Genomic DNA, 57,671 nt, shown 5'->3' with positions numbered 1-57,671 from the left:
AAACAATATAGTGACGAGGAAACCGTACATGCAACAAAAGCAAAAAATATGCTTTTATCAAATGGCATAAGACCAATAACACCAGCACTACAAAAACCAAAACAAGATTTTATAAGCCTTCCTGATGTCATAATTTCAGCTTTGGAGCACGAAAAAGAAATCACAAGACAATGTTACGACCTTACTAAAATGGCTCATGTAGAAGAAAACTATATGGTGGTAGAACTTGGTTTATGGTATTGCAAAGAACAAGCCGAAGAACTCAACAAAGTACAATACCTAATGGATAGATTAGAGGCTTTTGGAGAAGAGTTAGTTATGCTAAGAGAATTAGATGAAGAAATGGGATCATTAGCGGATTAAGAAATACGTTTTAATAATATTAATATGAACTAAATCTAGAATAAAGTTCTAGGTAAAAACACAAATAAAATGGCAAATATCATAGTTATTCCTTTTAAGGAAGAGGCAAAAGCAATAGATGCTTTACACAAAATTAAAGAACTAGATGTTTATGGAGATATTACACTTTATGAACATATGATGATTCGTAAAACAGATAACAATCAATACGAAGTACTAAATAATAAAACGGATGGATCAGGATGGAGAACACTTTCCGGAATGGCCATTGGCGGATTAGCTGGCGCATTAGCAGGTCCAATAGGATTTGCAATTGGTCTTTATACAGGGACTGTTGCAGGCGCTATTTGGGATGTTAATCACTTTGATTTCGAAAATGATTTTATTAAAAAAGTGAATAATAAAATGACTGTTGACACCATTGCTATTATAGCAGAAGTCGCAGAAGATAGTCCTGTGTTTATTGATGAAGCGCTTAAATCCACAAGTTCAGAAATTATACGAAGTCAGGCAGAATTAGAATACGACGATTATATAGATGAACAAATCGAAGAATTAGAAGAAGAAATTGAAGATGAACGTCAACATCTTAAAAAAGCAACTGCAGACGAAAAAACTAAGATTAAAAATAAAATTACCAGTTTAAAAGCGAAACGCAAAGCTAAAATCGCTGAGTTGGAAGAAAAAAGAAAATCCACATTAAAAGAGATTAAGGATAAGACCAATTCTCGAATCAAAAAAATGGAATCTCAACTAGAAGGCTTTGAGCACACTGTAGCTAATTCTTTTACAAAAGCAAGAAAAAATAGGTTAAAAAAGAGAATAAAAAGACAAGAAGAAAAATTATATCAATTGCATAATGCATTAGGAGAAGATATTGTGGATTAAAAAATCAAGATTAATAACCTCTCATAAATAAAGTAATCATGGGAAAATTAATGTTAGTAAGACACGGAAAAAGCGTCTGGAATATCGAAAACATATTTACTGGATGGACAGATATAGAACTTGCAAGACAAGGTATAGAAGAAGCTAAAGTAGCAGGAAACCTGATTAGAGATGAACATATAAATATTGATATTTGTTTTTCATCATATTTAAAAAGAGCGATAAAAACAGCCTCAATTATACTGGAAACAGCAGATATAACACATGTAGATTTTATTAAAAGTTGGAAGCTAAATGAACGACATTATGGGGCTTGGCAAGGACGAAATAAAGATGAGGTAAGAGCAGAAGTTGGAGAGGATCTTTTTTGGAATGTAAGACGAGGCTTTAGTTTTGCTGCTCCTGCGTTAGCCATTGATGATAGGAGATGTCCAAGATTTGATTCAAAATATAAGCTCTTAAATAGCTCAGATTTGCCACAAACAGAATCTTTAGAAGACACTAAACAAAGAGCAGTTCAGTATTATTTTGAAGCTATTGTACCAGAGTTGGTAAAAGGTAAAACCGTATTGGTTTCTGCCCACGGAAATTCCATTAGAGCCTTAATGACACAGATTTTAAATATTCCAGCTACTGAAATTTCAAAAGTAGAAGTGCAAACAGGAGTTTTAAATATTTATGATTTTGATCGTACTATGACTTTAATAGATAATTATAAATTAGAACAAAAACGAGAATTAGTAATGTAAACTAATGCTAAAAAAGTCAAACATATTATTCTTAGTTACACTAATGATTCTTATGTCTATTAGTTGTGGTTCCGTGGTAAAAAAAGATAAGAGTTCATCAATAGATTCTCAAAAAGAAATTAAAGCGACTGAAAAAGTAGATTGGAAAGAGTTTTATAATAATGCTCAGGTTGCCATAAAAGAAAGAGAATATAAAATTGAAGAATTACGAAAAGAAATTTCAATAAACAGAAAAAAGGAACAACACAAACTTAATACTTCGCTAGATTCATTAGAACATAAAAAGGACAGTTTAAAAGCGCGTTTAGCAAATTTTAATACAAAGATAAAAGCAACCTTAGAAAGCATTAATGAATCAGATAAAGTCTTAAAAACAGCTTTTGAAAATGCATTTGTAAAAGATATGAATGAACTCTTAACTGGACTTAGAGATTTTTGGAAAATAAAAAAATAAAACAAATTTTAAAACAATTAATTATGAAAACAAATATTTTATCCTTTATCATAATAGTATTTATGACAGGAACAGTATTAACAAGCTGCGGAGAAACATCTAAACAAGATGCAAAAGCTGTTAAACAAGATGCAAAAGAACTTAGTAAAGATTTAAAACAAGGAGCAGAAGATAGTAGTAAGGAGATTAAAAATGCAGTAGAGCTAGATTGGAAAAAATTTAAAGCCACATCCGAAACTGCCATTGAAAATACTGAGAACGAAATAAAAAACCTCAGAGATAAGATAGCGGAAGCAAGTAATGCTGAAAAAGAAAAATTGAACGAAGAACTCGATAAGCTTGAACAAAAAAATAATGAGCTAAAAGAAAAAGTAGCTCAAAGAGCTAAAGCGTTTAATGAAGATATGATTGATTTTAATGATACAGCAAAAGCGAATGAGAAAAAATTTGAGCGCGAATTTAATCATGATATGCAAGAGCTTGGTAACGCCCTAAAAGACCTTTTTAAAAATAACGTAAATTAAAAATGTCATGGCGAATACAGTATTCAGTTCTGCACAATCTACAGTGAGAAATTGGTGGATATCACTCGTAATTGGAGTTTTATATATTATTGCAGGAGTTTGGGTGTTTCAAACGCCATTAACAAGTTATGTATCACTAAGTATTGTCTTTAGTGTATTCATATTCGTTTCAGGTATATCTCAAATTTTATTTTCTATTACTAATAAAAAGGATATAGATAATTGGGGTTGGTATCTCGCAAGTGGTATTCTAGATCTTATTGTAGGCTTATTATTAATATCACATCCATTAATGACTATGGCCATTCTACCTTATTATGTTGGTTTTTGGTTATTATTTCAAGCTTTTATGGCCATTGGATTATCGTTTCAGTTTAAAGCCATAGAGGTTCCAAATTGGGGATGGTTATTATGTTTAGGGTTTCTCACTTTAGTGTTTGCATTTCTACTATTAGCAAATCCTGTTTTTGCCGGTTTAAGCATTGTATATATGACAGCTATGGCATTTGTAAGTGCAGGTATATTTAGAATATTTCTAGCATTTGGCTTAAGGAAAATTAAGAACGACTTCAGTTAACAACATTATAAAGCAAGGTTAAAATCGTGAAGGGACATAAGCTTTTTTGGGTTGGTATGATGTTTATTACCATTTGGACAAATTCTTTAATTGGCACCACAGATATAAAGAATTGGCTTATAGAAAATACTTTGACCATTTTAGCTTTGCTTTTTTTAATTATTAATTACAAGAAACACAGATTCAGCAATTCTAGCTATTTTTTAATCTGTGTTTTTTTATGTCTGCATGTTTATGGATCTAAATATACCTATGCTGATAATACTTTTGGCTATTGGCTTCAAGATGTTTTTGATACGTCAAGAAATCAATATGATAGATTAGTACATTTTAGTTTCGGATTTCTGTTATATTATCCTTTAAGGGAATTTTATTTAAACTGGTTAAAATTCCCAAATCGTATCGCCACAATTATACCTATTAGCACCATATTTTCTTTAAGTGCGTTTTACGAAATTCTAGAATGGCTTGTTGCCGATGTCTTTTTTGTAGAAGAAGGTGTTTCATATTTAGGCACGCAAGGCGATGTTTGGGATGCACAAAAAGATATGGCTATGGCATTTTTGGGTGTGGTAATTGCTTATGGAATTTATTATCGTTGTGTACTATCAAAACAACCAAAGTCTAACATTTAAATATATGCTGTCATTAAAAAAAGCAGTGGTTTTGTTAAAATTTTCAAAAAAAAAGCGATGCTGATGTAGGTCAGTGTCAATAGGTTAACACCGCAATACCTTTGAAGTATAAATTAATGTTTAATTAAAATCATAACGAGATGAGAACAGATTTAAGTATTAAGGAAGATGTTTTGGATGAACTACAGTGGCAGCCAAACATAGATGAGACCCAAATTGGGGTTATTGTAAAAAATGGTGTTGTAACACTATCAGGAACCGTAGATAGTTACGTAAAAAAACGCGAAGCAGAAAATGCTGCTAAAAGTGTATTTGGAGTTAAAGCCGTCGCAGAAGATATTGAAGTACAATATGGTGAAAGTTTCAAAAAATCAGATACAGAAATAGCGTTAGCAGCTGTTAATGCTTTAAAGTGGAATATTTCAGTGCCATCTAATAAAATTGAAGTCAAAGTCGAAAATGGTTGGATTTATCTTACAGGTGAAGTGATGTGGGCTTTTGAACAAAACGCTGCAAAAAAAGCAGTAGAAAACCTATCTGGTGTAAAATATGTGGTTAATAATATTACACTTAAAAATAGCGTAGATGCTAGTAATATCGAAGCAAAAATAAAAAAAGCATTTGAGCGTTCTGCAGATATTGATTCCAAAGGAATTACTGTAAAAACAGAAGGACATACGGTAACATTATCTGGTAGAGTACATTCATTAAAAGAAAAAGATGATGCTAGGAGAACAGCTTATTATTCACCAGGTGTTTGGGCTGTAGATAACGAATTAGAAGTTGTTTACTAGTTTTTCTTAATACCTATATAAGAAATTGATATTTCTTATAGAAAACTGCCCTAAATCAATTAATTGGATTAGGGCAATTTTTTTACACTGACCTAGGTCAGTATTTAACATAATCAACTAGACTAATTTTGTATAGATCAATTTAGAAGGCTTTAAAATTCAGAAATAATGAGAACAGATATAGAAATAAAACAGGACGTATTAGATGAATTTGCTTGGCAACCAATTGTTAATGAAACACATTTTAATATAGAAGTTAAATACGGAATTGTTAGGCTTTCTGGTATCGTCAGCAACTTGGCAGAAAAATTAGTCGCTGTAAATGCGGCAAAAAAAATAATAGGGGTTAAAGCTGTTGTGGATGATATCGAAGTTAAAATCAAAGCTAACGTTAGTGATACTGATCTTGCTAAAAAAATCAGTTTTGATTTAGAGTGGAATACTTCCGTACCTCAAGAAAATATTAATGTAAAAGTTGAAGATGGTCATGTTTTCTTAACGGGTAAAGTAAAGTGGGCCTATCAAAAAAGTGAAGCAGAAAAAAGTTTAGAATATATTGAAGGTATAAAAAGCATAATTAATACTATTAGTATAATCGAAGAAGTGACACCAATTGATATAGAGAAAAACATCAATAAAGCTTTTGAGCGTTCAGCAAGCATAGATGCCAATAATATTACTGTTACTATTCAAGGGAATACAGCAATACTTCAAGGTAAAGTAAATTCAATTAAAGAAAAAGACGATGCACTCATAGCGGCATATTTAGCGGAAGGTATCACTAATGTAAAAAATGAATTAAAGGTAGAATACGATGCTGTTTATATGTAAACACAAGAAATATAGAGTTTTAGAATAAAATAATTAAGAGCATAAAAACGATTAAAATGAACTACAAAAATATAACCATAGCAGGAAGCGGAGTTTTGGGCTACCAAATTGCATTTCAAAGCGCATTTCACGGATTTAATGTTACCGTTTTCGATATTAATGATGATGTTTTAGAGAAAGCAAAAGCTAAATTCAAAACGCTGAGCGAAGCCTATAAAAAAGATTTAAATGCTACACAGCAACAAATAGATAAAACGCATTTAAACTTAAATTATACATCAGATCTAGCAGAAGCTGTAAAAGATGCTGATTTACTTATTGAAGCCGTTCCAGAAAACCCAGCAATTAAAATTGATTTCTATAAAAAGCTAGCAAAAGTTGCTCCAGAAAAAACAATTTTTGCTACCAATTCTTCAACCATGTTGCCTAGTCAATTTGCAGAATCGACAGGAAGATCTTCTAAATTTTTAGCATTGCATTTTGCCAATACCATATGGATTCATAATACAGCAGAAATTATGGGACATGCAACTACTGACAAAAAAGTATTTGAAGATGTTGTTGCCTTTGCCAAAGCCATTGGTATGTTGGCACTACCTTTACATAAAGAGCAACCAGGCTATATTTTAAATTCACTATTAGTGCCTTTATTAAGCGCAGCTACGAGTTTATTAGTAAATGAGGTTGCAGATGTGCAAACCATAGATAAAACATGGATGAAAGCAACTGGCGCACCATTAGGTCCTTTTGCTATATTAGATGTTGTTGGTATAACAACCGCTTATAATATAGATAAAATAGCTGCGGATAAGACAAAAGACCCATTAAAAATTAAAACGGTAGCTTACTTAAAAGAGCACTTTATAGATAAAAATAAATTGGGCATTTCTACAGGCGAAGGGTTTTATAAATATCCAAATCCAGCATTTCGAGATTCAGATTTTTTAAAGTAAAATGTAATTCATTTTAAGTTCTACTTAAAATAATGGATAGTAGATCCATGTAAAAGTACTTATATAAAAAGCATAATAAATTATGCAATCAGGCATCGAATACTATATGTAGAAATGATATTAGTTGAGTTTTCTTAGAAATTATGTTTCTCATAAAATTGAAGAATTACGTGTGCGATTAATTATTTGAGGTCAGGCATAGTGTGAAAATTTCAAAATATTGAAAATGAAAGTTTTACATTTATAAAAACTACTTTCTCAAAACTTTTTATGCAAACCAAAAACTTTAATATAAAAGGTTTAACCAATGAAGAAGTGCTGCAAGCGCGATCTAAATATGGGTATAACAAACTAGAAGCTAAAAAAGAGTATTATTTTTTTGAGGCTATTAGAAGTTTGGTAAAAGAGCCCATGGTTATTTTATTATTGGTCGCGTCTGCTATTTACTTTATTAGTGGAAATATTGGAGATGGTATTTTTCTTTCTTCTGCAACAGTCCTCGTCGCTGCTATTTCTTTATACCAAGACTCTAGAAGTCGTAATGCTTTAGAAAAATTAAAAACTTTTTCAGAACCCAAATGTAAAGTCATTCGCAATGGTAAAACTGAAGACATAAAAAGTGAAAATTTAGTTGTTGGAGATAGTCTAATCGTAGAAGAAGGTGGCACTGTTGCAGGAGATGGTATTATTGTTCATTCCAATGATTTCTCTGTAAACGAATCTATTCTAACTGGAGAATCGTTATCTGTTTATAAAGACAAAACAAAAGCAGATCATAAAGTGTATCAAGGAACCTTAGTTTCAGGAGGATTGGCTATTGTTACGGTTACTGCTATTGGTAATGAAACGCAATTAGGTAAAATAGGTAAAAGTATAGAAGAAATACAAAAAGAAAAAACACCATTAGAATTACAGATTAACAATTTTGTAAAAAAAATGGCCATTGTTGGAGCTATTATTTTTATAATTGTTTGGGCCATTAACTATTATCATTCTCACAATATTTTAGACAGTTTACTCAAAGCCTTAACATTAGCTATGAGTATTTTACCAGAAGAAATCCCTGTGGCTTTTACCACATTTATGGCTTTAGGAGCTTGGCGACTGATGAAATTAGGAGTTATTGTTAAGCAAATAAAAACCGTGGAAACTTTAGGTAGTGCGACCATTATTTGTACAGATAAAACAGGTACTATTACCGAAAACAGAATGAGTCTCGCAAGGCTTTTTACGCTGTCTTCTAACAAAATATTCAACATAAATGACACTTTAAGTACTGCTGAAAAAGAATTGATAAAAATTGCGATGTGGGCGAGTGAACCTATTCCTTTTGACCCTATGGAAATAGCGTTACACAATGCTTATAAAAATAGTGTTCAAAGAGATGAACGTTCACAATATGCTATGGTGCATGAATATCCACTAGGAGGAAAACCGCCTATGATGACGCATATATTTAAAAACATTGAAGGCAAAAGAATAATAGCAGCAAAAGGAGCACCAGAAGCTTTAATGGCAATTTCAAATCTCTCAACCATTGAAAAGGAACATATAAATAAAGCGATAGAAACAATAACAGCAGAAGGATATCGTGTATTGGGTGTGGCTGACACCAATTTTGAAGGTGATAATTATCCAAAAACACAGCAAGATTTTCAATTCAATTTTAAAGGAATTGTTGCTTTTTACGATCCACCAAAGAAAAATATAGCATCCGTATTAGAAGATTTTCGTTTAGCAGGAATAAAAGTAAAAATCATCACTGGTGATAATGCATTAACAACTAGAGCTATTGCCAAAGAAATAGGGTTTAAAGGTTTTGAGAAAAGCATGTCTGGGGACGAATTAATGCAACTTAATGACACGGAATTGCGACAAAAAGTAGAAGACACCTCCATATTTACAAGAATGTTTCCGCAGGCTAAACTGAAAATTATTAATGCCTTAAAAGCCAATAAAGAAATTGTAGCCATGACAGGTGATGGTGTTAATGATGGTCCAGCTCTAAAAGCAGCACATATTGGAATTGCGATGGGTAAAAAAGGAACTGAAATTGCTAAGCAAGCAGCAACTTTAATTTTATTGGAAGATGATCTATCAAAAATGGTAGATGCTATTGCTATGGGAAGACGCATTTACGCTAACTTAAAAAAAGCAATTCAGTATATTATATCCATCCACATACCAATTATTTTAACCGTTTTTATTCCTTTAGCCTTGGGTTGGGAATTTCCAAATATATTTTATCCTGTACATATTATTTTCTTAGAATTAATAATGGGTCCAACATGTTCTATTATTTATGAAAATGAACCGATAGAAAAAAACAGTATGCTTCAAAAACCACGTCCGTTTACAGTTACTTTTTTTAACGGAAAAGAATTAACTACTAGTATCGTACAAGGTCTTATTATTACTTTGGGAGTGCTGATGGTATATCAATATGGCATACAACACGATTATAGTGAATCACTTACGCGAAGTATGGTTTTTACGACATTAATTGCTGCTAATATATTTCTAACCTTGGTAAATCGGTCTTTTTATTATTCGGTTCTAACGACCTTAAAATATAAAAATAAGTTAGTGCCATTGATTATTGGTATCACGATTACTATAACTGCATCCCTGCTTTTTATACCGCCATTCACAAAATTCTTCAAGTTTGAAACCTTAAGCTTTTCGCAATTATTTATTAGCATACTAACAGGTTTTATAGCTGTAATTTGGTATGAAATAGTAAAATGGAATAAGCGCAAAAAAAACAGAAACTAAGTTGTCTTAAATCTAGAAATACGAAGCAAAAAGGGCTGATACAAGTCATTTCAATTAAAACCTTCCTAAAGTAACTTTGTAGTAAACATATATCCAATAATTTAAATATAATTATTATGAGAACAGATTTAGATATTAAAAAAGATGTATTGGAGGAACTCGAATGGCAACCCAATGTAGACGAAACTCAAATTGGAGTCGTCGTAGAGAATGGAACTGTTATGCTTACAGGTGTCCTAGATGATTACCATAAAAAAGTGGCTGCAGAAGAAGCTGTAAAACGAGTGAAAGGGGTAAAGGCATTAGCAGGAGATATTGAAGTTAAGTACGGAACAAACTACCAAAAAACGGACTTAGAGATTAGTAAAGCCATTGTAAGAGCTTTTGAATGGAACACAGCAGTGCCTGAAGATAAAATTTCGATTGAAGTACGAGATGGTTGGATTAATTTATCAGGAGAAGTGGAATCCTTCTACCAAAAGGATGCCGCGAAACGTGTTGCAGAAAACATAATTGGAGTAAAGTGGATAAACAATACCATCACTATAAAACAAAGCCTACAACCATTAGATGTTAAGGAAAAAATAACTAAAGCCTTTAAACGCTCTGCAGCTATAGAAGCCAATGCAATCTCAGTTGATGCCACAGATGGTTTAGTGAAACTTAATGGCACAGTTCATTCAATAGCAGAAAAGAAAGCGGCTGAAAACGCGGCATATTTAGCACCAGGTGTTCATATTGTAATCAATGAGATCGAAGTAATTGACTAGTTGCATAAAGTGATAAAATTTAGAGAATTTTATTTTTTATTAAATAGCATTACTCCATTAGTATTACATTTAGATAAAACTTATGACTATACACAGAAAAAGAAATAAAAGTCTCGGTCTTCCAGAACTCATTGCTATAGCCTTGGGAGGAATGGTAGGTGGTGGCATCTTTACCATTTTAGGCATAGCGGTTTCCATTATTGGGAATTTGGCACCTGTTGCCATTATTATTGGGGGTTGTATAGCAACTTTAGCTGCTTATTCTTATGTTAAACTAGGACTTTATTATAAAGATGAAGGCGCAACATATTCCTTTTTTAAACGAACGTATCCTAATTCGCCTTTTTCGGCTTCAGTTGTGGGTTGGTTTGTTATTTTTGGTTACATAAGTACCTTAGCACTGTATGCCTATACATTTTCATCTTACGCTATTAGTAGTACTGATTTTGCCAATACTATTTGGATTAGAAAAGCCATTGCCATTGGTGTAATTGCTCTTTTTACAGGTATTAATGTGTGGAGCGTTAATGGTATGGGAAAAATAGAAGATGTTATGGTATATACCAAATTGGTTTTGCTCACTATTATTTCTATTGTACTCATTCAACATGGCACTACTGATTTTAGCACGTTTATTGATAATATGGTCTTGGATGCTGAAAAATCTAACCTGTTTTCCATTCTTATTGTGGCTTCGTTAACGTTTGTAGCTTTTGAAGGTTTTCAATTGGTTATTAATGCGGTTAATGAAATGACAAATCCTGAAAAAAATATTCCTAGAGCGATCTATTCAGCCATAGCCTTGGCGATACTTATCTATGTTGTGATTTCCATTGGGGCATTGTTCGCCATACCTACAGAAGAAATTATAAAGAATAAAGAATTTGCCTTAGCAGCAGGCGCGGGAACTGTATTGGGAAGTTTAGGTACCAACATTGTTATTTTGGGTGCTATACTCGCCACCAGTAGTGCCATAAGCGGAACCGTATTTGGTTCATCACGTCAAATGGCAGTTATTGCTAAAGATGGATTTTTTCCACATTGGTTGTGTGTTCGAAAAAATAATAGTCCACAAAATGCCATTATTACAATGGCTATTTTGGCAAGTATTTTAATTCTGTTAGGTGGCCTAGAATTAATTCTAGAATTTGGAAGTATTACTTTTTTATTAGTGTCTTTACTGATGGCAATTGCTAACTATAAAATAAGAACAGAAACAAATTCTTCAAAATTTATTACAATGCTTTCTATTTTAGGACTTGGAATGGGTGGACTATTGATTTTATATTATGAATTTACAAACGAATGGCAACAGATGATTGCCATTATTATTTTGTATGTTATTTTGGCTGTTTTTGCTTGGATATATTCAAAAAAGGAAGCGCAGCGCAAACTGAAATAATAAAATAGTATCTAACATTTAAAGCTACATTTTTTCGAATCTTCCCGTTTTTTCTGTCAGTTTAATTCTGTACACAACTCCTTGCAAAGCTTCAATGGATTCTTGTCCTGAGTCAGTCATTGAGTGACTCATAGTTGTCTCTCCAGTCATTAAAGGCATAACTTTATCTGTTATTATTTTCATGCCTTCTATTCGTTCCTCAGGTGTTTTTAATTCTTCAAATTTTCCCCAAGCAATGACACTTCTCCAATTACTCATATTATCTACAACATCGGCTTCAAAACAAACCATTGGATTCTTTCGCATCATGTCAATCTTCATACCTTCGTTAGTATGTCCGTAGATATATTTACCATCATAGGCATAAGTTATAGGAACGATATAGGTTTTATTATCTGTATGGCAGCCAATTCTACCAATAATTAAACTGTGTAATACATGCTCAATCTGTCTATTGTTTAAGTTGCCTAACATAATGATGATTTTTATTATCAATGATTTAAAGCATAAATTTAGTCCAATAAAACGGTTTCTGAAATGACCGAAATCAGTCTAAATACTTATTACACTTAAAACAGAATTTTAGAAAGCATGATTCTTTGAAGATGAAAGGAGACCGTGCAAAGAATTTATAGGTGTAGATTTTTTATCCTTTAACTAAGAGATTAATTTAATCATTCTCTTAAAACATGCTTCTATTACTAATGATTTTATAAAAATAATGATAACTGCCCTTTTCAATTTGAAATTAAAATTTTAAAAGGCCCATTAACACGTCAACTTGAAACGCGCTAACAGCAGGCAAACTTATGTCTGCATTCATCAATACCAGTCCATATCCCAAGTCCGAGAGTTTACAGTCTTGAATAATGCCTTCATTTAACCCACTAAAAATAGGTAAGAAGTGTTTGTGAGTTTTAATACCTGAAGCATTTGCGACTTTAATGGCAGCAGAAACAGCATCGGAAATTTGAGTAGGAGATAAGCCTTTATCTAAAAGATCGCTTGCCAAATATTTCATGTGTGTAGCATAATAGATATTCATAAAATTTTGAACAGTATCTGCTATATCATAGGTGGCTGTGTATATTGCTAATTCCATATTTAATTTTTTTTTAATTCATATTTAACTCAAAACGGAAGTGTGTTGTTTTATAACACCTATAAGTTGCTCCTTACTCTGTACACCAGATTGTCGCCAAACAATCTGTCCCTCTTTAAACAAAACCAATGTTGGAACACCTCTAACATTGTAGCGCTGTGCTACTGCTTGGTTTTTATCAATATCTATTTTTATAACGCGTACTTTGCCATTAACCTCTTGCGCTAACGCTTTTATAATTGGTGATTGCGCTTTACAAGGTCCACACCATTCGGCGAAGAAATCTACTAGAACAGGTACTTCTTCATTTACTATTTTATTGAAATCCCCTTTCATAATTTTTATAAATTTTAATTCGAATTAATAAAAGTTAGATAATTTACTAATTAAGACTTTTTGCATAATCAAATACAATTCTTTTAAAGGTTTTAAAATTTTTACTAAAAGTGTTTATTCTTAATCGAATTTGTTGATGTTTTTCTCTATAATCATTATCCGATAATCCTTTTTCAGCCAATTCTATTTTAGATAAAAGCTGTTCGTGTTCAATGATGCTTTGCTCTAAATCGTTGAACAAATCAGTGTGAATCATATTTAAATTATCCAGCATCTTTTCATAGTCTGACTTGTTGTATTTTGCCCCATCTTTTTCTTTTAATAAATTTTCAAAAAATCGAACTTCATCTTTATACAAGTCAATAGTATCTAGCCATTCTCTGCTTTCAAAATGTAAAACATCGAGTCCTGCACCTAATAAATATTGTGCTTTTGGGTTTGAAATTAATGTGTCCATAATTATCTATTTTTTTTTTAGTTTGTGTCTACGGTTTGAGGTGTTCTTAAACCTTGTAATTTTTTAAATAATTCTTCTTCTTCCTTTGTAAGCGCTTTAGGTAAATTCACGGTTAATTTCACTAACAAATCACCATGTGTTGTTGGTTTATTATATTTAGGCATGCCTTTGCCTTTTAATCTGAGTATTTTTCCTGTTTCACTACCTTTTGGAACGGTAACCTTTACAGTTCCTGTAAGCGTTGGTACTTCTATTTTACCACCTAAAATGGCGGTATATAAATCTACTGAGGCACTGTAGAGTAGGTTATCTCCATTTCTTTGAAATCGAGGATCTTGTTGTACTTTTAAAATAATATACAAATCACCTCTGTTGCCGGCTTGAACACCTTTCTGGCCTTTGCCTTTTATTTTTAATTGCTGACCGTCATATGCTCCTTTTTTAATCGATATGCGTAACGTTTCATTGTGGATTTCAAAGGTACGTTTGCTTCCTTCGTAGGCTTCCAAAAGTGTAATTGGCATTTCGGCTTGCGTGTCGCCTCCAGAATGTGCTGATCGTTGGCCTCTTGTATTTCGTCCGCCTGCTCCAAAAAAGGTTTCAAAGAAACTAGAGAAATCTTCGCCACTTTGTGCACCTTGGCCATAAAAACTAGAAGGATCTCCTTGATAAGAATAACCATTTGCTCTGCTTTGTCTTTGGTTGGCTTGATTGGCGTAATCTCGCCAGTCATCTCCTGTATTTTGGTAAGCTTCCCAGTTAGAGCCTAGTGTGTCATATTTTTCACGCTTTTCTTTATCGCTTAAAACTTCGTTAGCCTCGTTTATTTCTTTAAATTTTTCTTCAGACGCTTTATCATCAGGATTTTTATCTGGATGATGTTTCGCTGCTAATTTCCGATAGGCTTTCTTAATTTCTTTTTCGGAAGCATCTTTGCTAACTCCTAATATTTTATAATAATCCTTGTAGTTCATTTTACAAAATGATTTATTATTTCACAGGATATCTGTTCATAAAACTGACTTTAAGCGCGTTTTTCGCAGTTGCTAAATGTAGTTTTACCGTTTCAATGGTTATATTTTGTATTTGAGCAATATCACCCAATTCTAAGTGCTGAACAGTAGACAATTGAAAAACGGTTCGCATCTCTAATGGTAAGTGATGTAGCACTAATGCAATTTGGTTTTCAATGTCTTTAGCACTTAAATCCTTATCAATTTTTTCAATCCAGTCTTTCTCTTCATCTTCAATAAATACATGATTTAGGGTGTAGTCGTTATGATTGTAAGACATGTCATCTAATTCTTCAATCAACAGTAAATCGCCACCACCATCGGTACTAAATTTTTCTTGCATTTCATCCCATTCGGGTTGCGTATAAGTGTCAATGTTTTTTAGAAAGAAATCATCAAAAGATTCTTCTTCAATTTTATCATCTAATAAGTCATTAGCTTTTTTAAATAACCAAGGATAAAATTTTTTCTCGTTTTCAACCTCATTAATGTGGTCATAAACTTCAATAAACAATTGGTCTATAAAATCGTCAGCTTTATATTTGTTTTGAGGTAAATTTCCTTTAGTTAAAGCTGTACTTAATCTTTTAATGATGTAACGCTTTACTTCAAATAAGTCCGTTAATAATAATTTATTGAAAGCTGCTTGTTTGTTTTCGCTTTTATATGTCTTTAAATCGGAAAATGTACTTGCTACAAATACATCAAATTCCTTTTTACTTTCATAATATTTTAGATTGTCCATTTTAGAAAAAATTTAGTACCCAAATTTACGGCTGCTATAGATTTAGGGGAATGACCTAGGTCATTCTAACAAAAAACATATCATGCTGACTTGAATCATTTTAGATCCTAATACTCTAAGCTACTTTTGAATACTGATTTAATGTTTAATAAAAAAGTATAGATATGAGAACTGATGAAAGTATAAAAGAAGATATTTTAGAAGAACTGTCTTGGCAACCTAACATTGATGAAACTGAAATTGGTGTTATTGTAAAAAATGGTGTGGTAACTTTAAGTGGTATTGTAGATAACTATACTAAAAAACGCAACGCAGAAAAAGCAGTAAGACATGTTTCTGGTGTAAAAGCTGTAGCAGAAGGTATCGTCGTTAAATATGGTGTAGATAATAAATTTACTGATACGGAAATAGCGAAAGCAGTGGTTGATGCTTTAAAAAGAAACTCATCTGTACCTGAAGAAAAAGTTGAAGCAAAAGTTGAAAACGGTTGGGTATACTTAACTGGCAATGTAGAATGGGAATATCAAAGAATAGCTGCAAAAACTGCTGTTGAGGATTTGCTTGGTGTACATGGTGTAACCAATGAAATCACTTTAAAACCTATTGCGAAACCTGTAGATATTAAGAATAAAATTAAACAAGCATTCGAGCGTATGGCAGATATTGATGCGAAAAATATTTATGTAGATGTTGAAGGTCATACCGTAAAATTACATGGTAGAGTCAATTCAATTTTAGAAAAAGATGAAGCTAGAAAGACGGCATATTCTGCTCCTGGTGTTTATGATGTGAAAAATGAGTTGGAAATAATCTAACACAAGATTAAAACTCAAATTTAGTTTAATATATTAAGGTTTAAGAGTGCAGATTTGCTTTAGTGCAAATACAATTGTTCTTTTAAACCTTAAAAATAAAAACATGACACATTAATAATTAGATTTTAATACCTAAAAGATTCTTTAAATGGATGTACCATGTGACAGATAAAATCAATAGAAAAGACACATGAAACATCCATAACTAACTGTTTATATCTAATAGAATGATTAAATGGATGTACCATGTGACAGATAAAAAACAATAGAAAAAACACATGAAATCATTTTCGCTTTTTGCCATTTTCTTATTATGTGTTGCCCTATTTTTAGTGGATGTTACAGCATTCTATTGGTTGCAGTCCATAACACTTCTATTGGATTCAATAATTTTAAGAACGATTATTAACGTTCTATTTTGGTTGTTTACAATTGGTTTAATAGGATCTATTTTAACATTAAAAATCACTTTAGATGCTATCAGTCCAATTAGAAAACAGCGCCTTATCTCTAAGTTTTATGGACTTGCAATTTTATCATTTGTACCTAAGTTAATTTTCGTTGTTGTTATCTCAATACTATATTTTACAAATTTTATTTTCTCAGAAAGTAAATCAATTATTGTTATTCCTATTGTTGGCTTGTTCTCTGGGTTTCTTCCATTTTTTGTTATTCTTTATGGGATTTTTAAAGCGAAATATAGATTTAAAGTATATGATCATACTGTAAAGTCTAAAAAGCTACCAAAATCTTTTGATGGTTTGCGAATAGTGCAATTATCAGATGCGCATTTGGGTAGTTTTAATTATGCCTATCAAAAATTAGAGCCTGCTATTGAAATAATAAATAATATAAAACCAGATTATATTGTTTTTACAGGCGATTTGGTAAATAATTACGCATGGGAATTGCGAGGTTGGGATAAAATCTTCAATAAATTAAAAGCCAAAAAAGGTAAATATGCCATTTTGGGCAATCATGATTATGGGGATTATAGCCAATGGGAAACAGTAGAAGCAAAGCAAGAAAATTTCGTTGCCATAAAGCATTTTTTTAAAACTATAGATTTTAAATTGTTATTGAATGAAGCTGAAATAATTTCAAAAAACAATGAACAAATTGCTATAATAGGATTAGAAAATTGGGGAAAACCACCATTTAAGCAATATGGAGATTTAGATAAAGCGATGGAAGTTGTTAAAGCTATTCCGTTTAAGATTCTATTATCGCATGATCCGACGCATTGGGTGGAAGAAGTAATAGATAAAACGGATATTTCATTAACGCTTTCAGGACATACACACGGCATGCAAGCGGCTTTTCAGTATAAACATTTACAATGGAGTCCTATTAAATACAAGTTTAAACATTGGGCTGGTTTGTACAAACATAATACGCAATATCTTTATGTTAACAGAGGTTTGGGTTGGTTGGGTTTTCCTGCAAGGATTGGAATGCGTCCAGAAATAACCTTGATAGAATTAAAAACCAATTTGGGTTAACTTATATAACGCTGAAGCCTATAATAACCAAATCAAAATTCCACTCAGCTGCAGTAAAAACGGTGTAAAATATTATTATTTACAGTTAATTATTGTTTCTGCTGAGTGGCATTGATCTTTAATATTTACTTGACACCCAAAATCACTAAGTTATCTAGCGGTATATCCACCATCAATAACTAATTCACTACCCGTCGTAAATTTAGATTCATCAGAGATCAAATACAGTATACCATAGGCAATATCAATAGCTTCACCAATTTGTCCTATTGGGTGCAGACTATCAAGTTGTTCACGGAACCCTGGTTTTTCTTTACCTAACGCTTCCACTAATGGTGTCCAAATAAAACCTGGATGCACAGAATTTACTCTAATCTTATCTTTTGCGTATTGTATGGCATCGGTTTTAGACATTACTCTAACCGCACCTTTAGAAGCGTGATATGGTGGTAAATCTGCAGCGCCTACAATTCCATAAATTGACGACAGGTTTACAATACTTCCGCCACCAGATTTTTTCATAAAAGGTATTGCATGCTTGGAACAAAAGAAAACCCCTTTTAAATTAATATTCATAACAAGATCCCATTCTTTTTCGGTTACTTCATGAGATGGTTTGTCTGCGCCCGCAATTCCCGCATTATTTACAGTAGCATCAAGTCTGCCAAACTCTTTAAAAACATTTGTATATACGCTCTCAACTTCTTTTTCGTTTGTTACATCTAGATGATAGAATTGTGAGACCCCTCCGGATTTGTTTATGTCGTCAACCAACTCCTGACCTTCTTTATCAAGAATATCCGCTACGGCAACTTTTGCTCCATGTTTAGCTAACAAAAGACACGTTTCACGTCCGATACCTAATGCACCACCTGTTACAACCACAACTTTGTTTTCTACTCTTTTCATAATTTCTAAATTTTATATTACTAATTATTTCTACTATGAATTTAGAAAAACGTTTAGGAGTTAACAATGATGTAGGTCAGTGGCCATACTATTTGTCGATGATTATACGTTGGTTTGGATCAACACAGCCATTTGGTTTCTGGATATATTTTTCATGAAGTGGCTAGAGTTTGAAATTGTTGTAATACGGTCTAAAAGTGCTGCCGTTTTATGATTCTTGAAACCCGTCTTGTTCTTTAGCAAGGCTTTTATCAAGTTTTACATTGGGTAGACCAATTAATCCTCTTAATACCCCATGAATAATAGCAATTGGGATTAAACATATCCCAGCTATTAGTAGTCCTAATTCAGCTACTAACGAACTATCTTTATAAGGTTTTCCTTTTAGACGAGATTGAAATGCACTAAACGGAATACCAAACATGTTACCAATAGTCATGATCTGAATTATAGAAAGAATAATAAGGGCTTGCTTCTTTCCATATTCGGATACAATTGCATCATAAGTGAATTTTTTAGGATATCCTCTTGAGTCTGCATAATGTTGAGCAAACATAATTGCTTTTGCTTCTACCGGTTTCATAAAATGATCTTTGCCACTTAGAAAACTACTTATTTCTTTACCACTTATACCTTGACGCAAAGCCAATTTGGCATGTCCATAGGAGCAGACAGCGCATCCATTTACTTCAGTTACTGCTAATTGTAAACGTTTTGCAAAATTAATATCGATGAATTGACTTTTACTATTTTCAATCATTTTAATAATAGCCCTAGGCATATAAACCGTGGCTCGATACATTTCCCGCAAACTGAACTTATTTTTAAATTCTGTGCGAGAACTAAGGAATTCTGATATATTAATATCTGTTTTCATTTTTAAAATTTAACGGTGTTTTTGACCAAAGATTTTTAAGTAGAATTGACATAGTAACTATAGCATAGAGATAGAGTTCTAAAAAAAAACGTATGTTATTGGGCTTTTCATCCCTAAATCATTAAAGCTATTTTCTAAGCCGATTCTTTAAAATTAACGCCTATTTCCTGTAATTCACTTTTATTGCCTCTTATTACAAGTAGATAATTGCCTTTATTTAACGCTTTTGAATAAGCGAGGACGCTTTTTTTCTCAATTCCCAAGCCTCTTAAAATCCCATATAGACCTGTTGTCATTGATCCAATTGATTTACCATTAATTTTTTGTAAAAATATAGGTGTCAAAAATCCTGTAATAAAAATAGTACCTATATTAGGGTTTGACACTATTCCAAAATTTGAAGAAAGTTTCAATTCATCCTTATAATCGGCTTTTAATTCCGTCCAATAATTTGTGAAATTGGTATATAAATCAACATCTTCTAGTTTGCCTAAAACAGAAATTTGAATACCATCAATTTTCAATCGGCAAATGTGCTTTATAGCATTATTCATTTGCTTAATTGAAGGGAAAGCTTTTAATAATACGTGCTTTTCTTTTAATTCTTCAATTTTAGAATTCATCTTCTTTGTTATGCTGGCAATATTATTACCGATTATAATGCTAAAATAAAAGAATGAACGCCTATAAGAAATGACCTCCATCAATCTAGTTATTTATGATATTATTTAATTTTTTTCTAGGCTGACGTAGGTCATTCTAATCTTGGGTTAATAGTCCTAATTTTGAAGTGTAAAATTTAATTATTAACCAGTCTGCCAATGTGCAGGTCTAAAAAAACATAGAATCATGACAAGAAATAGCGAAAACACCTTATTAGCTTTATTAACAGGAGCAGCAATAGGTGCAGGTATTGGAATTTTATACGCACCAGATAAGGGTACAGAAACAAGAAGAAGAATTAAGCAAAAAGCTGAAGATATGGAACACGACATTGCTGAACGTGTATCTCATGCAAAAGAAGAATTGACGAAAACCGTAAATCATAAAAAGGAAGAGTTTGAACAAAAATTAGATGATACTATTTCTAATATGAGCGGGAAAGCTGATGATATCATTTCTGCTTTAGAAAATAAGTTGGAAGAACTTAAAAGAAGAAATGCACACCTTCAAAAAAACTAATTATGTCATTTGAAGCATTAAAAGAAAGCCTTTTAGAAACTGATGTTAATATTCATGGCTATGTAAAAAGTAGTGAAGAATACATTAAGCTAAAAAGTTTTAAAGCACTTATGGTTAGTATTGTTTTTATAACAAAAGCACTAATTATAGGTGCTTTAAGTTCTATTGCCTTACTCATTGTTTCATTTGCAGTAGCTTTTAAAATAGCTCAAATGTTAGAGAATACATTTTATGGTTTTTTAATTGTGGGCTTATTTTATGTTTTGGTAGTTGTACTTACTTATGTTTTTAGAGCTAAACTTAATGCGCCTTTGATCCGTAAATTTTCTAACTATTACTTTTCGAAAGATGATACCAAATAAATATAATTCGTTTGCCGACATCGATAATCAGTTAAAGATTTTGAGCTTGCAAAAACAGATCTATAAAGAACAGATAAAACAGAGTTTTAAAAGTTCTAAAAATAGTTTAAGACCTAATAACATTAAACATGAGTTTAAAGGTTTACTACAAGAGCGACTCGTAATGATTTTAAGAACTTATTTACTTAAAAAATTGAAAGGGAATAGAGTGGAAGAACCGGAATAAAATAAAAAGGTTATTATCCAAACTCAGCAACATCTCTCAAGCCTTCTTTATCTAACAAAACAAGTTTTCTATTAGGTTCTACTCCAATTAAACCTTCATTTTTAAATTCGGTTAACATTCTAATTGCAGTTTCAGTTGCGGTTCCAATAAGACCAGCAAAATCTTCTCTTGGCATGCTTATGCCTTTATGCTGCTTATCTTTTATTAAACCTTTGGCATCTAATTCTAATAATGCTTTGGCGGTTTTTTGACGCACTGTAGCAAATGCCATATCCACGAGTTGTTCTTGTAAATGGATTAGACTATGAGAAATCATTTCAATAAATTTATTAGAAACATCTTTATTAACATGTATGAGTTTTGTAAAATCTGCTTTTGGGATACCACAAATTTCAGCATCTTCTAAAACACTCGCTGTTTCTATATAAGTTCCGGTATCTCCTAATAATGATAATTGCCCAATGAAATCGCCTGCACCATATAAACCTGTTACAAATTCCTTACCAGATTCTGTTGTTCGGTAGGTTTTTACATTACCACTTTGTATATAAAACAATTGATGTGCTGCATTGCCTTCATCATAAATTCTTTCTTTAGTTTTATAAGATTGAATGCTGCGGTCTTTAGACAAAGCTTCCAGGTTTAAATAGTCTGATGCTTCATTTAAAAATTGATTAATACCGTCAATGTTTTTAGCATACTCTTTCTTTAAAAATGTATTTTTTCTTATTCTACATTCTATGGCATCGAGTAATTCCGTTTCTTCAAATGGTTTGGTTAAGTAATCATCAGCACCAAGATTCATACCTTTTCTTAAATCTGCTTTTTCAGATTTAGCGGTTAAAAAAACAAATGGAATACTGGCCGTTTTTAGATTATTACTTAGGCGTTCAAACACACCGTAGCCATCTAATACAGGCATCATAATGTCGCAAATAATTAAATCAGGCATAATTTCAAGTGCTTTTTCAACACCAATTTTACCATTTTCTGCAGTTGATACATCGTAGTTTTCTAATTCAAGAATTTCGGCCGTATTTTCTCTAACATCTTTGTTGTCTTCAATTAATAGTATTTTTTTCATGTGTCTAGATTTATTGTTTTCAATGATCATCTCAATAATTATCGGCAATATTTGCAATCAAACATTTGCCTGAGTGTTAAAAATATAAGCTTGCTTGTTTCATATCATTCCATTATTTAAAGGAAACTCTAGATAAAAAGTTGTTCCTACATTTAATTTACTTTTAAAGGTGATTTTTCCACCCATAAGTTCTGTATATTGTTTGGTTATATTTAATCCTAAACCAGTACCTTGTATATTGGTTGTGTTGTTGGCGCGATAAAATCGTTTAAACATATTGTCTAAATCTTCTTTTGGAATACCAATACCTTCATCAGTAACTTCTATAAATAATTGCTTAGTATTCGCTTCTATTTTCAAAGTAATCTCTTTATTCTCGTCGGAGTATTTAATGGCATTTGATATTAAATTGAAAATAATATGACGCATTAGTTTGAAATCTAAAAACACTTCTAGATGTTCTTGTTGGTGCTTAAATGAAATGATTTGACCATTTTTTTTGACGCCTTCTATTTCGTCAATGACCGATTTGGAAAAATCAATAATATTAAATAATGAGGGCTGCGCTATAACTTTACCTTCGTGAAGTTTGCTCAATGATAGAAAATCATTAAGTATAATCACTAAGTTTTTTATGTTAGATCTGATTTTTGAAACATGATTTAATCGTTTATCTTCTTTTCCTGGAGCATTTAATTTCTCTATTAAGATAGCTGATGATAAAATAGCACTTAGAGGTGTTCTAAACTCGTGTGATGCCATTGAGATGAATCGTGATTTTAATTCACTTAATTGTTTTTCTTGTTTTAAACTCTTTTGAATATTTAATTCTATCTGTTTTTGTTTAGTAATATTATGATGGACTAACAAAACCTGTGTAATGTTGTTATTTAGATCTCTTAATGGTGTGGAATTAATTAAAAAAATGCGGTCTTGATATCCCACTTCAAAAGAGCAATGCTTGCCTTTAAATGTTTTTAAAACATTTCGCTTTACTTTATCCTTTACGTTTTGTGGCACACCTACAACATTATCAATTAAAGTTTTTTCTTTTGCTAAACCTTTAAAACCTAATTCTTCTACTTCTTCGCCTTCCACCAAAAGGAGATTAAAATTTGAATCACAAACAACTACGAATCCTTTAGGGAAATTTTGTGAAATATTTTCTAGTAAAAATTTACTTTGTAGTATTTCATCTTCGGCTGCTTTTGTAAATAGAATTTGGTCTTCTAGACTTAGATTAGATTCTATTAATTTTTGAACTGTAGAGGTGAGTTCTTTGGTGCGTTCTGCTATGACTCTTTCTAAATCTAAAGTATAATCGCGTAATTTTTCTTCACTTTGTTTAAATTTTTCTTCTGCTTTTTTTTGTTTTGTAATATTGTGGGTAATACCAATCATCCGAATAGGTTTTCCATTTTTGTCTCTATAAACCTTACCTTTAGCTTCCAACCAACGCATTGATTTATCTGGTAAAACTATTCTGTATTCACTTGTATACGTTTTTTCATTCTTTAATACTTTAGAGATTGACAATTTTACCCTTGCTTTATCGTCTGGATGTACCATATCTAAAAACGAATGGAATGTAGCTGCTTGATTTTTGAATTTTGGCCCAAATAGTAAGTGTTCGTTTTCATCTCGTATTATTCTATTGGTTAGCAAATTCCAGTCCCAAGAACCAAATTCTCCAGCTTCTAGCGCAAGCCTAAGTCTTTCTTCGTTTTCTTTAAGTTCTCTTTCTGTAATTTTACTTTGGGTTACATTACGTATAACTGTTAAAAAATTTCCCTCTACTGTTTGAATAATTCGTGATTCAATATGTCTTAATCTATCGTTAATAGTAAGTGAATATTCAACGGTTATCGGCTTCTTTGTGTTTTTACAATTTACGAAACCATGTCTAATAATTTTACAAACATCCTTTGGAAGGATGGCATCTATATTTTTACCAATATGGTCATCATAAGATGCAGCAAGAGGGTGATTATCGGGTACATGAACTTCAAGATGATTACCATATTTATCATAAACTATAATTACGTCTGGTAAGGTTTGTAACAAAGCAGTAGTTCGGGCTTCGTTTTTTATAATTTTTAATTCGGCGGCCTTTTTTTCTGTAATATCCCTGACAATGGTTAATATACCGTGTTGATTTAAACAAATGACACGTGCTTCAAAAAAATCATCTTTATTCTTTAAACTATATTCAACCACCTGAAGTTGCCTGCTTTTAATGGCACGTTTATGGGCTTTATTAATAACTTTAAAAACGTGTGGTGGCAATACATTAGTCATATTCTTACCAATAACAGATTCTATAGGCATAAAAAGCTTATCATGCTCTGGCACAAAACAATCTGTATAATTTCCTTCAAAATCTTGAATAAACATTATATCTGGCATAGCTTCTAATAATGCTCTGTTTTTTGCTTTTTCTTCTCGTAATTGTAGTTCGGTTTTTTTCTTTTTAGTAATGTCTTGGACAAACCCTTCAAAAGCAATTAGAATACCATTTGTATCATATATTCCATTACCTTGTTCCAAACAATATCTAATTGTTCCATTTTTATGAGTTATTCGATATTCTAAAAGAAATGATGTTTTGTTGGTAATTGCTTTTTGTACAGCGTCTATTATAGCTTTTTTATGGTCTTCTAAAATTAATTTAGGAAGTGAAACCTTTCCCTCTACAAACTCTTCCTTTGTATATCCTGTTATAGCAAAGCAACCTTTACTTATGAATTCTACAGTCCCATTTTTATCGTTTTTTATACGATAAACAACACCTGGTAAATTATTGATGAGCGTATCAAGTTTTATGTGTTTCATATGGTATGTAGTATCAGTTGTTTTTCGTCTTCAGGGTGAACTATTTTAAGGTTTTACTCAAATCTGCAAATCTCGTTTTAGGAAAAGTATTTGGATGATTTTTTTGAATAAAATCAATTAATTTTTCTCTTACATTACATCTCAAGCTCCATATATTTGAAGCATTTTCGGCACTAAAAGTTGCTCTTAATTCCATAGTGTTTGCATCAGTGTTAGTTACTAATAACTCTGCTATATTTTTATCCCATAAGATATCGCTTTTTAAAATTTCTAATAGTTTTATTCTCATCTCTTCAATTGGGAACATATAATCGACTTGAAAAAACACGGTTCCAATAAGTTCTTGCGAGTTAAAGGTCCAATTAACGAAAGCATGATCGTTAAAATAGTTGAGTGGTAATACTAAACGTCTCCAATCCCAAGTTTTAATAACTACGTAAGTAAGGGTGATATCTTCAACAGTACCAAACTCACCTTCGATAACAACTTCATCATCAATTTTTATGGGTTGTGTAAACGCAATTTGAAATCCTGTAATTAGGTTGGCAATTGATTTTTGAGCAGCGACACCGGCTATAATTCCTATGACACCTGCCGATGTAAGTATGGTTGTGCCCAATTTTCTAACAGAAGGAATATTCCACAAAATAGTAGCTATGGCAAGTGTGATAATAATTACAATAGTAAGGCTCTTCATAAATCGCAATTGCGTTAATACTTTTCTTTCTTTTACTATAGTGTTGTTATTAACTGTGAACTTTTGTTTAATAATTTCTTCTACTGCATTTATGGATGCAATTAATAGCCATGAGAAATTAATTATAATAAGACTTTCAATCACCTTGCCCCAAATAGCGTTTATTTTGAGAAAACTAAGCGAGCTGAAAATAAAGAGGATAGGAATTAGAAATATAGTAGGTGTTTTTATATGTTGGAGTAGTTGTACTTTTAAAACTGTTGGTTTTCTCTTATTAGAAAGTTTTATGAGTGAAAATATAATCCATTGCAAAAAAAGACCAAGTAAAATGCAACCTATAATTACTAAACTGTAAGTAATCCAAGATTCTAAAGTAACTGACGTATTTAACAAGTTAATATTCATTTTTTATAAAATATATAAACCGTTTTCTATTGAAAATAACAAAAGTCATAATTAATATTTTATCTAATTTTTAGATTCTATTAAATAAATAAATTGACGTTTTTTTCAAGTTCCTTTTTAGTGGTTTTATAACCTAAGTCAAAAATAGCATCGATATTATTCATTCCAAAAGTCGCGTAATCCACTAATTCTTTAGGGCTTATAATCAAATCACAATCTAAAAATTTGTTCATGGATTCCGCAGCAACTTTAATTTTATAGGCGCGCTCAATTACGGAATAAGAATGCTTTAAATCGTTAATGCTGACTTCTTTTAAGGGATTAACATACACACCTATAATTTTATCACAGGTTGATTTTAAGGGTTCAACAGGGAAATTGTTTAGTGTGCCTCCATCAACATAATATTTTCCATTGATTTCGGTAGGGGTAAAAACGCCAGGAAAAGAGGCAGAGGCTATAATTGGTTTTATAACTTGGCCTTTGCTAAATATCTTAGATGAGCCGTCAATTATGTTGGCAGCAGTAACAAATAGCGTTTTTTTTAAAGCATTAAAATTGTCAACCGGAAAAAAGGTTTTGAGATCATCATAAAAATTCACTGAATTTAAAAATCCAGGTTTGTTTCGTGCATATCTATTGGTACTAAAAATGGTTATGGATTTGAAGAAGTCTAATATTTCAGACCATGACACACCTGCTGCATATAAGCCGCCTACAATAGCACCAGCACTGGTGCCTGCAATATGCGTAGGGAAAACATTGTGTTCTTCTAATGCTTTTATTACTCCAATATGAGCAGCGCCACGAGCGCCTCCACCAGAAAGTACTAGTCCTAAATTCATTTCTTATGATCTGTATATAATAACAAAGTTATGTGGATGATTCTAAATGAATAATGATTTTAATCAGTTGTTCATAAAACCGGACTAAACACTTTGGCAATACCTTCTTTTAAGCGTTCCGTTTTTGGTCTTTTTATATAGTTAAGATAATCTATGGGCTTACTTTTTTTACAATCGTTTAAAAAGTCGTGCTTTAGTTGAGTTGTTAGCTTCTTATCATAAATTAAAACGTTGACTTCGTAATTTTGCTCAAAGCTTCTAATATCTAAATTTGCGGTTCCAATAGTAGTGAGTTCATCATCTGAAACAATGATTTTACTATGTAAAAAACCTTCAGGATATAAGTAGATTTTGACTCCAGATTCTAACAAATCTTCAAAAATTGATCGTACAGTCCATTTTACCAATAAACTATCGGATTTTTTAGAGAGAAGCAATCTGATATCTATACCACTTAAGGCTGCAACTTGCATGGCTTCTTTTAAAGCCTCACCAGGAATGATATACGGATTGGTAATGTATACGTACTTTTTTGAACTATTAATTATTGAAAAATAAAGTTGCTGAATAGAATGAAAATCGGAATCTGGACCACCTGCTACTAATTGAGCCACTGATTTTCCAACCGTTGAAGGCTTTATAAAATATTTTGTATTTAATAAATTATCCGAGCCACTTGCAAAGCTCCAATCCATTGCAAAAACAGATTGTAAACTATTTACAATAGTTCCTTTTAATTGTAAATGCATATCGTACCAATTGCCTAAATTAGGATCTCCAGAGATGTATTTATCAGCCACATTAATACCGCCTGTAAAGCCATATACACCGTCAATGATAACAATTTTTCTATGATTTCTGTAATTTATGGACGACAGAAATCTACCTAATCGCATAGGTAAAAAACCGAAGACTTGTATGCCTTCAGTTTTAAGACTGTTTATATATTTCTTGCTTAATGTTCTACTTCCTAATGCGTCATAAAGTAAACGCACTTCAACTCCTTCTTTGGCTTTTCTAATTAAAATAGATTTAAACTTTTCGGCCAAAACACCTTCTTCAAAAATATAATATTGAATATGAATAAATGTTTTAGCTGTTTCCAAAGCTTTAAAAATAGCTTCGAAAGTAGAAGCTCCATTTTTAAGAGGCATTATGTCATTACCAACAGTTGGAACAAAATTAGAGCCTTTAATAATAAGTTTAACTAGTTTTATATGATCTTTTATGGCAGTAGGAATATTAGAATCAGAATCTATGGTTTCATAATATGCATCAACCATATTAAGATATTTAATAATTGATTCTGTTTTTTTTAAAGTGTAGAATTTATTCTTTCTTCGATTACGACCAAGTATAAAATAAAATAACATTCCGCCAACAGGAATAGTGAAAATTGCCAATAACCAAGCTAAGGTTTTTGTTGGTCTAACTCCATAAAGCAACAATCTCCCCATTAAAACGAATGCTAAAAGAAAGTATATAATAAGCGCTATCGTCATGAGAATATGAGTGTTGTTTTATAGCTATAATTTTAATTTAAAGAATCCTTTATTTTTTTTAATTCTGTATGTAATCAATATCTAGATAATTGTCTATTAAAAGCTTTGAGGTGATTTTGCGAAGCTGCTAATAAATTATTATAAACTTGTTTTATGTAATCATCTTCTGTTTTTTCTATGGCATCTTCTAAATCTGCAATATCAGTGAGCTCTATTTGTTTGCCCACTTCAAAAGCATCATATAGCGATTTTTTTCCTTTCTCAATAAGCTCGTCGTATAGTTTTTGTAGTTCTATGTTGTAAAAGATGCCTTGTTTTTCGCTTAACTTATATGTAATATTATATGCGTCTAATAGGCTTTTTATAACTTGCATATGGCGTTCTTCACTTTGTTTTATGTTACTAAAAACACGAGCATTCCACAAACCATCTAAATAGTAATAAACATCTCTAGCTACTTTTTCTTCTTCAACCATATATTTCATAGCATTCATTTCTTCTACTGAAATTTCCGATTGTTGTCCAGATTTATTTACCGTTACTAAAACGAAAACACCTGTAATTCTTTTATTAAAGATTTGATTCATAATTATAGATTTGTAAAATTATATATATCTTCAATTAATAAACAAAGTTAATTCTTATTGCTTTCAGTTGAAATGACCTTAGTCATATGATAGCGTTTTTATAAATAAATATGAGCAAATAATTTAGACGCGAATACTAATTCTAGAATTTTAATTCCTGAAAAAGACTTTCCATATGGCTTAAAACTATTGGATATTTTAGCTCTCAGTGAGCTTTTATAAATGAATTGTACTAAGGTAGTGTAGAGCATTCTGACTTAGTTAAATTTAAAAGTTAATAAACAGAAAAGAGAGATATAAATACCATTCATATCTCTCTCTCTTTTAATGAAATTTAGGATTAAGCAATTTCAATTTTCTGTGGTTTGTGTGTTTTAGCTTCTTCTTTTTTTGTAAGATTAAAGCGAAGAACTCCATCTTCATATTTTGCCTTAATGTTTTCCTCTTTTACAGAATCTGGAAGTTGCAGTTTTTTCTCAAAAGAGTTATAACTAAACTCTTTTCGAGTATAGCTATCTTCTTTTTCTTCATTAGAACTTGAGTTTTCTGCAGAAATATTTAAGTAGCCATCATCAATGGTTACTTCAAAATCTTTTTTAGAGAATCCAGGGGCAGCTAATTCTACTTCAAAAGCATCTTTAGTTTCCTTTACATTTAATGCAGGTTCATTTAAATTTTTGTTCCATAAACGATTATCAAAAAAATCGTCATTATCAAAAAAATCTGATGAGATAAGATTTCCCCAAGGTCTTCTTTTTCTAAATTTTACTAGTGACATAATTTTAATATTTAAAAGTTAAACATTTATTTATGGCTAAATTATAATGAAACTTGTGTTTTGGAAATGACCTGGGTCATTAGTATGGTTAAGGATGTGCAAACTATGTGCAAATTTTGCACCAAAAAAGCCTCAACATAAATGTTAAGGCTTTTTTGTGATTACACTAGGATTAAAACCTAAAACCGCCTGCTTGTAAGGCTGACGCTTTACCAACTGAGGACCGTCACATTTTGTAATTAAATTACTTTAATTAATGGTATTCCAATATGTAGAATCGTTGTGTTTATTTTAGATTACTTCGTTTCGTTCAGTATTCTGGATTGGTGACTCAATCCAAATGATTGTTACAAAATTGAGTTTTTGTAAATCTGCATTTAAAAATGATTTGTGGGGAGAGCAGGATTCGAACCTGCGAAGACGTAGTCAGCAGATTTACAGTCTGCCCTCGTTGGCCGCTTGAGTATCTCCCCAATACTTTAATTCAATATTTCAAACTAAAAAGACCTCTCTATTCAGGCTGTCTTTAGAGCGAGAGACCGGGTTCGAACCGGCGACATTCAGCTTGGAAGGCTGACGCTCTACCAACTGAGCTACTCTCGCATTTTTGGTAAGCGGTCGCGAATATATAAATATTTTTTAAAAATGCCTTAATTTTTCTTTTTTTTAGGCTATAAAGTTTACCGTAGGTTGAACGTAGAAATTATCTATAGATTTAGAGTTGAAATATGTGTTGTATAACATATAATTAAACACAAAAAAGCCTCACTATTTCTAGTAAGGCTTCTTGTGATCGCACTAGGATTCGAACCTAGGACCGCCTGCTTAGAAGGCAGGTGCTCTATCCAGCTGAGCTATGCGACCATTTAGAGTAAAACTCTAAAAATTCAATAAAAGTCGGGGTGGCAGGATTCGAACCTGCGGCCTCCACGTCCCAAACGTGGCGCGATAACCGGGCTACGCTACACCCCGAATTGATTATCTTATTATTACTTACAGAATCGCATATGCTGCAGTAAAAACTTGCGGAGAGACAGGGATTCGAACCCTGGGTCAGTGTTTCCACCGACGACGATTTAGCAAACCGCTCCTTTCGGCCACTCAGGCACCTCTCCAATATATAAAAGAACATTCTCTTAATTGCGGATGCAAATGTAACGCAACATTTTAAAGAACGCAACAATTTTTTTGAGTTTTTTTGTAATTTTTTTTGGAATAATTTTTAGCCTATATTTAAATGTATATTTATCAGAGGAGTATAGAAATTATACGCGTTTTTATGACCATTATTTAATGATTCATTAAACCAAAAATTAAGCAATAAGCTTTAAATTTTAAAATGTCTAATTATAAAAATGATAGAGCATTCACGGATTATGTGCATAATCACATAGCATTACCTAATATTTATAAGTTAATGCATTGGCAAGAGGTTAAGTTGAAAAAAAGTTATGCTAAATATATTGATATGACAGTGGGTATCGATTACGTTTTTATAAAAGGAGATACAGTAAAGACTGTACAAGAACGGTTTAGAGAAGAGAAATATAAAGGATTTACTGATTTTACAATTCGTTATAGACGCGATGAAAATAAGCACGAGGATCGGCAGGAATCTGAATATTTTAAAATGAAGGCACACTATTTTACTTATGGTATCTTAGATTGCTCAAAAAATAATATCAGTAAATCATCTATATTTCTAAAATATGCTATTATAGATTTGAAAAAAGTCTATGAAAAATTAGATGCTGGTGACATCTTTATTTCTGATAATGGCGAAAACAAATGTAGAATTGTAGATGAAAGTAGAATTGAATGCCCTGTGAAATATAATACTGACGGTTCTTCATCGTTTTTCCCTATAGATATTTCATATTTAGTAAAACTATGGGGAAATGATATGGTTGTTATTCAGAAAGGATTTCTATGATTTTTTGAATGATATTTAATAGGGAAATAAAGGGTTATTCTACTTTAGAACAAATGATAATAATTCTAGAATCGTTACAATCTGTGGTGAAAAATAGATAACTATTTCCGCCATCTTTTATTTTTAATTTTTTACGAATATCACTTACTGACATCGGGAAATTACGCGTTGTAACATTGGCTTTAGTTATTCTTTCTTTTGAAAAGACTTTTTTGTTGAAAGGCAATATCTTTTCAATTTTAAAGCGTCTTCCAGGAAAATCTACAAGTGCTTCTGAAGTATATAGATGCGAGTGTTTGTGTAATTTCTCAATCTTTAGAAGACTACTTACAGAATTAAAACTTCCCGATTTTAAAACCGCTGCATTAGGCTCATATAAGTAGGTGAGTGGTTCACTGTATGTGGCTATGGCTTCAGATTCGTCACTGAACATATAATTGAAATGCTGCGTGTTTGATTTTTGTAAGTTAACCGTTTGCACTTCAACATCTCCTTCAAAATTCCGTTCCAAAATCCATAGTAACTCCTTAACCTCATTATTTACAGCAACAATATAAATTATCTTTACGTTTGATAGGTCCAAAAGTGTCGCCGTTAAATCTAATAACGGAGAGGTTTTAATCATCACATTTTCGGCATATTTTAGAAATAAATCGTGATGCGTTTTTATGTTTGGTTCGCAATCTGAAAGTAGAAAAACTTTTTGTTTTGAATTGTCACGACGCGATGGATCTACATAAATCCAATCGAAGGGTTTATTAATACGTTTTAAAGCATCAATTCCATTTTCGTTAAGACATATAATGTTAGAACTATTGAGCGCTTCAACATTGTGTTTTACGAGTTCTGATAATTCAGAATTAATTTCACAATGCGTGACGTAATTTACACGTTTTGAAAAATAATAGGCATCAACACCAAAGCCTCCTGTGAGATCAATTAATGCTTCTCCAGATATTAAATTGGCTTTAAATTCAGCTGTTAGTTCTGAGGAGGTTTGTTCAATATTTAGTCTATTAGGAAAGTATATATTTTTAGTAGTAAACCAAGTTGGCAGTTTCTTTTTGCATCGTTTTTTTGCTTCAATTTGTTCTATGATTAATTTTGAATCTACCGATTTAAACGGAATGCCTTTTAATAATAAAACAGAAGTATCTGAGTTTATATGTTTATTTATAAAATCTTGAATTTCAATATTTAATAATGATCTATTCAAACTAAAACTATAGGTTCTTTGTAAACTTCTTAACGATGTTGTACTCTGATAAAAACTCTTTCAAAATTACTTTTATAGCCGTGTAAGTTGGTATGGCTACAATCATTCCTACAACACCAAATAAAATACCTGCGATGATGATAACTAAGAAGATTTCGAGTGGATGAGATTTTACACTTTTAGAAAAAATGTACGGTTGGCTGAAGAAATTATCTACCAATTGCGCTACGATAAAACCAATCATTACATAAGTTGTTTTTGGTAAAATAACCTCACTAAAACTTTCACCTAAATTACTAGACATACTTAACAAAAGCATTAAAAAACCACTCACTAAAGGACCAACATAAGGCACTAAATTAAGTAGCGCACATAAAAATGCGATAACAATTGCGTTATCAATATCAAAGACCAATAAAACGATAGTATAAATAATGAATAAGATTAATATTTGAAAAATCAGTCCTACAAAATAGCGTGATAATAAATCTTTTATGGTATTGATTGAGCGTTTAGAACGTTCTTCATTTCCGTTTGGAATGAATGTCATTAACCCATCTTCAAACAATTTACTATCTTTTAAAAAGAAAAACGAAATAAATAGTACAGAAAATAAACCTATACTAAAACTACCTAAACCGCTAACAAAACTATTTAAAAAGTTAGGTATAATAGCAAAATCGAGTTTTGAAAGTAAGTGAGAGTCTTCTATAGATTGTTCAATATCTATATTATTAAATTGAAAATAGGTGATAATTTGATCATATAGATTTTCAATATTAACTTGTAATTGTTCAATATTTAATAATGCTAAATTCTGACCTTGTTCAATAATTAAAGGGATAAAGAGTCCTATAAGACCAACTAAGAGACCTAATAAAACAACCATGGTAGTTACAACGGCAACAGTATTGTTGAATTTTAACCTATTTCTTAAAAACAAAATGATAGGTCGCCCGATTAACGATATAACAACTGCAACCGCAATGTAGACGATGACAGACTGAATTTTAAAAAGAAAATACAAAACTAAGATTATAGCCAGTATTATTCCTAATGCTCTTAAAATACCGTTTGCTATGGTTTTTGAATTCATCACGTCATTATTTAATCAAAGATGCTGAATTATATTCAGTAGGACAAATTTATGAATTAAGTTGTTTTGTAATTTCATAAAGCGCAATACTCGTGGCTTGGACTACATTCATGCTGCTATTGTTTCCAAACATGTTAATATGAACAGCGGCATCTACTTGCTTAAGTATAGTTTCAGATACTCCAAAATTTTCATCACCTAAAATAAGCGCAATAGGTTGCTTTGTTTGTAATTTAAAAGCCGTTAATGCCTGACTGTTTTCTGAAATTTCCAATGCAAGTAAATAATAGTTATTTGCTTTTAAAATGTTGATCTGAGTTTCGATATCATTTTCAACACGATGGTTTACATACTTCTCAGTAGAGCGCGACGTTTTTGTCATGCGTTTACCTAATGAAATATCTGAACCACAAAAAATGAGTTTTTCAATACCAAAAGCATCTGCAATTCTGAATAAACTTCCAATATTCGGAGCGTTAGTGACATTATCACATAGTACTGTAATTGGATGTTTTTGCTTTTTGAAGTTGGAGTTGTAGTGGTTTAATTGCATAAAGGTTGAAAACAAAATTAATTTGCACGCTATTATAAATAGGTGTTGCAGAATTTAGCATCGCAATGAATAGCTAAGTGAGTACTTATTTTTCCAACAAAACAAGAATAGGTATAATGATAACTATCAACACCTATTTTGTAAGTATGACTATTAATAGACTCCATAGATTGAAACGTAAAAGCCAGAACTAATAAAACAGCTGCTATTTTATATTTTATCGAAAGCTTCTTCATAATCTATTTAGTATTTGTTCTTAGCTCTTTTGTCTTTATTTTAAAAGATAATCAATTCTCAAAAGCATATTTAACAATATTAGCTCCCATTTTTAATGCTTTTTCTCTAACGTCTTCAGGGTCATTATGGACTTCTTGATCTTCCCAGCCATCACCTAAATCACTTTCAAACGTGAATAAAAGTACTAATCTACTATCATGAAAAATCCCAAAAGCTTGTGGTGCTTTTCCGTCGTGTTCATGGATTTTAGGTAAACCATTTGGAAATTCAAAAGCCGAACTGAATATTTTATGATCTTTAGGAATTTCAATTAATTCACTATTTGGAAATACTTTCTTCAATTCTTTAGTAATGTAAGGAGCCAATCCGTAATTGTCGTCAATATGAAGAAAACCACCAGAAACGAGATAATTTCTTAAATTTTCGGCATCATCATCACTAAAGAAGACATTACCATGACCTGTCATATGTAAAAAAGGAAACTGAAAAATATCAATACTACCTGCTTCAACAGTTTGAATACTTTCGTTAATATTTGTATCAATATTATCGTTACAATATTTTACCAAATTCGGCAAAGCCGTTGGGTTGCTGTACCAATCACCTCCGCCTTTATACTTTAGGATGGCGACATCTTGAGAAAACGAGAAAATAGTAAAAAGTAAAAAGTATAAAGTAAAAATGATTCTCATTAGTCTATTCATTTAAAAATGCAACAGAATGGCAAGCTGCAATGGCAGCTGTTTCTGTTCTTAAGCGTGTCTCACCCAAAGTTACAGGAATAAACTGGTGTTGCAAGGCCATTTCAATTTCTTTAACGCTAAAGTCTCCTTCTGGTCCAATTAAAATAGTACAATCCGATGCTAACTTTAATTGTGATTTTAAAGATTTTTTGTCTGTTTCTTCACAATGCGCAATAAAAATCTGATCAGTAAAATCTTGATTCATAAAGTCTTTAAACGCAATTGGAGTATTTAGTTTTGGTAAATAACACTGCAATGATTGTTTCATTGCAGACTGAATTATTTTCTCAAAACGTTCCGTCTTCACAATTTTTCGTTCGCTATGATCGCAAATAATAGGAGTAATAGTTTCAATACCAATTTCAGTTGCTTTTTCTAAAAACCACTCGTATCTGTCGTTCATTTTTGTTGGTGCAACCGCTAAATGTAAATTATAATGGCGTTTAGGTTGTAAACTTTTAGAGGTTATAGAAACTGTACAATGCTTTTGATCTGCTAAAGTGATTTCTGCTGTAAATAAATAACCGTTTCCATTTGTAATGTGTAAAGTATCTCCAATAGTTTTGCGTAAAACTTTTGCTATATGTCGGCTTTCGTCTTTGTCAAAACTAAAGCTTGTATCGTTTTCAGAAATATTTGGATTGTAAAATAACTGCATTACTCAATATCTTCTGTGAATTTTAAAACTGTAATTTCTTCAATAGGTGTTCTGTTTTCGGTTTTAATAACGAGGTAATATTTTTTATTTTCTAAATCGTCAATAGAAAAAATTTCGTTTAGCGTATGGTCTTCATTGAAAGCTTCGTTATCAAAAGCCTCAGACATTTCGCCAGCTTTAATCCAGCCAGTATCGCCTCCCATTTTGGCTGTTGGTCCTACTGAATTATGTTTTGCTAAATCTTTAAAGCGATAACCAGACTCATATTGTGCGAGTACTTTACTGCGTTTAGTTTTTGCATCTTCATTAGAAGTCTTAGCAGCATCAAAAACAATGATGTTGAATTTATAATAATCCACTACCGCCTTATCAATAACCTTATAAAAGGTTTTTTTGAAATCGGTTCTCGACACTTTTTTTCCACCTTTAGAAAGGTTAAACAAGTCGTCGGCCAACCTAGTTTTATGTTTTTCTTTATTAAAAGTAAATAGCTTACCATGTGTAGGTTTGTTTTCTTTTAAAAATGATGTTGCTTCTTCTGGCGTTGAAATGGAATCTAGTTGTTTTTCAAAAGATGTTTGAGAAAAGCTGAATAAAGGCACTAAAATTAAAAGCGTAAATAAATGTTTCATAATTAAATTATTTTAGGTTTGATTTGGGTTACTGCAAAACAACTAAATTTTAAGACACTATAGAAGTAAAGATGGTAAGGATGTTAACAGATGTTTTAACAATTTTGAAGTTTACACCTCATTTTTATAAAAAAAGTATCTAATAAGACTGATTATTACATTAATAACAAATAATATTTGCGATGCTAAAATTACGACACATAGTGTTATTAGTGTTACACTTGTGTTTTCGCTTTCATCAAAAAGTGGGAATCGCGATGAGGAACCTAAAGGACTGATAAATTCGTTGAAAAGAAATATGATTACTAATAAAACAATACCAAAAATGGTTGTTAAATTATGAATATTAACTAAATTTTTAATTAGGGTAATTTTACTTTTTGAAAATAGCCAATATATTAGGCCTATTAAAAGTATAGGAATAATAAATATTACAATAATATCTGAATACTGAACAACATAATAGGTGTCTAAAATATTGAAAACAAAATTTAAATCTATAACCTTAAAAATAACCCAACAGATTGCTAAAGCGCTTATTAAAAAAATATAATATTTATAAGATTTTAATTTAAGCATTATATCTTCAATCGTGCCGTAGCCATCACATCAAAATCAGAAAAATCCTTTTCTAAATACTTTAAATAACCAACAATGGCAATCATTGCAGCATTATCTGTAGTGTATTCAAATTTTGGAATATAGCTTGTCCAACCAAATTTTTGTTCAGCGTCTTTTAATGCTTTTCTAATACCTGAATTTGCTGAAACTCCGCCACCAATCGCAATATGATTTATGCCAGTTTGCTTAACTGCTAATTTTAATTTCGCCATTAAAATACCGATGATTGTATATTGAATAGAAGCACAGATATCATTAAGATTCTCTTCAATAAAGTTCGGATTTGCTTTTACTTCGCGTTGTACAAAATAGAGAATGTTCGTTTTTAAACCTGAAAAACTGAAATTTAATCCATCTACTTTTGGTTTTGTAAATTGATACGCTTTCGGATTGCCAAGTTGTGCACGTCTGTCAATTTCTGGTCCTGCAGGATAGCCTAAACCTAAAACTTTACCACTCTTATCAAAAGCCTCACCGACAGCATCATCAATCGTTTCCCCTAAAACTTCCATTTCAAAATGACTACTCACTTTTACAATCTGTGTGTGTCCACCAGAAATAGTCATGGCTAAAAAAGGAAAAGGAGGTTTTTTATGATTTTCTTCGTCTATAAAATGTGCTAAAATATGCGCTTGCATGTGGTTAACATCAATCAATGGAATATCTAATCCGTAAGCCAGAGATTTAGCAAAAGAAGTTCCAACCAATAAGGAACCCATTAAACCAGGGCCTCTTGTAAAAGCAACAGCGCTTATTTGTTCTTTTTTAATTCCCGCTTTTTCAATAGCTTGGTGTACGACAGGAACAATGTTTTGTTGATGGGCTCGTGACGCTAGTTCTGGTACAACACCACCATATTCTGTATGTATTTTTTGATCTGCAACAACATTGCTCAGAATTTGGTCGTTACATAGTATGGCAGCTGATGTATCATCGCAAGACGACTCAATTCCGAGGATATAAATATTTTCTTTTTTCATAGTCGATATTAGGCACAATAATTGTTAATTTTACCAGTTAAAGTCCATTACCTTATTAACAACGTATTGTAAGGACAAAGGTAATAAGAAATCAGACCAAATTAATTTTAAAATGGTTGATAATAAATTTGAATTATTTTTTCTTTTTAGAATATAAAAAATCTTAGCACAGCCATAGCTACGGTTCTATTTTTGAATGAAATAAAAAGGAAAAAGAAACTAATTTAATCGATTATTTTGAAGTTTAATTGGAGTAAAAAATAAATTTCATAAATTCTATCAAACGGATACTCAAAATACTAGGTAAAATAGTAGCAATTATACTGCTGCTTTTTTTCATTTTGTTTTTGGTGCTATCTATTCCGGCTGTACAAACTAGGTTGGGTAGATACGCAACCGATAGAATTAATAACGACTTTAAAACTAATATTAATATTGGACGTGTTGGTCTTCAGCTTAATGGAGATATTGAACTGAAAGAAATACTGATTAGAGATTACAAAAAAGACACCCTTATTAGTGTTGGTGAATTAAATAGTTCCATCATTAGCTTTCAGAATTTAATGAATAGCAAACTCAATTTTGGAGATATAGATCTTCAAGATGTGATGTTTAATTTAAAAACTTATAAGGGTGAAACGGATACCAACTTAGATGTTTTTGTAGCTAAATTTGATAGTGATAACCCAAGAGTTGGTCCTAGTGAGTTTCTTTTTTCATCTAGTGATGTTTCTATTGAAGGCGGAATTTTTAGATTAATCGATGAAAACCTAGAAACTCCTAAAATCTTTGAATTTACGGAGTTAAATGCTAATACAACTAACTTTCTAATTAATGGTCCAGAGGTAAGTTCTCGAATTAATAAATTCAGTTTTATAGACAGTAGAGGTATTGCTGTTAAAAACCTAATGGCAAATTTTGAATACACCTTAGATCATATGATATTTGGTGATTTAAACATTAAAACTGAATTGTCAGAACTGAAAGGAGATTTAAGATTTAACTATAAACGTGAAGATTTAAAATACTTTACAGACAAAGTAAATGTTGAAGCGAGTTTTAGAGATTCTGATATTTCATTGACAGAATTAAACGTATTTTTCGATGAATTTGGAACGGATCAGCATGCTGATTTTAATGCAGATTTAACAGGAACGCTAAATAATCTTGAAGCTAAAAACCTCAATATAAGTACAACTTCAAATACAAGAATTATTGGAGATATTACGTTTAAAAATTTATTTAGTAAAGAGGAAGATAGTTTTGCCTTACGAGGGGATTTTGAAAATTTAGCTTCAAATTATAGAGATTTAACCGCCTTATTGCCAAGACTACTAGGGAATTCTATTCCAAGCGTGATTTCAAAGGTTGGTAATTTTAAGATAAAAGGAACATCATTTATTACGGCAAAGCGAATAGATGCAGATATCGAAATAAATACAGATTTAGGGTTTATTAAATCTAATTTACAATTGACGAATTTAGATAATATTGATAATGCCAGTTATATTGGAAATATTGTCCTAGATGAATTTAATATTGGAGAACTCATCAATGATCCATTAGTGAAAACTGCCACTTTAAATCTCGATGTTGATGGTAAAGGATTTACCATTAAGAATTTAAAAACAGAAGTAAAGGGTGATGTTTTTGTATTAGATTACAATGGGTATACGTACAGAGATATTGCACTTTCGGGAGATTTAGGGAATAGTATTTTTAACGGAATTGTAAAAGTTGAAGACCTTAATTTACAACTGGATTTTAACGGATTGGCAGATTTTTCCGAAGACCTTAAAAAATTCGATTTTAAAGCTAATGTTGGTTATGCAAACCTTAGTAATTTAAACTTTGTAAAACGAGATAGCATTTCGGAATTTAGAGGTTTAGTGACCATGTCTGCAACAGGTACAACCTTAGACAATGCCATTGGTGCCATCAATATAAAAAACACAACCTATAAGAATCAAGATAATAATTACAATTTTGAAGATTTTGATATTGTATCTTCCTTTAACGATAATGAACGTACGATTGCTATTAACTCACCAGATATTATTGATGGTAAAATAACAGGACAGTTTAAGACGAAAGATATATTAGGTTTGGTAGAAAATTCGGTTGGAAGTATTTATACCAATTTTGTACCTAATATGGTTGATAAAGATCAGTATATCGATTTTAGATTCAACATTTATTCAAAAATTGCCACTGTATTCTTTAAAGATTTAATCTTAGGAAAAAACACGTTTATTGAAGGCCGAATTGAAACCGATGAAAAAGGATTTGAACTCACCTTTAATTCACCAGAAATTAAATTTAATGATTACTTCGCAAATAATATCAACATCGATATTGATAATAGTAATCCGTTATTTAATACTTACATAGAAATAGATAGTCTTAATGCAGGTATGTACCAAGCGTCTCAATTTAGTCTTATTAACGTTACAAGGCGCGATACTTTATTAATTAAGTCTGAATTTAAAGGAGGTACAAATAATGCTGATGATTTTAATTTAAGCATGTTTTATACTATAGATAAAACGAATAAATCTGTTATAGGTTTAAAAAAATCTGAAGTAAAATTTAAAGGTTATGATTGGCTCTTAAATTCAGAAAGGGACACCTTAAATAAGGTGACTTTTGATAGGGGTTTCAAATCATTCGATATTTTTCCTATTAGAATAACACACGATGATGAGGAAATTTTAGTATCCGGAAAAGTCATAGATTCAACCAATAAAAACTTTAATGTAGGTTTTAAAGATGTTGAATTAGTAAAAATTACTCCTCGTATTGATAGTTTGGCATTAAGAGGGATTGTAAATGGTAAATTAGATGTGGTACAAAAGGAAGGTGTCTATTTACCAAAATCTAATGTAGAAATAAGTGGCTTTTTTGTAAATGATTATGATTTAGGAAACCTTAAAGCCAATATTGAAGGTAATAATTCTATAACCAATTACAATGTAGATGTAACTTTAGTTAATGATAATTTAAAATCATTAGATGCAAAGGGCACTATAGATGTTGCTAAGTCAAATCCGGAAATTGACTTAAATGTGAAATTTGAAGAGTTTCTGTTAGATCCCTTAAACCCATTAGGAGAAGGTGTTATTAATAATATCCGAGGTTTAGTGTCTGGTTATGCTAATGTCACAGGAAGCCTTAATAAACCTGCTATTTATGGAGAATTACTATTAGATAGGGCAGGCTTATCCATTCCATATCTTAATGTAGATTATGGTTTTGATTTCGATTCTAAAGTATCGCTTAGAGGTCAGCAATTTATTTTTAATGATGTTGCCATGACGGATTCTGAATACTTTTCTAAAGGCAGTCTAAATGGGTTTATCGCACATAATAACTTTTCAGATTGGAAACTAGGATTAGAATTAAACACAGACCGACTTTTAGTTTTAAACACGGAAGAATCTGAAGACGAACTATATTATGGTACAGGTTTTATTTCAGGAACAGCAGAGATTAAAGGCCCAACAGATCAATTAACTATTAAAGTTATAAATGGAAGAACAGAAGCCGGAACCGAGTTTTTTATTCCATTAAATGATTCTGAAAGTTTTGGAGACAATACTTATATTCATTTTTTAAGTCCAGAAGAAAAAGCGGCAAGACTAAAGGGAGACATTGTTGAGCAAATTGAAATCAAAGGTTTGGTGTTAGATTTTGATTTAAATGTAAATGAAAATGCAGTTATAGAAATAGTAATAGATAAAGAAGCAGGAAGTACTATAAAAGGAAGAGGAGTGGGAGGGTTAAACTTCTTAATCAATACCAACGGAACTTTTAATATGTGGGGAGATTTTGTGGTTTATGATGGAACGTATAACTTTAAGTATGGAGGCTTTGTTGAAAAGAAGTTTAAGGTAGAACAAGGAGGTAGTATTGTTTGGGAAGGTGATCCAATGGGAGCGGAAATAAACCTAAAGGCTCTATATGCAGGAAACGCAAATCCGTCAGTACTATTAGATAATCCCATTAATCAAAGTATTGATGTCGAAGTCGAAATTCATTTAACAGGTCAATTAGAACAGCCAGATCCTCAATTCGATTTTCATTTTCCTAATGTTAGTTCTACAGTAAAATCTGAGTTGGAATATAGGTTGTCATCAAAAGACGAACGCGACAATCAAGCTTTAATATTTTTAGCAACAGGAGGTTTTTCGAGTAGCTTAGGAGGTGCAAATTTTACGGGTACAATTTCAGAACGTTTAACGGGTATTGTAAATAACCTTTTTGGCACAAGTAATGGAAATTTAGACATAGGCATCGATCTTGAATTAGGACAAGACACTCCAGACTTACAAACTAATAATAAATTTGGTTTAACACTTCAAACCAAAATAAGTGATAAAATCTTGGTAAATGGTAAAGTTGGTGTACCTTTTGGAAGCGCTAGTCAGACCGTTATAAGTGGAGATGTGCAAATAGATTTATTGCTAAATGAAGACGGTACACTTAGAGCTAAAGTTTTTAACAGAGAAAACAGTATAAGAAACTTTGGTGAAGAAATTGGCTATACTCAAGGTGTAGGTTTGTCTTATAATGTTGAATTTGATTCTTTTAAAGAATTTCTTCAAATTATCTTTTCAGGAAAGAATAGAAGTGATAAAAGTGAAAAGAAAGAGAAAGCAAAGGAAGAAAATGAAGATGATTTGATGCCAGATTATATGACAATGAAAGATAAAAAGTCAAAAACTAAGTCTTAAATAGGTTATTTTTTTCATATTTATTAAATACTTATTAACGAAAACGATTGAATTGATTTGTCACTATAATTTTTATGATAATAGTCACATTTATATATATATTGTTTCTTAATTTTACTGTAAATAATTTATGAAAATGCTACAAACAATAAAAAAAATAGGTGTTTTAACATCTGGAGGAGATGCGCCAGGAATGAACGCTGCAATTAGAGCTGTAGTAAGAACTTGTGCTTTTCACGATATAAAATGCTACGGTATTTATAGAGGTTATGAGGGAATGATTGATGGAGATTTCGAAGAAATGGATGCTCGTAGTGTAAGAGGTATCATTAATAAAGGAGGCACAATTTTAAAATCAGCACGTTCTAAAGGGTTCAGAACTAAAGAAGGTAGACAAACAGCCTACGAGCAATTAAAAAAAGCTGGTATTGATGCTTTTGTTGTTATAGGTGGAGATGGTAGTTTTACTGGAGCTATGATTTTTAATAAAGAATTCAATTTTCCAGTCATGGGAATCCCTGGTACTATAGATAATGATATTTTTGGTACAACACATACATTAGGTTACGATACGGCTTTAAATACAGTTGTAGAAGTTATAGATAAAATTAGAGATACAGCCAGTTCACATAACAGATTGTTTTTTATTGAAGTTATGGGAAGAGATGTTGGACACATTGCGTTGAACGTTGGAATTGCTGGTGGTGCAGAAGAAATTTTAATTCCTGAGGAAGATTTAGGATTAGATAGACTTGTTGAGTCTTTAAAACGAAGTAAAAAATCTGGAAAAACATCTAGTATCGTAGTTGTAGCTGAAGGTGATAAAATAGGTAAAAGCGTTTTTGAACTTAAGGATTATGTTGATCAAAACATGGAAGATTACGACGTAAGAGTATCCGTACTTGGACATATGCAACGTGGAGGGCCACCATCATGTTTTGATAGAGTTTTTGCTAGCAGAATGGGAGTAAAAGCTGTAGAAAGTTTAATTACAGGTAAAAGTAATTATATGGTTGGTATGAAAAACGATGTCATAGAATTAACACCATTTGACCAAGCAGTAAAAGGAAAATCTAAAATAAACAAGGAACTTTTAAGAGTTTCTGATATAATGTCAATTTAAACAATAATAAAAATTAAAACAAAGATAGAGAAATGGCAAATTTAAAATTAGGAATCAACGGATTCGGTAGAATAGGAAGAATTGTATTTAGAGCAACAGTAAAACGTGATGACGTAGATGTTGTCGCAATTAACGATTTATTAGATGTAGAGCATTTAGCGTACTTATTAAAGTATGATTCTGTTCATGGAAGATTTGATGGAACGGTTGAAGTAAAAGATGGACACTTAGTAGTAGACGGAAAAACAATTCGTGTTACAGCAGAGAAAGATCCTAAAAATTTAAAGTGGGATGAAGCAGGAGCAACTGTTGTTGCCGAATGTACAGGTATTTTCACAACTTTAGAAACAGCTCAATATCATATTGATGGTGGTGCTAAAAAAGTAGTAATATCAGCTCCTAGTAAAGATGCTCCAATGTTTGTAATGGGAGTAAATTGTGATACATTAAAAGCTACTGATACTATTGTATCTAATGCGTCTTGTACAACTAACTGTTTAGCACCAATCGCTAAAGTAATTGAAGATAACTTCGGAATTGAAGAAGCTTTAATGACTACAATTCACGCAGCAACATCTACACAGTTTACAGTAGATGCACCTTCACGTAAAAATTACCGTTTAGGTCGTTCTGCTCTTAATAATATTATTCCTTCTTCAACAGGTGCAGCAAAAGCAGTAGGTAAAGTAATTCCTGAATTAGACGGGAAACTTACTGGTATGGCGTTTAGAGTACCAACTGTAGATGTATCGGTAGTAGATTTAACAGTGAAAACGAAAAAAGACACAACTTTAGCAGAGATTAAAGCAGCAATGAAAAAAGCAGCTGAAGGATCTATGAAAGGTGTTTTAGGATATACTGAAGATGCTGTAGTGTCTCAAGATTTTGTAAGTGAAGAAAGAACTAGTGTTTTTGATGCAGATGCGTCTATTGAACTTAATTCAAAATTCTTCAAATTAATTTCTTGGTATGATAACGAATTTGGTTATTCAAACAAATTGATTGATTTAGCTCAAAAAGCAAATAGTCTTTAAGACATAGTATTAATTCTGAAAATTCCGTAGGATTATGTATTGTCATAGACTACGGAATTTTTATATAAACTCATTATCATGATTTTAATTACAGATGGAGGTTCTACAAAATGCGATTGGATTGCAATCGACTCTGATGGTAAACAAGCCGTTGATAAAATTAGAACCAAAGGTTTAAACCCTGCAATTGTAGCAGAAAAAAAACTGAATAAAACAATTCGTAAGAGTAAAGAATTAATGGCAATTGCTAGCGATGTTACACATATTTATTTTTATGGTGCAGGCTGCGGTACGGAGAAACCAACCCTGTTATTAAAATCAATTTTGGAATCGTATTTCGTTAACGCAACAGTAGAAGTTAGAGAAGATACCTATGCAGCAGTTAGAGCATGTATTAATTCTAATGATGAAGCTGCAGTAGTTTGTATACTAGGAACAGGTTCTAATTGTAGTTATTATGATGGTGAAGATTTACACCAACGTGTAAATAGTCTTGGATTTATATTAATGGACGATGCCAGTGGAAACTATTTTGGTAAACAATTAATTAGAGATTACTACTTTAAAAAAATGCCAGATACTATTAGTGTGGCATTCGCTCATAAGCATAATTTAGAGGCCGATTTTATTAAGTATAATCTTTATAAACAAACCAATCCAAGTGCCTATTTAGCAGATCATGCGGAATTTATGTTTATTAATAAAGATTCAGAATATATTAGCAATCTTATAACTAACGGAATTCGCTTGTTTACAGAAAATATGATTCTTCAATATAAAGAGGAGTTAGAAAATGGTGTTCCAGTTCATTTTGCAGGTTCTATAGCGTATTTTGGTCAAGATGAAATTAAGCAAGTCGCTAAAGAATATGGATTTAACGTCGGTAATTTTGTAAGACGACCAATTGAAGGTTTAGTTAATTATCACGTAAAAAATCTTTAATATGATAATAGCTATTATTGCTCATGATGGAAAGAAAGCCGAAATGGTACAATTTTTAAATGAACACAGAGATATTTTACTTCAGAAGAAAATTGTATTAATTTCTACAGGAACAACCGGTGAAAAAGTAAGCAAAGCAGGTTTTGAAGTTAATGCTTTACTTTCTGGTCCCTTAGGTGGAGATGCTCAAATAGCAGCTAGAGTTGCTGAGGGTCAATGCGATATGGTATTGTTTTTTAGAGATCCATTAGATCGTCATCCACACGAACCCGATATTCTGATGTTAATGAGATTGTGTGATGTACATGATGTACCTTTGGCTACTAATCCTGCAACAGCAAATTTATTAATGAAATCTATTTAATTTTTTAATAACCTGTTGATAAAACTAGGCAAGCCTGTTGTAAAACTTATATTTTGGTTATATCTTTGTAACAATAAAACGTAAACGAAACAAGAATTATGTTCGACTTTGATCAATATTTAGGATTTTTAGCATTTTTAACCATATTAACTATTGGATTTTGGTTAATGATTTTCCTTTTAACATTTGTAGTACCTTATTGGATTTTTGGTGCTTCACTGGAACATTTTAAAGAAAAAAGAGAAGAAAAGAAAGCAAAGCGTGAAGGCTTAACGCTAGATTAGTATTCTTTAATATATAAACAAAAAAGAGCGCAAATTAAATTTGCGCTCTTTTTTATTTTATAGCTATAGTTAAATAGGTCTTCTTTTTCTATTGAAAATCCATAAACTTAAATCTTTTTGAATAGAATACTCTTTTTACTAAAATCATAGGCCGCGTTCACTACATCTTTATAAGTGTCGTAATAGTCTAAAGGCATAGTAAGTCTGTCGTAAGATTCAATAGCATTTATGGTAATTACATTGTTTGAAATAGTATAGTTGGATATAAATTGACAAGCTATTTCATTTTTTATGTCTACAGTCTTATGTATTACAATGTCATCTAAACCTTTGGCTTCATATCCTTCTGGGATAGGAATAGAAAAGGTGTATTTATAGGTTATTAAACTATTTAATTCAATAGGATTAACACGCTCAGATTCTTGATACAACTCATTTTGAGTCCCAACTACTTTCCCGAAATTTAGCATTATATCTTCGTTAACTTCATCAATCAAACTTTCTGCTTCATAACTATAATCAAAGCGAATAGGTGTGTTGTTAGCAGCTAATGATAGCCGCTCATTTTCAACGTTAAAGGTGAGAAATTCGGCATCTTCTATGCCATTTGCAGCAGTAAAAGATTTAAATTGATTTATATCTTTTGTTTTTAGATATTTATAAGCACCTCTAGCACTAGTAGCTCTATAGCCTGTGTTTATCTGATTGCAGTTAACCATTGTAACTAGATTTTCAGGATCTACAGAAATACTATAATCGCGTTGTATGACATTGTCCTCAACGTTTGGTGTTTCAATTCTACTAAATCGTCTGCCGTTAGCACTAATAAATAGTCCTTGATTGCCAATAGTTTCAGTTGGAGGAAAGTTTAGTCTTGCATTAATATCTTCCGGTTCTACGTATTTATTTTCGTCTTTAAAGAATAGTAACGGCGTTTGTAAATTACTTTGTGAAAAAAATGTAGCATCAAATTTATGTTTAAATCTATCCGATGTAAGCACAAATTCATAATCTATACTTTCTGAATTTAACAAGCAGGTATACAATCTAATAATTCCGCGTTCCGTAGCTTGCTTCTGTGCAAATATGTGTTTTAATTGAAATAATTCTTTAGATGGTGTGCGTACAACGTTATATGTAGTCGTTATATATTCACAGATATTATTTATTATTTCAGCAGAATTATCTTTCGATTTTGTTTCTACAAACGTTTTGTAATCGTTAATAAGCGCATGATGTCTTCTCGGTCTAATATCAATATAGTTGGTTTTTATATTAGCTTCTAGCCTTGCCCACATTACCGCATCGGATGGTATACCCATTGCAACTTGGTATGAAACTTTCATTCTATTAGCCGTAGGACTAGCAGATTTTTCATCCGTCATACCATCAATATTATTTATTGTTGCTGTTAAAGCTTCTTTTTTACCAGCAACTTTTTCTGTTTGCATAGACGGAAAACCATTATAGCCTTTAACACGATATTTTAAGACACGAGGTTTTCTAATAATAACAATAGCTTCTTTTACAGGATAATCTTTTTGAACCACCACTGAACCTAAATTTATAGTATTATTTTCTAGAGTATATATAATTTCTAGTTGAGAATTTGTGGTTACACCTTCTATTGCAAATATTTTATAACCACCAGCATTTTTAACATTTTCTAATTCTTTAATATTGTTTTTATCAAGGTAATTTACTTCACCATTACTTTGTGTTACACGGGCTTTGATATCAATAACTTGTTTTACATTTCGCATTGGGATGTAAACTCTATTATGATTTTTTATGCCTTTATCTGTATTTATTCTAATAATACTGTGCTTAGTTTCAAATAATCTAAATGACTTTTTTAAAACCGGTTGATAATATTGAATTAAATATTTTTCCATAATAGCAATTGAAGATTCTTCTTGTTCAGCTGCTGTGAGTTCATAAAATTCTTGATCTTCTACCCAATTATGGCTTTTGTATAATTGTGCAGAAGCAGAAAAACTAATAAATATAAGTAGGAGTGTGCTAAGAAATGTTCTCATGGTTATTGATTTGATAATACTATAGATTGTTTGCTCGCTTTATTGAAAGCTTTGATGAAGCTATTCCAGTCATTAATCGATTTAACTTCAACTTTTAAGGTGTTAACTGTAATGTATTTTTCAATTTGAAGTATTTTAGAATCTTCGGATACGTTGTAACGAATCTGAAAATTGAAATCAGGATGGTTAAATTCTGAATTCTGAGGAATAGTTTGAAGCTCATATTCCTCAGGAATACTTAATGTAGTGATAAAAGATTTTTGATATTTATATTTAATTTCTTTATCAAAATCTTTCTTTTCATTTTTTACAATTTCCGATTTTAAACTAAAATTTAAATGAGGTTGGATGTAGATATTGTTTTCTATGCGTTTTATGTAGCGTTCGGTTTCTGTTTTAAAATCAATTAAAAGGGTGTCTTTTTCTAATTCTATATTTTTATAAACTACATCTTTTATAAGCGTTCTTTTTTTTCCAAACTGAAGGGCAGATTCTAAAAAACCGATATCATCATTGTCTTTTCTTTCAAGTTTATGGTGCATGTATAATTTTTCATAGCCTGTTAAGTTCGCTTGGTGATGACCTATTAAAGTTTCATTGTCAAGTTCTAATTCTGAAGTAATATTCATAGAGTTCAAAGAAGCTGGTACTTCCGGAACTTTTATTATTTTAAAATCAGTGTTACTCAATCCAATCAATGCTTCTTTACCTTGTATAAAAGGCGAAGGAAATCCATAACCTAGGTATTTTGCAGTGGCATCTAAAAAGAGGTATTCATTATTTACTTTAACCGCTGTAATCATATGATTATCTGTCATTGGTGTAGGAAGGTCTATGTAAGAATAAGGTCTTTCGCGAGTGCCAATCCAAGTTAAATAAGAATCAATTCCAGCATAATGAAGCATTTCATTCAACAAATTAGCCATATCCTTACAGTCACCATATTTGTTAGAATAAATATTGAAGGCGTCTCTTGGGATAAAGCCATTTAGACCATCTTCAAAAGCGATATAGTTAATTACACGTTGTACATAATAGTAGATTTTTTTTATTTTGTCCTCTTCGGAATTCACATTTTTAATTAAATCTAACGTCGTATGTTTTAATTCGGTTTGGTCTGTACTATTAATGTTAAGAATTAATGATTTGTACCACGCGTATAAACCTGCAGCATCCGAGAGAATTGGATGAACACTACCTTCATTAGTGTAAGATTTAATATAAACAAAGACTTGAGGAATGTAGTATAACGGGTGAAAATCATAATTGCTATTAATTTTCGGAACCGAATTTAATGTCCATTTATAGGTCGTTTTGTTTTTATCCTTTATAATTTCAAAATTAGAATCTATAGCTTCCAAATTGAAAGTCGTGTAAGCAACATCAACATTATTAGGGAAACTAACGCTTAATTCAGCTGTTTCTATTGGAGTAGTGTCGCTGATTATAAAGGAAGGCAAAAAGTGTGGGTCACTTATTGATTTTTCATATGTCAGAGTGGTTGTTGAGCCTTCTTTAACATTAGGGAATGAAAAGATTTTCTTTTTCTGGTCAGCGAAGAAAATGCCATTTCTTATCACATCTAAATTTTCAAAATTGCTGACATTATTTTTTGAATCTTCATTTTCTGTAAAAGCATCAATACTTTCTATGCTATTAAACGTATTAAAGCTTACACTTTCGTTGGCGTGAGATAATTTTTGATTGGTGAGATAATAATCCTTTTTTACAACGGTCTCTTTAATTGATAAACTTCCGTTAGATTCAGTGATATCAATATGGTTGTTTAGAGATAAGGTAATGACATCATCTTTTGGGTATTGGGTTTTATAGTTTTCTAAATTTTGAGAGAAACAAAAAGAAGAACTAAAAATAGCGAAGAGCAATATAAGAGTTTTCAATAAAGTATGGGGTGATATAGTTCACTCAAATTTAACAAAAATCTTATGCTTTCGGTATTAAATCAATGTAAAAAAAACAGCATTATCGTCAATATTAATGCTGTTTTTGTGTTATGGATCGGTTTAATTTAATATGTGTAGTTTGCTAAACCTGTAAAACACCCATATTAAAAGGTTTCTCAATAGGAGCGTGGTTAGCAGCTTCAATTCCCATAGAAATCCAAGTTCTTGTATCTAAAGGATCAATAACTCCATCCGTCCATATACGAGAAGCAGCATAATAAGGTGACACTTGGTCGTCGTATCTGTTTTTTATTTTATTAAATAATTCCTCTTCTTTTTCCTTTGTAATTTTTTCACCTCTTTTCTTAAGTGAAGCCGTTTCAATTTGTAATAAAACTTTTGCAGCAGAATTACCACTCATTACAGCCAGTACGGCACTTGGCCAAGCTGCAATCAATCTTGGGTCATACGCTTTTCCACACATGGCATAGTTTCCGGCTCCATAACTATTACCTAAAATTATAGTGAATTTTGGGACTACAGAATTACTAACGGCATTTACCATTTTCGCACCATCCTTAATGATTCCGGAGTGTTCCGATTTACTCCCGACCATAAAGCCAGTAACATCTTGAAGAAATACCAATGGAATTTTCTTCTGATTACAATTGGCAATAAAACGTGTTGCTTTATCAGCTGAGTCGTTATAAATAACACCACCAAATTGCATTTCGCCTTTTGCGTTTTTTACTAATTTTCTTTGGTTAGCAACAATACCAACAGCCCAACCTTCAATTCTAGCATAAGCCGTTATAATTGTTTTACCATAATCTTCTTTATATTCTTCAAATTCCGAATCGTCAACTAAACGCTTTATGATGTCTTTCATATCATATTGGTCAGCGCGACTTTTTGGAAGAATTCCGTAGATGTCATCCGGATTCTCTTTTGGTTTTTTAGATTCAGCTCTATTGTAGCCAGCTTTGTCAAAATCACCAATTTTATCTACGATGTTTTTAATTTTATCTAAAGCGTCTTTATCATCTTTTGCTTTATAATCTGTAACTCCAGAAATTTCGCAATGTGTTGTGGCACCACCTAGGGTTTCATTATCTATAGTTTCGCCTATGGCAGCTTTTACCAAATAGCTTCCTGCTAAGAAAATACTCGCTGTTTTATCAACGATTAAGGCTTCATCACTCATAATTGGTAAATAAGCACCACCAGCCACACAACTACCCATAACTGCAGCAATTTGGGTAATACCCATACTACTCATTACAGCGTTGTTTCTAAAAATGCGGCCAAAGTGTTCTTTGTCTGGGAAAATTTCATCTTGCATAGGTAGAAAAACACCTGCGCTATCCACCAAATAAATAATTGGTAAACGATTTTCAATCGCAATTTCCTGAGCTCGTAAATTCTTTTTCCCTGTAATAGGAAACCAAGCTCCGGCTTTCACAGTAGCATCATTGGCAACAACAATACATTGCTTTCCTTTAACATAACCCATTTTTACCACAACTCCTCCAGATGGGCAGCCTCCATATTGCTCATACATGCCTTCACCAGCAAAGGCACCAATCTCTATTGATTTAGCTTTAGGATCTAATAAATAGTTTACACGCTCACGTGCAGTCATTTTACCTTTAGCTTTATGTTTTTCAATACTTTTTTCTCCTCCGCCGAGTTTAACTTTAACTAAACGCTTTTTTAAATCGGAAAGAAGAAGTTTGTTATGGTCTTCGTTTTTATTGAATTTAATGTCCATATATGTTGCCCATTAAAGTGGGTGTCTTTGATTAGTTAAAATATGATAATTGTTCTGCACGAATTTACAAAACGAATCCATGTTTGGAAAGTGAATGTTTTGTTAAAATAGAATACATGGAATTATTTACCTTGGAAAACATTTGGGTTTAATGTAAGTTTACACTTCACAAAAACGACTTGAATGAAACATATAATAGCATTTGCAGGAAGTAATAGTAGTACTTCAATAAACAAACAGTTGGTAACCTACGCATCACAATTAGTAGATGATGTAAAAGTCACTATTTTAGATTTAAATGATTTTGAAATGCCAATTTACAGTTTTGATAGAGATAGTAATACAGGTTTTCCAAAGGAAGCTGTAGACTTTATAGCTCATATTAAAAATGCAGATGGTATTATAATTTCTCTAGCAGAACATAATGGAGCGTATTCTGCAGCGTTTAAAAATGTGTTTGATTGGGCATCTAGAGTAGAGCCTAAAACATTTTTGGATAAACCAATGTTGTTAATGGCTTCGTCTCCTGGAGGAAGAGGTGGTGCATCTGTTCTAGAAATGGCTTCGGATCGTTTTCCTAGACATTTTGCAAACATTGTAGGGAAATTTTCTTTTCCATTATTTAATGATAATTTTTCGGACGGAAAGATTACTAATGAAGACCTTAACAATCAGCTTTTAACAGAAGTAAAACAATTTCAAAATAGTCTTTGATTTATGGAATTAAAACATGAAGAATCTAAAACAGTAAATAGATTTTACCTTTTAGATGAAGGCAAGGAAATAGGTGAAATGACTTATGTATATACTAAAGACAATATCATTGACCTTAATCATACAGAAGTTGATGGAGCTTATAGAGGACAAAATCTTGGTCTAAAACTAATTGAAGCTGCTATTGATTTTATAATTAAAAACAAACTAAAAGCTTCAGCGAGTTGTTCTTATGCTAAAAAGATGTTAGAGCAACATGAAAACTATGATGCTGTAAAAGCGTAACTATATGTATAGATTAATATCCTAATAAAGGGCTTATTAAAATGGAGAACTAATTAATGGGAAATCTAGAAAAAGACATCAATTCAAAATTTGAGAATAATCAAATTAAGGCAATGCAAAATGTATTGTACACAGCTAATTGGATTTCAAGTGCCCAAAACGAATTTTTTAAGCCTTTCGGTATTTCTCCTCAACAATACAATATTCTTAGAATTTTAACTGGCGCAGAACACCCTTTAAAAGTGCAGACGATTAAAGATAGAATGGTAGAGCGCTCTCCAAATGCCACACGGTTAATGGATAAGCTTTTTGCAAAAAAGTATATTAATCGGTTGACTTCGGAAAATGATAGACGCGTTGTAAAAATTAGCATTACAAATGAAGGAAAACAATTATTAGCATCTATTCCAAATAACTTTATGGAAAAGGTGTTGGGTAAATTAAATGAAGACGAAGCAGAGCAATTGAGTCGCTTACTTGATAAAATGCGCTAAAAGCATCACTGTTTTTAGATAATTCTTTGGTTTATTTAACGATATTTGTAAACTAACTAATTATTAAAACTAAGATTGATTATGGCAATGAATAAAAATACAGTCCTAGCTTGGGCTACTTGGATTATGATATTTGTGGGACTAGGGTTAATTGCCCTCGGTGCATTTAGATATGACGATGTTGCCGGTTGGGGATTTGCAGCCGTAGGTGGTGGATTTTTCTGTATCGCATGGGTATTTAACGCTTTAAAAGGTAGAGTTTAAAAACGTTATAAGTCGCAATTTCACAATTATAGAATTGCGATAATAACGTCACAACATACAACTAATAACAAACAACAATGAGTGACGATAAAAAAGTAATTTTCGCAATGTCTGGTCTCACAAAGACCTTTCCTGGAGCAAATACTCCAGTTTTAAAAAATATATATTTAAGTTTTTTTTATGGAGCTAAAATCGGGATTCTCGGTCTCAATGGTTCTGGTAAATCTACACTTTTAAAAATCATAGCAGGAGTTGATAAAAACTATCAAGGAGATGTGGTTTTTCAGCCAGGTTATACGGTTGGTTATTTAGAACAAGAGCCACAATTAGATGACGATAAAACCGTAATGGAAATAGTGAGAGAAGGAGCTGCAGAAACTGTTGCCATTCTCGATGAATATAATAGTATCAATGACCAATTTGGTTTAGAGGAAGTTTATAGCGATGCCGATAAAATGGAAAAGCTAATGAACCGTCAAGCAGAATTGCAAGATCAAATTGATGCTGCAGGAGCATGGGAATTAGATACAAAGCTCGAGATTGCTATGGATGCTTTAAGAACTCCAGATGGCGATAAGAAAATTGGTGTCCTTTCTGGTGGTGAACGTCGTCGTGTAGCGTTATGTCGTTTATTATTACAAGAACCAGATGTATTATTATTAGATGAGCCCACTAACCACTTGGATGCAGAATCTGTACATTGGTTAGAGCATCATTTAGCACAATATAAAGGAACTGTTATTGCTGTTACACACGATAGATATTTCTTGGATAATGTGGCTGGTTGGATTTTAGAACTTGATAGAGGAGAAGGTATTCCATGGAAAGGAAACTACTCGTCATGGTTAGATCAAAAATCTACGCGTATGGCTCAAGAAAGCAAAACAGCTTCTAAGCGTCAAAAAACTTTAGAACGTGAGCTAGATTGGGTACGTCAAGGAGCAAAAGGTCGTCAAACAAAGCAAAAAGCACGTTTGAAGAATTATGATAAATTAATGAGTCAAGATCAAAAGCAACTCGATGAAAAGCTTGAAATCTATATTCCTAATGGTCCTCGATTAGGAACTAATGTTATTGAAGCTGTAGGTGTTGCCAAAGGTTATGAAGATAAATTATTATATGATGATTTAAATTTCAACTTACCTCAAGCAGGTATTGTTGGTGTTATTGGACCAAATGGTGCAGGTAAAACTACAATATTCAGAATGATAATGGGTGAGGAAGCACCTGATAAAGGAGAGTTTAAAGTTGGTGAAACTGCAAAGATTGCGTACGTTGATCAAAAGCACTCTAACATTGATCCAGAAAAAACAATTTGGCAAAATTTTAGCGACGAGCAAGAGTTGGTTATGATGGGAGGAAAGGAAGTTAATTCTAGAGCCTATTTAAGTCGATTTAATTTCTCAGGTGGTGAGCAAAATAAGAAGGTGAAACTACTTTCTGGAGGTGAACGTAACCGTCTACACTTGGCTATGACATTAAAAGAAGAAGGTAATGTATTACTTTTAGATGAGCCAACTAATGATTTAGATGTTAACACCTTAAGAGCATTAGAAGAAGGTTTGGAAAACTTCGCAGGTTGTGCTGTAGTGATTAGTCACGATAGATGGTTCTTGGATAGAATCTGTACACATATTTTAGCTTTTGAAGGAGACTCACAAGTCTATTTCTTTGAAGGTGGCTTTAGTGAATACGAAGAAAATAAGAAGAAACGTCTAGGTGGAGATTTAATGCCAAAACGAATTAAGTATAGAAAATTAGTAAGATAATTTTAAATACATTTAAACAAAAAAAGAGCCAGCAAATTGCTGGCTCTTTTTTTGTAATATAGCTTCGACTATTTATCTTCTAATCGTTTTATTTTCGCTTTTAGTTTTCTTGATTTCAAATATAACAAAACCCATAAAATGGTCATTGTTATAAAACCAATGGATAGTATACTAATTACTTGTTCGGTTGAGTTAGTCAATATTGTAAAATTTAAATTCAAGAATTAATTATCACCATAAAGATGACCACTGTGTATATCTTCACCAGCATCTTCATAATCTTTATAGGCATTTGTTTGCATTAACTTTTTGTTTTCAGCCTTTAATTTATACATCTTAATGATTGCAATTAAAATAAAAACGAGAAAAATAGTTGCTACAGCTATCAAGATCAATGTAAGTTGTGCAGTCGTCACAATTATAGCCTTTGAAAACAGGTTAATAAACATCATTTTTCGTTCTAGATTTGGGTTCTATAATGCTAATATATAAAAAAAGGCAATGTTAAATGCTTAATATTAAATAATTTACAAACTTTTAATGAACAATGCTATCGATTAACTGTGTTAAAAATCCGTTAAACCACAGTGTTTTTAAGGAAAACAAGCGATTGTTAAATCTTTAAAAAAAATCACTTTTTTATAAATACTTGTAACAATTATAAACAAAATGCTACATATATTTTAGTAACTAAAGTTTTTGTAGTCCTAAAAAATTACCGAAATTGCTTAACAGAATATTGTTCAACTTTAATAACACTACACCATATGCCTGAGGATTTTGATTTATTAGAAACCAACTCACAAGAAAAAGCTGAAAAAGTCGATGTAAATTGGGGAAAAGCGATTGACCAAATGAAGTCAAAGCTTGCTCAAGAAGATGACCCAGAAAGTCGTCAGAAAATACTAAACGCAACGTTAGATAATGTTGTGGATATGGCTGAAAAAGACAGATCTACACTATTAGATGCCATTAAAGACTTAACGGATTACCAAGATGAAGTTGGTATTATGTTCGAAGGTTTTTCTGCCTTAAATGGTGCTGAACAAAAAATCATTGATGATGCGATTAAACGTTTAGAACGTGCTAAAGTTGAACTCGAAGATGCCAATAATAAACCAGATACGTGGTGGAATAATCTTTGGGGACGTAAAAGCAAAATTAAAGATGCCGAAGCAGAACTTAAGAATGCTCAAAAAACACGTGATGCTGCAGATAATGAAGCAAAAGCGATGTTTCAGCAACGCATAGAAACTGCAGATGTTCAAACTTTATTAAACGAACTATCATTTAAGAGTCAGGCGGCAATCA

The 57,671-nt window shown here is 31.7% G+C and carries 59 protein-coding genes and 5 tRNA genes (2 of these 64 only partly in view); 31 read left to right on the top strand and 33 right to left on the bottom strand.

Going from position 1 to position 57,671, the window contains the following annotated elements; genetic code table 11:
- The 13 genes from HM992_RS13900 to HM992_RS13840 form a co-directional block, all read left to right on the top strand.
- Positions 1-363: the 3' portion of a ferritin gene (locus HM992_RS13900; protein ID WP_179320097.1), read on the top strand. It extends 147 nt beyond the left edge of the window; 363 of the gene's 510 nt are visible here — the last part of the coding sequence; its start codon lies beyond the left edge, outside the window; it ends in the stop codon at positions 361-363.
- Positions 364-432: 69 nt separating this feature from the next.
- On the top strand, positions 433-1,251 hold the full coding sequence (locus HM992_RS13895) for a DUF1269 domain-containing protein (protein WP_179320096.1): 819 nt from the start codon (positions 433-435) through the stop codon (positions 1,249-1,251).
- Positions 1,252-1,289: 38 nt separating this feature from the next.
- Positions 1,290-2,000, top strand: a complete 711-nt coding sequence (locus tag HM992_RS13890; RefSeq protein WP_179320095.1) for a 2,3-bisphosphoglycerate-dependent phosphoglycerate mutase — start codon at positions 1,290-1,292, stop codon at positions 1,998-2,000.
- Positions 2,001-2,004: 4 nt separating this feature from the next.
- Positions 2,005-2,454 (top strand): hypothetical protein, encoded by a 450-nt coding sequence (locus tag HM992_RS13885; protein WP_179320094.1) that lies wholly within the window; start codon positions 2,005-2,007, stop codon positions 2,452-2,454.
- A 23-nt stretch (positions 2,455-2,477) separates the two neighbouring features.
- On the top strand, positions 2,478-2,978 hold the full coding sequence (locus tag HM992_RS13880) for a hypothetical protein (RefSeq protein ID WP_178985565.1): 501 nt from the start codon (positions 2,478-2,480) through the stop codon (positions 2,976-2,978).
- A 7-nt stretch (positions 2,979-2,985) separates the two neighbouring features.
- Positions 2,986-3,555 (top strand): HdeD family acid-resistance protein, encoded by a 570-nt coding sequence (locus HM992_RS13875; protein WP_179320093.1) that lies wholly within the window; start codon positions 2,986-2,988, stop codon positions 3,553-3,555.
- Between the two features lie 26 nt (positions 3,556-3,581).
- On the top strand, positions 3,582-4,190 hold the full coding sequence (locus tag HM992_RS13870) for a DUF2238 domain-containing protein (RefSeq protein WP_317167547.1): 609 nt from the start codon (positions 3,582-3,584) through the stop codon (positions 4,188-4,190).
- Positions 4,191-4,330: 140 nt separating this feature from the next.
- On the top strand, positions 4,331-4,984 hold the full coding sequence (locus HM992_RS13865; protein WP_179320092.1) for a BON domain-containing protein: 654 nt from the start codon (positions 4,331-4,333) through the stop codon (positions 4,982-4,984).
- Positions 4,985-5,152: 168 nt separating this feature from the next.
- Positions 5,153-5,815: a BON domain-containing protein gene (locus tag HM992_RS13860; RefSeq protein WP_179320091.1), complete on the top strand. Its 663-nt coding sequence runs from the start codon at positions 5,153-5,155 to the stop codon at positions 5,813-5,815.
- A 56-nt stretch (positions 5,816-5,871) separates the two neighbouring features.
- Entirely contained in the window at positions 5,872-6,768 is an 897-nt protein-coding gene (locus HM992_RS13855) for a 3-hydroxyacyl-CoA dehydrogenase (protein WP_179320090.1), read from the top strand.
- Positions 6,769-7,038: 270 nt separating this feature from the next.
- Positions 7,039-9,543 (top strand): cation-translocating P-type ATPase, encoded by a 2,505-nt coding sequence (locus HM992_RS13850; RefSeq protein ID WP_179320089.1) that lies wholly within the window; start codon positions 7,039-7,041, stop codon positions 9,541-9,543.
- 116 nt (positions 9,544-9,659) lie between these two features.
- Complete coding sequence (locus HM992_RS13845; RefSeq protein WP_178985559.1) at positions 9,660-10,313, top strand: BON domain-containing protein; 654 nt, start codon at positions 9,660-9,662, stop codon at positions 10,311-10,313.
- Between the two features lie 82 nt (positions 10,314-10,395).
- On the top strand, positions 10,396-11,715 hold the full coding sequence (locus tag HM992_RS13840; RefSeq protein ID WP_178985558.1) for an APC family permease: 1,320 nt from the start codon (positions 10,396-10,398) through the stop codon (positions 11,713-11,715).
- 24 nt (positions 11,716-11,739) lie between these two features.
- Here HM992_RS13840 and HM992_RS13835 read toward each other — a convergent pair whose 3' ends face one another.
- From HM992_RS13835 to HM992_RS13810, 6 genes are all read right to left on the bottom strand, one after another.
- A complete protein-coding gene (locus HM992_RS13835; protein WP_179320088.1) occupies positions 11,740-12,189 on the bottom strand; it encodes a pyridoxamine 5'-phosphate oxidase family protein in 450 nt (149 codons plus the stop codon).
- A gap of 274 nt (positions 12,190-12,463) precedes the next feature.
- On the bottom strand, positions 12,464-12,817 hold the full coding sequence (locus HM992_RS13830) for a hypothetical protein (RefSeq protein ID WP_179320087.1): 354 nt from the start codon (positions 12,815-12,817) through the stop codon (positions 12,464-12,466).
- A 24-nt stretch (positions 12,818-12,841) separates the two neighbouring features.
- Complete coding sequence (gene trxA, locus HM992_RS13825; RefSeq protein ID WP_179320086.1) at positions 12,842-13,153, bottom strand: thioredoxin; 312 nt, start codon at positions 13,151-13,153, stop codon at positions 12,842-12,844.
- Between the two features lie 46 nt (positions 13,154-13,199).
- The gene (locus HM992_RS13820) at positions 13,200-13,610 is read right to left on the bottom strand and encodes a hypothetical protein (RefSeq protein ID WP_178985554.1); all 411 of its coding nucleotides are present in this window, start codon (positions 13,608-13,610) and stop codon (positions 13,200-13,202) included.
- Between the two features lie 17 nt (positions 13,611-13,627).
- A complete protein-coding gene (locus HM992_RS13815) occupies positions 13,628-14,584 on the bottom strand; it encodes a DnaJ C-terminal domain-containing protein (protein WP_179320085.1) in 957 nt (318 codons plus the stop codon).
- A gap of 16 nt (positions 14,585-14,600) precedes the next feature.
- Positions 14,601-15,368, bottom strand: coding sequence for a sigma-70 family RNA polymerase sigma factor (locus HM992_RS13810; protein WP_179320084.1), 768 nt, complete (start codon positions 15,366-15,368; stop codon positions 14,601-14,603).
- A gap of 164 nt (positions 15,369-15,532) precedes the next feature.
- On the opposite strand from HM992_RS13810, the gene HM992_RS13805 reads away from it, so the two are divergent.
- Both HM992_RS13805 and HM992_RS13800 read left to right on the top strand, forming a co-directional pair.
- Positions 15,533-16,183 carry a BON domain-containing protein gene (locus HM992_RS13805; protein ID WP_179320083.1) on the top strand — a complete coding sequence of 217 codons (651 nt, stop codon included), beginning with the start codon at positions 15,533-15,535 and terminating at the stop codon, positions 16,181-16,183.
- 278 nt (positions 16,184-16,461) lie between these two features.
- Positions 16,462-17,685, top strand: a complete 1,224-nt coding sequence (locus tag HM992_RS13800) for a metallophosphoesterase (RefSeq protein ID WP_179320082.1) — start codon at positions 16,462-16,464, stop codon at positions 17,683-17,685.
- 150 nt (positions 17,686-17,835) lie between these two features.
- Here HM992_RS13800 and HM992_RS13795 read toward each other — a convergent pair whose 3' ends face one another.
- From HM992_RS13795 to HM992_RS13785, 3 genes are all read right to left on the bottom strand, one after another.
- On the bottom strand, positions 17,836-18,594 hold the full coding sequence (locus HM992_RS13795) for an SDR family NAD(P)-dependent oxidoreductase (RefSeq protein WP_179320081.1): 759 nt from the start codon (positions 18,592-18,594) through the stop codon (positions 17,836-17,838).
- Positions 18,595-18,802: 208 nt separating this feature from the next.
- Positions 18,803-19,471, bottom strand: coding sequence for a carboxymuconolactone decarboxylase family protein (locus tag HM992_RS13790; protein WP_179320080.1), 669 nt, complete (start codon positions 19,469-19,471; stop codon positions 18,803-18,805).
- A gap of 134 nt (positions 19,472-19,605) precedes the next feature.
- Positions 19,606-20,094, bottom strand: coding sequence for a hypothetical protein (locus HM992_RS13785; protein WP_179320079.1), 489 nt, complete (start codon positions 20,092-20,094; stop codon positions 19,606-19,608).
- A 226-nt stretch (positions 20,095-20,320) separates the two neighbouring features.
- Here HM992_RS13785 and HM992_RS13780 point away from each other — a divergent pair, with 226 nt between their 5' ends.
- The 3 genes from HM992_RS13780 to HM992_RS13770 are packed head-to-tail and all read left to right on the top strand — an operon-like array spanning position 20,321 to position 21,241.
- Entirely contained in the window at positions 20,321-20,653 is a 333-nt protein-coding gene (locus HM992_RS13780; RefSeq protein ID WP_178985546.1) for a YtxH domain-containing protein, read from the top strand.
- Between the two features lie 2 nt (positions 20,654-20,655).
- Positions 20,656-21,015 (top strand): hypothetical protein, encoded by a 360-nt coding sequence (locus tag HM992_RS13775; protein WP_179320078.1) that lies wholly within the window; start codon positions 20,656-20,658, stop codon positions 21,013-21,015.
- Positions 21,002-21,241: a DUF6327 family protein gene (locus HM992_RS13770; RefSeq protein WP_178985544.1), complete on the top strand. Its 240-nt coding sequence runs from the start codon at positions 21,002-21,004 to the stop codon at positions 21,239-21,241. The genes HM992_RS13775 and HM992_RS13770 overlap by 14 nt, the downstream gene beginning before the upstream one ends.
- 13 nt (positions 21,242-21,254) lie before the next feature.
- Here HM992_RS13770 and HM992_RS13765 read toward each other — a convergent pair whose 3' ends face one another.
- The 12 genes from HM992_RS13765 to HM992_RS13710 form a co-directional block, all read right to left on the bottom strand.
- Positions 21,255-22,325 carry a response regulator gene (locus tag HM992_RS13765; protein WP_178985543.1) on the bottom strand — a complete coding sequence of 357 codons (1,071 nt, stop codon included), beginning with the start codon at positions 22,323-22,325 and terminating at the stop codon, positions 21,255-21,257.
- 99 nt (positions 22,326-22,424) lie between these two features.
- Positions 22,425-25,157, bottom strand: a complete 2,733-nt coding sequence (locus HM992_RS13760; protein ID WP_179320077.1) for a PAS domain-containing sensor histidine kinase — start codon at positions 25,155-25,157, stop codon at positions 22,425-22,427.
- 40 nt (positions 25,158-25,197) lie between these two features.
- Positions 25,198-26,259, bottom strand: a complete 1,062-nt coding sequence (locus HM992_RS13755; protein ID WP_179320076.1) for a mechanosensitive ion channel family protein — start codon at positions 26,257-26,259, stop codon at positions 25,198-25,200.
- A gap of 80 nt (positions 26,260-26,339) precedes the next feature.
- Entirely contained in the window at positions 26,340-27,104 is a 765-nt protein-coding gene (locus tag HM992_RS13750; RefSeq protein WP_179320075.1) for a patatin-like phospholipase family protein, read from the bottom strand.
- Between the two features lie 71 nt (positions 27,105-27,175).
- Positions 27,176-28,606 (bottom strand): cardiolipin synthase, encoded by a 1,431-nt coding sequence (gene cls / locus HM992_RS13745; protein WP_195806625.1) that lies wholly within the window; start codon positions 28,604-28,606, stop codon positions 27,176-27,178.
- 74 nt (positions 28,607-28,680) lie between these two features.
- Positions 28,681-29,193 carry a DUF2202 domain-containing protein gene (locus tag HM992_RS13740; RefSeq protein WP_178985539.1) on the bottom strand — a complete coding sequence of 171 codons (513 nt, stop codon included), beginning with the start codon at positions 29,191-29,193 and terminating at the stop codon, positions 28,681-28,683.
- Between the two features lie 340 nt (positions 29,194-29,533).
- Positions 29,534-29,971 carry an Hsp20/alpha crystallin family protein gene (locus tag HM992_RS13735; RefSeq protein ID WP_178985538.1) on the bottom strand — a complete coding sequence of 146 codons (438 nt, stop codon included), beginning with the start codon at positions 29,969-29,971 and terminating at the stop codon, positions 29,534-29,536.
- A 391-nt stretch (positions 29,972-30,362) separates the two neighbouring features.
- Positions 30,363-30,444 (bottom strand) — tRNA-Tyr (locus HM992_RS13730).
- Positions 30,445-30,501: 57 nt separating this feature from the next.
- A tRNA-Gly gene (locus HM992_RS13725) sits at positions 30,502-30,574 on the bottom strand.
- 187 nt (positions 30,575-30,761) lie between these two features.
- Positions 30,762-30,835 (bottom strand) — tRNA-Arg (locus tag HM992_RS13720).
- 33 nt (positions 30,836-30,868) lie between these two features.
- Positions 30,869-30,943, bottom strand: a tRNA-Pro gene (locus HM992_RS13715).
- A 54-nt stretch (positions 30,944-30,997) separates the two neighbouring features.
- Positions 30,998-31,086: transfer RNA gene (locus HM992_RS13710), tRNA-Ser, on the bottom strand.
- A gap of 224 nt (positions 31,087-31,310) precedes the next feature.
- Here HM992_RS13710 and HM992_RS13705 point away from each other — a divergent pair.
- Positions 31,311-31,904, top strand: a complete 594-nt coding sequence (locus tag HM992_RS13705; protein ID WP_179320074.1) for a hypothetical protein — start codon at positions 31,311-31,313, stop codon at positions 31,902-31,904.
- Between the two features lie 34 nt (positions 31,905-31,938).
- Here the strand turns inward: HM992_RS13705 and HM992_RS13700 are convergent, their stop codons facing one another.
- From HM992_RS13700 to tsaD, 8 genes are all read right to left on the bottom strand, one after another.
- On the bottom strand, positions 31,939-33,120 hold the full coding sequence (locus HM992_RS13700; RefSeq protein WP_179320073.1) for a class I SAM-dependent methyltransferase: 1,182 nt from the start codon (positions 33,118-33,120) through the stop codon (positions 31,939-31,941).
- Between the two features lie 7 nt (positions 33,121-33,127).
- Complete coding sequence (locus tag HM992_RS13695; RefSeq protein ID WP_179320072.1) at positions 33,128-34,216, bottom strand: AI-2E family transporter; 1,089 nt, start codon at positions 34,214-34,216, stop codon at positions 33,128-33,130.
- 49 nt (positions 34,217-34,265) lie between these two features.
- Positions 34,266-34,769, bottom strand: coding sequence for a TrmH family RNA methyltransferase (locus HM992_RS13690; protein ID WP_179320071.1), 504 nt, complete (start codon positions 34,767-34,769; stop codon positions 34,266-34,268).
- 32 nt (positions 34,770-34,801) lie between these two features.
- Entirely contained in the window at positions 34,802-35,005 is a 204-nt protein-coding gene (locus HM992_RS13685) for a hypothetical protein (protein ID WP_179320070.1), read from the bottom strand.
- Between the two features lie 51 nt (positions 35,006-35,056).
- On the bottom strand, positions 35,057-35,698 hold the full coding sequence (locus HM992_RS13680) for a DUF4159 domain-containing protein (RefSeq protein ID WP_179320069.1): 642 nt from the start codon (positions 35,696-35,698) through the stop codon (positions 35,057-35,059).
- A 4-nt stretch (positions 35,699-35,702) separates the two neighbouring features.
- Positions 35,703-36,407 (bottom strand): 16S rRNA (uracil(1498)-N(3))-methyltransferase, encoded by a 705-nt coding sequence (locus HM992_RS13675; protein ID WP_179320068.1) that lies wholly within the window; start codon positions 36,405-36,407, stop codon positions 35,703-35,705.
- A complete protein-coding gene (locus HM992_RS13670; protein WP_179320067.1) occupies positions 36,407-37,039 on the bottom strand; it encodes a peptidylprolyl isomerase in 633 nt (210 codons plus the stop codon). Before HM992_RS13670 ends, HM992_RS13675 begins: the two co-directional genes overlap by 1 nt.
- Positions 37,040-37,617: 578 nt before the next feature.
- Complete coding sequence (gene tsaD / locus HM992_RS13665; protein WP_179320066.1) at positions 37,618-38,640, bottom strand: tRNA (adenosine(37)-N6)-threonylcarbamoyltransferase complex transferase subunit TsaD; 1,023 nt, start codon at positions 38,638-38,640, stop codon at positions 37,618-37,620.
- Positions 38,641-39,020: 380 nt separating this feature from the next.
- On the opposite strand from tsaD, the gene HM992_RS13660 reads away from it, so the two are divergent.
- From HM992_RS13660 to HM992_RS13635, 6 genes are all read left to right on the top strand, one after another.
- Positions 39,021-43,373, top strand: a complete 4,353-nt coding sequence (locus tag HM992_RS13660; protein ID WP_229720499.1) for a translocation/assembly module TamB domain-containing protein — start codon at positions 39,021-39,023, stop codon at positions 43,371-43,373.
- 136 nt (positions 43,374-43,509) lie between these two features.
- Positions 43,510-44,496, top strand: coding sequence for a 6-phosphofructokinase (gene pfkA, locus HM992_RS13655; protein ID WP_178985528.1), 987 nt, complete (start codon positions 43,510-43,512; stop codon positions 44,494-44,496).
- A 32-nt stretch (positions 44,497-44,528) separates the two neighbouring features.
- Entirely contained in the window at positions 44,529-45,530 is a 1,002-nt protein-coding gene (gene gap, locus HM992_RS13650) for a type I glyceraldehyde-3-phosphate dehydrogenase (RefSeq protein WP_178985527.1), read from the top strand.
- Between the two features lie 78 nt (positions 45,531-45,608).
- Positions 45,609-46,472 carry an N-acetylglucosamine kinase gene (locus tag HM992_RS13645; RefSeq protein ID WP_178985526.1) on the top strand — a complete coding sequence of 288 codons (864 nt, stop codon included), beginning with the start codon at positions 45,609-45,611 and terminating at the stop codon, positions 46,470-46,472.
- Between the two features lies 1 nt (position 46,473).
- Positions 46,474-46,836, top strand: coding sequence for a methylglyoxal synthase (locus HM992_RS13640; protein ID WP_178985525.1), 363 nt, complete (start codon positions 46,474-46,476; stop codon positions 46,834-46,836).
- A 98-nt stretch (positions 46,837-46,934) separates the two neighbouring features.
- Entirely contained in the window at positions 46,935-47,120 is a 186-nt protein-coding gene (locus HM992_RS13635) for a hypothetical protein (RefSeq protein WP_178985524.1), read from the top strand.
- A 107-nt stretch (positions 47,121-47,227) separates the two neighbouring features.
- On the opposite strand, the gene HM992_RS13630 is transcribed toward HM992_RS13635, so the two are convergent.
- The 3 genes from HM992_RS13630 to HM992_RS13620 all read right to left on the bottom strand — a co-directional run bounded on the left by HM992_RS13630 (position 47,228) and on the right by HM992_RS13620 (position 52,834).
- The gene (locus HM992_RS13630) at positions 47,228-49,159 is read right to left on the bottom strand and encodes a DUF3857 domain-containing protein (RefSeq protein WP_179320065.1); all 1,932 of its coding nucleotides are present in this window, start codon (positions 49,157-49,159) and stop codon (positions 47,228-47,230) included.
- 2 nt (positions 49,160-49,161) lie between these two features.
- Positions 49,162-51,060, bottom strand: a complete 1,899-nt coding sequence (locus HM992_RS13625) for a DUF3857 domain-containing protein (protein WP_179320064.1) — start codon at positions 51,058-51,060, stop codon at positions 49,162-49,164.
- Between the two features lie 145 nt (positions 51,061-51,205).
- Complete coding sequence (locus HM992_RS13620; protein ID WP_179320063.1) at positions 51,206-52,834, bottom strand: acyl-CoA carboxylase subunit beta; 1,629 nt, start codon at positions 52,832-52,834, stop codon at positions 51,206-51,208.
- A 183-nt stretch (positions 52,835-53,017) separates the two neighbouring features.
- Between HM992_RS13620 and HM992_RS13615 the strand changes: the two genes are divergently transcribed.
- The 5 genes from HM992_RS13615 to ettA all read left to right on the top strand — a co-directional run bounded on the left by HM992_RS13615 (position 53,018) and on the right by ettA (position 56,360).
- Positions 53,018-53,548, top strand: a complete 531-nt coding sequence (locus HM992_RS13615) for an NADPH-dependent FMN reductase (protein ID WP_179320062.1) — start codon at positions 53,018-53,020, stop codon at positions 53,546-53,548.
- Between the two features lie 3 nt (positions 53,549-53,551).
- Entirely contained in the window at positions 53,552-53,833 is a 282-nt protein-coding gene (locus HM992_RS13610) for a GNAT family N-acetyltransferase (protein ID WP_178985517.1), read from the top strand.
- Between the two features lie 56 nt (positions 53,834-53,889).
- Positions 53,890-54,327, top strand: coding sequence for a MarR family winged helix-turn-helix transcriptional regulator (locus HM992_RS13605; protein ID WP_178985516.1), 438 nt, complete (start codon positions 53,890-53,892; stop codon positions 54,325-54,327).
- An 81-nt stretch (positions 54,328-54,408) separates the two neighbouring features.
- Entirely contained in the window at positions 54,409-54,591 is a 183-nt protein-coding gene (locus tag HM992_RS13600; RefSeq protein ID WP_178985515.1) for a CAL67264 family membrane protein, read from the top strand.
- Between the two features lie 77 nt (positions 54,592-54,668).
- On the top strand, positions 54,669-56,360 hold the full coding sequence (gene ettA, locus HM992_RS13595; protein WP_178985514.1) for an energy-dependent translational throttle protein EttA: 1,692 nt from the start codon (positions 54,669-54,671) through the stop codon (positions 56,358-56,360).
- 224 nt (positions 56,361-56,584) lie between these two features.
- Here the strand turns inward: ettA and HM992_RS13590 are convergent, their stop codons facing one another.
- Entirely contained in the window at positions 56,585-56,812 is a 228-nt protein-coding gene (locus HM992_RS13590; protein WP_178985513.1) for a hypothetical protein, read from the bottom strand.
- A 315-nt stretch (positions 56,813-57,127) separates the two neighbouring features.
- Between HM992_RS13590 and HM992_RS13585 the strand changes: the two genes are divergently transcribed.
- On the top strand, positions 57,128-57,671 hold the 5' end (the start) of the coding sequence (locus tag HM992_RS13585) for a coiled-coil domain-containing protein (RefSeq protein ID WP_179320061.1). It continues 803 nt past the right edge of the window; the window shows 544 of its 1,347 coding nt (coding positions 1-544); its start codon is at positions 57,128-57,130; its stop codon lies beyond the right edge, outside the window.

Origin of the sequence: Winogradskyella helgolandensis, from assembly GCF_013404085.1 — a bacterium.
Taxonomy (GTDB): Bacteria; Bacteroidota; Bacteroidia; order Flavobacteriales; family Flavobacteriaceae; genus Winogradskyella; species Winogradskyella helgolandensis.
Note: the sequence above shows the minus strand (reverse complement) of the source record. Positions and strands in the feature narration are given on the sequence as shown.

Coding starts and splice junctions, on each gene's coding strand:
- HM992_RS13895 (WP_179320096.1), top strand. CDS start 433: ATGGCAAATATCATAGTTATTCCTTTTAAGGAAGAGGCAAAAGCAATA.
- HM992_RS13890 (WP_179320095.1), top strand. CDS start 1,290: ATGGGAAAATTAATGTTAGTAAGACACGGAAAAAGCGTCTGGAATATC.
- HM992_RS13885 (WP_179320094.1), top strand. CDS start 2,005: ATGCTAAAAAAGTCAAACATATTATTCTTAGTTACACTAATGATTCTT.
- HM992_RS13880 (WP_178985565.1), top strand. CDS start 2,478: ATGAAAACAAATATTTTATCCTTTATCATAATAGTATTTATGACAGGA.
- HM992_RS13875 (WP_179320093.1), top strand. CDS start 2,986: ATGGCGAATACAGTATTCAGTTCTGCACAATCTACAGTGAGAAATTGG.
- HM992_RS13865 (WP_179320092.1), top strand. CDS start 4,331: ATGAGAACAGATTTAAGTATTAAGGAAGATGTTTTGGATGAACTACAG.
- HM992_RS13860 (WP_179320091.1), top strand. CDS start 5,153: ATGAGAACAGATATAGAAATAAAACAGGACGTATTAGATGAATTTGCT.
- HM992_RS13855 (WP_179320090.1), top strand. CDS start 5,872: ATGAACTACAAAAATATAACCATAGCAGGAAGCGGAGTTTTGGGCTAC.
- HM992_RS13850 (WP_179320089.1), top strand. CDS start 7,039: ATGCAAACCAAAAACTTTAATATAAAAGGTTTAACCAATGAAGAAGTG.
- HM992_RS13845 (WP_178985559.1), top strand. CDS start 9,660: ATGAGAACAGATTTAGATATTAAAAAAGATGTATTGGAGGAACTCGAA.
- HM992_RS13840 (WP_178985558.1), top strand. CDS start 10,396: ATGACTATACACAGAAAAAGAAATAAAAGTCTCGGTCTTCCAGAACTC.
- HM992_RS13835 (WP_179320088.1), bottom strand. CDS start 12,189: ATGTTAGGCAACTTAAACAATAGACAGATTGAGCATGTATTACACAGT.
- HM992_RS13830 (WP_179320087.1), bottom strand. CDS start 12,817: ATGGAATTAGCAATATACACAGCCACCTATGATATAGCAGATACTGTT.
- trxA (WP_179320086.1), bottom strand. CDS start 13,153: ATGAAAGGGGATTTCAATAAAATAGTAAATGAAGAAGTACCTGTTCTA.
- HM992_RS13820 (WP_178985554.1), bottom strand. CDS start 13,610: ATGGACACATTAATTTCAAACCCAAAAGCACAATATTTATTAGGTGCA.
- HM992_RS13815 (WP_179320085.1), bottom strand. CDS start 14,584: ATGAACTACAAGGATTATTATAAAATATTAGGAGTTAGCAAAGATGCT.
- HM992_RS13810 (WP_179320084.1), bottom strand. CDS start 15,368: ATGGACAATCTAAAATATTATGAAAGTAAAAAGGAATTTGATGTATTT.
- HM992_RS13805 (WP_179320083.1), top strand. CDS start 15,533: ATGAGAACTGATGAAAGTATAAAAGAAGATATTTTAGAAGAACTGTCT.
- HM992_RS13800 (WP_179320082.1), top strand. CDS start 16,462: ATGAAATCATTTTCGCTTTTTGCCATTTTCTTATTATGTGTTGCCCTA.
- HM992_RS13795 (WP_179320081.1), bottom strand. CDS start 18,594: ATGAAAAGAGTAGAAAACAAAGTTGTGGTTGTAACAGGTGGTGCATTA.
- HM992_RS13790 (WP_179320080.1), bottom strand. CDS start 19,471: ATGAAAACAGATATTAATATATCAGAATTCCTTAGTTCTCGCACAGAA.
- HM992_RS13785 (WP_179320079.1), bottom strand. CDS start 20,094: ATGAATTCTAAAATTGAAGAATTAAAAGAAAAGCACGTATTATTAAAA.
- HM992_RS13780 (WP_178985546.1), top strand. CDS start 20,321: ATGACAAGAAATAGCGAAAACACCTTATTAGCTTTATTAACAGGAGCA.
- HM992_RS13775 (WP_179320078.1), top strand. CDS start 20,656: ATGTCATTTGAAGCATTAAAAGAAAGCCTTTTAGAAACTGATGTTAAT.
- HM992_RS13770 (WP_178985544.1), top strand. CDS start 21,002: ATGATACCAAATAAATATAATTCGTTTGCCGACATCGATAATCAGTTA.
- HM992_RS13765 (WP_178985543.1), bottom strand. CDS start 22,325: ATGAAAAAAATACTATTAATTGAAGACAACAAAGATGTTAGAGAAAAT.
- HM992_RS13760 (WP_179320077.1), bottom strand. CDS start 25,157: ATGAAACACATAAAACTTGATACGCTCATCAATAATTTACCAGGTGTT.
- HM992_RS13755 (WP_179320076.1), bottom strand. CDS start 26,259: ATGAATATTAACTTGTTAAATACGTCAGTTACTTTAGAATCTTGGATT.
- HM992_RS13750 (WP_179320075.1), bottom strand. CDS start 27,104: ATGAATTTAGGACTAGTACTTTCTGGTGGAGGCGCTCGTGGCGCTGCT.
- cls (WP_195806625.1), bottom strand. CDS start 28,606: ATGACGATAGCGCTTATTATATACTTTCTTTTAGCATTCGTTTTAATG.
- HM992_RS13740 (WP_178985539.1), bottom strand. CDS start 29,193: ATGAATCAAATCTTTAATAAAAGAATTACAGGTGTTTTCGTTTTAGTA.
- HM992_RS13735 (WP_178985538.1), bottom strand. CDS start 29,971: ATGTCACTAGTAAAATTTAGAAAAAGAAGACCTTGGGGAAATCTTATC.
- HM992_RS13705 (WP_179320074.1), top strand. CDS start 31,311: ATGTCTAATTATAAAAATGATAGAGCATTCACGGATTATGTGCATAAT.
- HM992_RS13695 (WP_179320072.1), bottom strand. CDS start 34,216: ATGAATTCAAAAACCATAGCAAACGGTATTTTAAGAGCATTAGGAATA.
- HM992_RS13690 (WP_179320071.1), bottom strand. CDS start 34,769: ATGCAATTAAACCACTACAACTCCAACTTCAAAAAGCAAAAACATCCA.
- HM992_RS13685 (WP_179320070.1), bottom strand. CDS start 35,005: ATGAAGAAGCTTTCGATAAAATATAAAATAGCAGCTGTTTTATTAGTT.
- HM992_RS13680 (WP_179320069.1), bottom strand. CDS start 35,698: ATGAGAATCATTTTTACTTTATACTTTTTACTTTTTACTATTTTCTCG.
- HM992_RS13675 (WP_179320068.1), bottom strand. CDS start 36,407: ATGCAGTTATTTTACAATCCAAATATTTCTGAAAACGATACAAGCTTT.
- HM992_RS13670 (WP_179320067.1), bottom strand. CDS start 37,039: ATGAAACATTTATTTACGCTTTTAATTTTAGTGCCTTTATTCAGCTTT.
- tsaD (WP_179320066.1), bottom strand. CDS start 38,640: ATGAAAAAAGAAAATATTTATATCCTCGGAATTGAGTCGTCTTGCGAT.
- pfkA (WP_178985528.1), top strand. CDS start 43,510: ATGCTACAAACAATAAAAAAAATAGGTGTTTTAACATCTGGAGGAGAT.
- gap (WP_178985527.1), top strand. CDS start 44,529: ATGGCAAATTTAAAATTAGGAATCAACGGATTCGGTAGAATAGGAAGA.
- HM992_RS13645 (WP_178985526.1), top strand. CDS start 45,609: ATGATTTTAATTACAGATGGAGGTTCTACAAAATGCGATTGGATTGCA.
- HM992_RS13640 (WP_178985525.1), top strand. CDS start 46,474: ATGATAATAGCTATTATTGCTCATGATGGAAAGAAAGCCGAAATGGTA.
- HM992_RS13635 (WP_178985524.1), top strand. CDS start 46,935: ATGTTCGACTTTGATCAATATTTAGGATTTTTAGCATTTTTAACCATA.
- HM992_RS13630 (WP_179320065.1), bottom strand. CDS start 49,159: ATGAGAACATTTCTTAGCACACTCCTACTTATATTTATTAGTTTTTCT.
- HM992_RS13620 (WP_179320063.1), bottom strand. CDS start 52,834: ATGGACATTAAATTCAATAAAAACGAAGACCATAACAAACTTCTTCTT.
- HM992_RS13615 (WP_179320062.1), top strand. CDS start 53,018: ATGAAACATATAATAGCATTTGCAGGAAGTAATAGTAGTACTTCAATA.
- HM992_RS13610 (WP_178985517.1), top strand. CDS start 53,552: ATGGAATTAAAACATGAAGAATCTAAAACAGTAAATAGATTTTACCTT.
- HM992_RS13605 (WP_178985516.1), top strand. CDS start 53,890: ATGGGAAATCTAGAAAAAGACATCAATTCAAAATTTGAGAATAATCAA.
- HM992_RS13600 (WP_178985515.1), top strand. CDS start 54,409: ATGGCAATGAATAAAAATACAGTCCTAGCTTGGGCTACTTGGATTATG.
- ettA (WP_178985514.1), top strand. CDS start 54,669: ATGAGTGACGATAAAAAAGTAATTTTCGCAATGTCTGGTCTCACAAAG.
- HM992_RS13590 (WP_178985513.1), bottom strand. CDS start 56,812: ATGATGTTTATTAACCTGTTTTCAAAGGCTATAATTGTGACGACTGCA.